The sequence below is a fragment of the Companilactobacillus nuruki genome, assembly GCF_002872255.1.
Taxonomy (GTDB): Bacteria; Bacillota; Bacilli; order Lactobacillales; family Lactobacillaceae; genus Companilactobacillus; species Companilactobacillus nuruki.
This window is the reverse complement of the sequence record NZ_NIPR01000008.1, coordinates 1-57,671: the sequence shown is the minus strand read 5'-3', so window position 1 is coordinate 57,671 and position 57,671 is coordinate 1. Positions and strand designations below refer to the sequence as shown.

Here is a 57,671-nt window from a genome sequence, read left to right as displayed (position 1 = left end):
ACTTATCAAATAAATAGTTTGTATCAACACCTGGAAATTTTCTGTCGGTATTAACATTAATAATATCAGCAGTTTTACCAACTAAAGCAACATCAATGTTTGATCTATGAAGAATTTGTGGTAATTGTACTTTGGGATTAATACCATACCCCAAATGAATAACATGATAATCTTTATTATAAACTCCTGATTCAGGCGCAGACACACCTACATACTTTCCATGTTCAACTTTACGAGCATTTAAAATATCTTTAAGTGTCACCTCTCTGCCACCAAAAGCAATAACACGAGAAACTTTTACCACACTTCTTACGGATTCACCTAGTTTAGTTATTTCCTCAAAAGACATTTTATCAAGAGTGGCTGTCACATTATACACTTGGCCAGGATCAGCCTCTAAATTATCCCCAACAGTTGCACAATCATTTACTATTAATACCTGATAACCATCATCGCCATATCTTTTTACATCAAAACCATCTTCTTTTATTTGTGATTCTACAATATCAATAACTTCATTAAATGGCTGTAATAATGGCATTTTAGGCTTTGTTCCCATGATTTCCTGGTGGGCCAAATAAGAATCAGCACCATGGTGCATCAGGTTTGAAGTTCCCCAATTGGCAGTATTAGAGAACTTATTTTCTCCTCTTTCTTCACCAATTGTATTCATTAATCCTAATTTAATTAAATTTGGTATTTTTATTTGTGGAACCGCTTTAATTATATTTAAAGCAGTATTAGATCCAATATCATTAGGACGAACCTTGGAAACATCGTCCATAGCTCCGACACCAAAACTATCTAATACAATAACTCCAAACTTTCCCATATTATTTAACCCCCTTTGGTAATTCTCTTCCTTGACTGTCATAGAGACCAACTAATTTTGGACTTCCCTTATGTAATCCTCTTACTAAGGCAACTGTACTTCTTGTCACAAAGATTTGTGTTCTTGTTGACATAATCACAGGTAATCCTGACTTAAATTTTTTATTTAATTCCAAGTAATAATCGATACTTGAATTATCTAATGCTAAAACCTCGGCTGAATGAACTTTATCTCCATCTTTTACAATCGCATTTTTAAGGTGTCCTCTTCTGTAGTATCCGCCACCATATATGTAACTATGATCGTTATAACTATGAGAGATTTCGCTTACATAACAATATGCAGGTTTTTCTGGAAGATCTTTTAATGCATGCATTGGGGTTGTTCCCGTTAATGAATGTCCTGGTTCTCCTTCAGTACCACCGAGTTCTTTAATCAACTTAATAGATTTTGTGGCTGTTGCCGAAGGTAAACTTATAACCGAACAATCAGCATTATGTTTTTTAAATATCTTTTTTGCCTCTTCAACTGTCTGTATATTTGAAGTTGATCCATAACTACATGTTTTCTCATCAAAAAGTACGGCTGGAAAAGTTGTAATCCCTACAATTTCTATATTCGATAAACTTTTTAATTTCTCAAACTGATCATCTAATTCCTTTAAGGTAAACCCACCCACTTGACCTGGATAAATATCATCCCTAGTATCTTGAACTTTCAAAATCACCTTTTGTTTTTTATCAACCGCCCTAGCAGTATCATTTAAATCTCTAGTATTTTCCAAAGAATAGGTTGTAAAGTACTTTGTTCCATAGTTAACTATTTTCTTTAAAAATTCTTTTGGTATCTGGACTAAATGACCAACATTTCCTAATTTGAGATTATTCTCCATAAATACTTCTGCTTCTCTATAATCAACAACAACTGCATTTTCTATTCCTGCCATCTCAATTTCTTTAGCTATAATTGGATTTCTTCCCAATTGTTTGGTCATATAAAGTAACTCGATACCATATTTTTTTGCTTCAGAAACAATCTTCTTTGTATTCTCATGAATCATATCCAAATCAATCACATATGTATCTGGTAAAATTTGTCCAGTTTCATGTAATTCAAATGCAAAATCAATTAATTCTGGGTTTTGTTTTTCAAGTTGTTTAAGAAACATTATTTCACCACCTTATTGATACTTTCCTTTAAAATTCGGATTATCGTATCCGCTCCACATCTATATGGATTGATTCGAATTGTGGTTTTAAGTAGTTCAGGATCATATTCTCTAAATGTTCCGGAAACTCGATAAAACATAGGAACAATTTCATATTTAGATTCGGCCCCAACTGGATTTGGTGCCGCTCCTAAAGAATTTGTATATTTTAATATTTCCTGCGCAATTGGATGATCAAATTCTACTAATAAAACTTTTGATTGGGCATTAGCCACATAAGCATAAGATATTTCAGGGATTTCATTATTATTTAATCGCTCTACTAATTCGCTAACCACGTTAGCTTGATTGGCTAAAGCAACCGGCGCATAAGTTAATCCCCTTAATACATCGAGTGCCTCATGTCCTTGTACTTGTGAACCTCCGGAATAATTTTCTTTTCTTAACTTATCCAATTCTTTTTTATTTCCAACAATACAGCCTATTCCTTCTGGACCTAATAATTTAAAAGTAGAGAAACAACTTAAATTTGCACCTAACTCAACCCCAATTTTTTTTACCTTCATTACGGCATAATTATCATCTGTAATTATCGGAGTATTGGGATAATTAGATTTAAAATATTTAATAATATTTTTCATAGAATATGAATCTTCAGGTTGTTGACGTGTATATTGAATCAAAATTGCTGAAACATTTTTAATTAAGGGTTCTTTTTCAATATTGTTGTAATCTATTTCCTTAGCCTTAATTCCCATACTGTCGATTGAAACTTTAGTTGTAGGGTAAATCGGTGCCTTGTGAACCAAAAGGGTACTTCCTGGATTCAAAACTGAATGCAATGCCATTCTAATAGCCGCTGTTCCTGAACCACGTACTAACATTGCTGATTCAGTTCCAAAGTAATCTGCCAATACGTCTTCTACCTTTTTCGTATACTTTGGTTGATTCAATCCGGGAACTACACCCAAGTCACCACGACTTAATAATTCATTTCCCGAAAAATGTCTTGTCATAATATCAACTAAACAAAATTGTTTTTTTAAGGCTTCTTCAACTGAAATGCTTTCTAGAGGATACGTTTTAAATTTAGGCATTAAAATCACCATAGATTCTGTGGGGATTATCATTCATCATTTTATTGATGAATTTTTCTGAAACGCCACCATCTTCAAGTTCAGGGATAAAACTATCCAATAGATAGGAATATCCATTTCCACCGTTTTCCTTCAGATGTGATTTTCTGGTAATATCCATTGACATGACAACTTGGTCTTCATATCCTCCTTCTTCGATATCTTTAAGCATCTTTACCCTGATCGAATCAGCCAAATAATTATTCTTACCAATAGTATCAAATTCAACATTAATACCTGTTTTAAGCATATCAATGACATATTCAGAACTTGCAGATAAATCTACATGACCAATAACAATTTTACTTAGATTGGCATTATTTCTTTGGAAATAACGTACTTGCTCATGACCCAATGTACCAATAGATGTATGAGTACTAATTGGACAACCTGTTTCTTTTGAAGCAATTACTGCTGCATCAAATACCTTGCCCTCACCTTCTGTCCATTTACCTTGAGTAGTAGCAATTTCGCCAATAACTCCAGCTTTTATATCTGTTCCCTTGATTCCGACTTGAATATCTTTAATCATTTCTTCTGCTAATTGATTTATCGATAATCTATAAACTTCAATTGGTAAAAAAGCATCTTGATAAAATCCCGTTGATTGAACTATATTGATTCCAGACTCCTTAGCAACTCTTTGAGCATAAGGAATATTTCTCCCCATACCTCTATTAGTCATATCTATAACATTTCTTACACCTTTAGAATATAAATCCTTAAATTCTTCAATCACTAAATTTTGCGAATCAAGATGACAATCTTCATTATGCTTAACTTCTGATAAATCAATTGGAATATGCTCATGTGAATAAACCATACCAGGTACTAACATATTAATTTCCTCTTTCCATGTAATTAATTAAAATAGCATTATTATTCTTAACAAATTTAATAAAACACCAAACGCAATTGTTGCAATTGGTCCTACAGCCATATCTACTAAAGGTTTCTTAGCCTTCCTGTTTAAAAGCCAGAATCCAATAACCCAAAAGAAACCAATATTGGCAGCCATCTTATTACATGCAATCGCTGCACCAATTAATAAGGCAATTGCAATAGTATCTTGCAATGATGTTCTAATATGTTCTCCCATATCTCTTAAACCTGGGAATTTATCCAATCCTTTAGCAGTAGCTGCTAATAATTGAACCTCAATCCACATCCAAACAAATCCAGCAATAAAAGCAACAATTGGTTGACCTTTTAGCAACAAACCAAGTGCGAAGATGATGGTTGTACCAGCCATTCCATAAACACCAGTTACAATAGCAGTTGAAAATACCAACGGAATAAACCCAATTGCACGAGCAAATGTTGCAATTGCTGCCTCCATGATTTGATTCTTAACCAATAATTGTTGTGGAAGAACATCAACGGCAATAATCAACATACTTGATGCGGCTGTTATTAATCCACCCATTATTGACAACCAGATCCAGTTTCCTTTAATACGACCAACACGCTTTGAGAAGACATTCACTAAACTAGCATTAGAGTTGCCTTCGCCTTTAATTTGTGCTGCAAAGTAAATCATACAGATCATCGCAACCAACAAAGCCATGCCAATAGCATTCAAAGTAATTGTGTATTTTCCAGCTTTAAAAGTACCAAATTTAGTTGCCAACAGGTATGCTAGAAATGTTAAACCAAATGTGATAAATCCCTTTTTGGGACTATGTTGACTTGCAACTGCAAGAGCCGGAAAAGCACAGAAAGCTAATAGAATGGGACCACTCATTAATGAAAGCGCAGGTAAAAAGTTGAATGGTAGCATTTTAAATAATGCAACAATTGATGACAGTCCGAATAATAATCCTGCTCCATAAACCGCTCCGACAACACCGGCTAATGCAGTACCCCATTTATTATCTGGTGTCCAAGTTCCAATAACATCGGCAGCCAATAAGATACTATGAGCCACCAAAATTGTTGAACCGATTGAAACTGGAATACCAAACCCAATAATTAACCCAAAACTGACGGCAAAACTGGTTGCTGCTAGTTCTTTTCTGGTAATTTTTCCTTCAATATACTCTGGCATAATTGGTCTTAATCCATCGTTAAACACTGCAATACCGCGATTTGCAAGAATCGAACCAACTCCACCAACAGCAGCAATTAATATATAATTAATTAGCGTTGTAATATTCATTTTTGCATCATCCTTTTTTATTATTCAATATACTGAATAATGTATATTGAAATATAGATAAACGTTAGTTTTTTATTTCACTAAATATTTCACTAGAATCGGTAATACTGTATCTTTAGTATTAATTGTGAACCCAAATGCTATCTTGCCTTTGTTGGTAATCTCCTCTGCAATTACATCCTCAGTTAATACTTTCGATGGTGATGCTACTGTCAATGTTTTATCAGAACCCAATAATGCTGTTGCCATCGCTAATGCTCCACCTGCTCCAGTCTCACATGCTCCAATATAATAATCTGCTTCATTATTCTGAATAGCCATTGCTGCATCTAAATCGTTCTTAATTGTTATTTCAACATCTTTATCACCAATAAGTCTTACTAACGAAGCTTTTATATCGTCTTTTCCCATTTGTCCGCCAATAACAATTTTAATCATTTTGATTTCTCCTTAATATATTTAATATATGAAGTAAAATATATTGTGTTTCACTCTCTGTAAACTCGACTGGTGCTTTTGATTTTAAATCATTCCAAGTAGATTCAGCAACTTTATACTCTGGTTTGTTTATAATTTGTTGCCACAACTCATCTGGCATTCTATCGACATTTTCAGAATTTATCATTCTATTTATAGCAACCGATAAGTGAATCAACAACATTTCGTTATCATTGCTATAAAAATTTGATTCAAAATAAGTATCAACATCTGTGACAAAATCAAATGAATCCTGATCTAGCTTGCCTACCCTGTTCAAAACTTTTAATTTTTCTTCAGTAGTTTCTTTCAAACATATCATCTCCTAATATTCAGGTAATATCTCCCCAGATATTACCCGATCTTGAACAAACTTAATCTTGTCTGCATCAGAATAACGATTGACTATTTCGCGAATAAAATCATTATCCTTTTTGCAAAGTAATGCTGCTCTGGAGGACTTTTCAACCAATTTACTATTAATTGAATCGTAAGATACTGGATAATTTTTTTCTATAACCTCATCCTTATTCCAAATAGCAGCATCTATACTACCATTTTCAATTCTTTGAACTATCTGATTATATGGAGTTTCGACCATAGTTACTTTATGATTCTTAACTACTTCTTGAGTTAATATTTTATAATCAATTGAATGAGAATCTACACCTATACTCATACCATCATATATGAAGTTATTTTCACCCTTCTTGTGTACAATCACATGCTTAGAAACATAAGTTTCATCTGGAAACATATTTATCAAAGCAACATCATAATTTTTCACCAAATAATCGGCAGTTAACCCAGAGGTTACAATAAAATCATAACGATTACTTAACAACCCATTTAAACGATTAACTGAACCATTGACATAAGCTAAATTTAAATCTAACTTTTTATCCTCAAAGGATTTATAAAAGCCTGTACTTAATCCTTCATAATATTTTGTATATGGTAAAGGCATTGCACAAACAATATTTCTGTCATCAAGATAATTCAATAACTTATCCTGATTCTGATCTATTAAATATGTTCCCATATGGCCTTTTGATACAGTTCTAATCGCTCCATCATTCTTAAGAGTTTCTAGTGCACTTTGCATTGTCCCTCTAGATGTATTTGTATCAATACACAATTCATCAACAGTTGGAATACGATCGCCAATACTCAATGTAAAAAACTTCTTTGCTAAATATATAAGAGCAATGCCTTTCTTTTGGTATAAGTTCTCCTTCATAATCACTTCCTCCCTCAATATACGTTTTTTAATATATTCCTTTCAATGACATAAGTGTAAGCCCTTGCATAATTTATGTCAATATTAACTTAATAAAAACTAAAAGGAAGATCCAATTGATCTCCCTTAATCCAAGCTTATTTAATAACTTTAGCATTAATTTAGCTATTCTTGTTTAAAAAATCAATATTTCTCTAAACTGCCTTCTTACAAAAACTATAAACAGCCAAACCAATAAATAATACAACATAAACCACATAACCAATAGAAATTTGCGGTAACGACAATTGGGTCAATTTATGAAAATCACTGTTTTGAAGTTGTTCTCCAAAGTTCATCATATTCAAAGGATTCCATTTTAACCAATCAAACTTTGCGACCAACATAAGCAGCATTTGATTGAAGACATTAACAACAAAGTATCCAACAATACCTATTGTCAAAGCTAAATTAGAATTATTAATCAATGTACTTAAAAGAATAACTAAACTCATTAAGAAAACTAAGGTAAGAAATTGATTAAAATCTTTTAACAACCAATCTTCTAACATTTTTTTGGTCAAGGTTAAATGACTAAAGAAAATAAATTTAAAAATCAAACTAACTATTGAGCTTGATAGAAAGATTACAATTGTGAAAGTCATCATAGATATTATTTTACTAATTATTACTTGAACATATGAAAATCTCCGATAAAGCAATGAACGCAAGGTTCCATATTGATGCTCTTTAGTTATGAGTGTGCTACAAATGCCAATAAAGAAAAGCGTAATGGGAATAAAGGCCAGATAACTTGTTCTAAAGGCATCTTTAGCGGCTAAAAACTTAGGATACTTAACCGAACATAGTGCCACTAGTAATTGAAAAACAAATAATCCAATAAAAAATATTTTATTGCTACGTTGTTTTATTAATTTATACATTTCTTGTCTAATCAATGTTTTCATGCTTGAATTACCTCTTTATCTAAAACTTTCAGGAGCGACTCTTCAAGATCACCATCCTGTTGTTTAATATCATTGATCTTAATATTTTTGGATAATAAGATTTTCAAAAGATTATTGATTGAGAAATCATCCAAGATAGGTATTTTCAAAACTTCTTTATTTTCAACTTGATAATTATTTTTTAATAAAATATCAGTAGCCAGTTTATTATTATTTGTATCAATAAAATAATACTTCTTATTAGACGATAGTAATCTTTCCATTGTTGTGGAGGTCACGATTTTCCCGTGATCAATTACAACTACATCATCAGCAATTCTTTGTAATTCACTAAGGATATGACTAGAAACTAAGAAAGTCACACCATTTTCTTTTTCACGCACAATTAGATCACGCAATTCCTTTGTAGCTTTGGGATCAAGTCCGTTCATCGGTTCATCCAGAATCACGAATTGGGGATCATTTAGTAACGCTAATCCAACCCCAAGTTTTTGTTTCATCCCCAAAGAATAATCTTTCGTCCTTTGATCTGCAAAACGATTCATCTGTAGCTCATCAATAATATTGTGTACCTTTCTTTCTCGCTCTTTGCCAGTAGCAAACAGTTTTAATTGCTCTCGGCCACTCAGATATGGATACAAACCAGGGTACTCAATTAGCGCTCCAACCGACTGAAGCGGTTGATGTTTATCAATTGAAACTTCTTTATCATTGATGGTTATTTTTCCGTTAAAAGGCAGAATACCTAAAATGGCCTTCATAATTGTAGTCTTTCCTGCACCATTAGCACCAATCAAACCAATTATGTGTCCCTTCTGAGCAGTAAAACTAATATCTTTCAAAACTTCTTTTTTTCCAAAAGATTTATTTAAATTTTCAATTTTTAATAATGTTGCACTCAAAATTATCACCCCATTGTTTTACTGTATCAGTACACTAATACAGTAAAACAATAATTGGGAATTTGCAACTAATTTTATAATAAAAAATACCCATTGGATAATTACCCTCTCAATCATTGAGAAGATAACTAGCTATGGGTATTTTTTATACTGGTTTTTCTGAATCACTGTAATAAATTGGATTTGGTGTATTAAAATTTGCATTTTGCAACCACTTTTTTATCTGATCGCCTAAACTTTTAGCCATTTGCCCAGAAACCATAATCTGTTTCTTAGAAATATGATTAACATGCACTCCAGCTGTAATTGTACAATTGCCTGGTAAATAATCTTGAATAATTTTACCTATTCTTATTGCAAGCACATCATCTTTATGAAATCTTCCATCGTGGCTAGGATAACGAATCGTTTTTATTTCTGTACCTTTAGTTAAAGTTGTAACAGTGCCAATATGAGGATTATCACCACCAGTCACAGCAATAAACAAATCTTTACCAATAATTTTTACATCGGCTATCATCGTATAATTTTCTTTAGTGACTGAATACTTCATTAAATCCCCTCCCAACGACCGTTAAGATCATTTTCAATTCCTAAAGCATCCAATTCTTTCATAGTTTGATGGTCTATTAAATCTTGAATAGTTTTAGGATTATTGTAAAAAGCTGGAATAGGTGGAATTATTTGTACTCCCATTTTTGATAACTTGGTCATATTTTCTAAGTGAATGGTATTCAAAGGCGTTTCACGCGGTACCATAATCAATTTTCGTTGTTCTTTAAGAGTTACATCCGCCGCACGAGAAATTAAATTATCTCCAATACCGACTGCAATACTAGCTACAGTTTTCATACTTGCCGGTACAATTACCATCCCATTAGTCAAAAATGATCCACTTGCAATCGTGGCACCAAGATCGCTATCACTATAAAAGTAATCAGCCAACCCTTTTATATCAGCTAATGATAGGTTTGTTTCTAACTGTAAATTTTTTTTAGCCCATGCACTGAAAATTACATGTGTTTCAACATTTTCAATTGATTTCAATTTTTTCATCAAATCAATTGCATAAATTGTACCTGAAGCACCCGTAACACCGATAACAATTTTTCTCTTTCGTGGCATCCTAACTCTCCTTTATTTCAAATATTTTTCCCAATCTTTAACTTCTTTAAACTGAGCTCGAACAAAGGTATCCTTCATATCGAATGGAACCGTTCCGTCCAAGATAGTCTTAGAACTCATACCACGAACTCTAATTGATTTAGGATCATACTCAGGTCTTTCAGACGGATCTAACGGATGGTTACGCATGCCAGATAGAACCATAATATCCTTATCACCTTGAAAACGAGTATTCAAAGTCCACATAACATCATTCATATCAAAGATATCAACATCATCATCAACCAAAATAACTGTCTTCAACTCTTTAAAAGCAGAAAGCGCCAAGATAGCAGCCTGTCTTTGTATTCCTTCATCTGCCTCATCATCTTTATGAATCTGCATAATTGTCATCAACTTGCCGCCCCCTGCTGGAGGATTATAAACGTTAACAACTTTTCCAGGAATAGCCTTATCAACCAGTTCCAAAATACTTGCCTCAGTTGGTATACCAGCCATAGAAACGTGTTCTTCACTAGGACCTATCATTGTTTGAAAAATCGGGTCTTTACGATGTGTAATTGCCTTAACCTTGACAACATTAACAGCTGGATTAGCATCCCCATCATATCCAGGAAATTCTGGCATAGCTTTACCTGTATTAGTATTAATATCTTCCTGCATCGTTTGATTAGGCATAATTTCTGCCTCAATAACATATTCAGCTCTAGCGATTGCTTTTTCATTAACAGTCTTGGCATTCACCAGTTGAACTGCTTGGTCCCGCATAGCCCCAGCAATATTCAATTCGTCATAACCTAGTGGCGTTGTAGGTGGTTCAAAAGTCGCACCAATTGTAATTGCCGGATCAAGTCCAATATTAATTGTTATTGGCATTGGTTTATTTAATTTTTCAAATTCTTTTTGAAAATGACCAATATGACGACCACCTGGCATAATATACATGCCCAGCGTATCCTTATCTTCCAAAACCATTCGATGAATTGTAACATCACTCATGGTTTTTTCTGGATTAGAACCTAGAACTAACCCAACTGTGATATAAGGTCCAGCGTCATATTCAGTATTAGTAGCTGCTGGCAAAATCTTTCTAATATCAAACCCCTTGTCAGTAGATTTATGAATAACCTCTTGCACAGGTGCCTTACTAGAATCTACTTCAACCGGAGCAACAGGATGTTCAACTGAATCTTTTAAAAATCTACCGAGCGTTTGGTAATCATGATGTAAGATCATTCCGACACGTTGCCTACTTGCCATTGAGCCAATGTATATTCGAGAGCCAGGAAATCCCTTAATATTGTTGAACATCAAAGATGGTCCCTCTTTAGTTGGACGCTGTACTGTTCCTCCAGCACCAATGTATCGATAAACTCCAGATAGCTCAGCATTAGGATCAACTTCAATATCAGTTTCATGATATTGACCTGGTTGCTCCCTTAATTCATCAATGACTTTTCTTAAATCATACAATTGTTTTGACATGCTATGGCCTCTCTTTCTTAACAATGATTATTATAGGGTCTGATCAAATGTCAAAACAATTCAAGATAAAACAAAAAGCATTCCAAATTGGAATGCTTTTTTACTCTAATTATTTAACTTGTTCCATCATTAATACGGCAAAAATCAATGAAATGATCCATAGGGCGATCATACAACTATAAAAAGTTTTATTTTTATGAGTATTTTTTTCAATTTTATGAGATGAATTAGCTAGAGCTTCAATGAATAATGCTACTGGTATATAAACACTCAACCCTGTTACTCCAATAACAAAATAAGTATTCCAAACTCCACCATTAGCTCTCAATACTAAACTATAAATCGAAATTGCCAATAAAATTAGAGTTGGTATTATTTCAATTGATCTACGTATTTTCATTACTTACTCCCACTATTATTTTTTTCCTTTTTCCTAGGAAGTTTCAAATCAAACAACAAAGGATTAGAATCTGGAGCAATCCTCAAAACTAACTCCTGTTGTGCTCTAGTGACCCCAACGTACAACAAACGACGTTCTTCTTCAATAAAGGACGAATAGTTTTCCACTTCACTATAAAAACTATGAAACATTGCAAATTCTTTTTTCTTATCTAATGTCTTATCTAAATTAATTGGATTAAAGGCATTATTATTCGTAATATCTTTATAGTTATCAATATGAGCTGACTTCAAAGCCTTTTCCAAAAAGGTAAAATTCTTGTTATAAACTAATTTCCACTTCTTAACAAACACATCAAATGCAATTTCTGGTGGGAACCAATCGTTCAATACCTTACCAGCATTTTCAACTTCTTTATTAGTTAAACCATACAAATAAACATATTTAAATTCCAAACCTTTTGCCTGATGTAATGACAAAAATTGAATCCGGTGTTCTTGTTTATCCTGCTCCGTTCGATTAGACAAAATATCTCTTTTATTTTCTTCATCAAGAATAAAATCATCGATATTTTGATATCCTTCTAATTCGTCTTCCAAATACTTTTTAATATCATTAACTTCAGTTCTAGACATAAAATTTTTCTCTGTCATATAATCAAAATATTTATCAGTTAACTTAGTTGCTGCCTTATACAAATCTTTAATCAAACTTTGGGACAGCTTGTTCTTACTCTCAACGTTATCGGCCTGACCCATTCTCGTTTTGAATCTCCTGATACTATTGAAATAAACTTTAATCCGTTCATCTGTTCTTTTGAAAGGTGTATTGGTCTCGGCGTTATAAGCTTCAGCCCCCAATAAGTAATCGCTCAATTTATTGAAATTATTCTCAGTTCGAGTCTCGACCTTTTCAGTATGATTCTTATAAGCTCGAAATCCAATTCGATTAGCTTGATTGGAAAATTCTTTATATTTATCTTGCCATAAGGATTTCATCAAATCGGTAATAATTCTATAAACAATATTATTTTGTAAAATCGCTCCAGCATTATTTATGTTGGCATAAATTTTTTGATTGGCTAACCAATCTGCTAATAACATTCTAGAAGAATTATATCGAACCAGAATAGCAATATCGTCATTATTAATATCCGGATCATTAATTTGCTTGACTAGGCGCTTCAACATTTTTGAATCACCACTAAACCCTGATTTCTTACTGCTATATAGGACAAATTTTCCCATATCTTTACGACCTGACAATAATTCTTTATCTAATCGAACATGGTTCTTTTTTATCAAAGGAATAACTCGTTTAAGAATTTTTTCTCCAGTACGATAATTTGTTGAAAGGTTATGCTTTTGAGCATTCGGCAGTAAACGTTTGTAATTCAAAATGTACTTAGGATTGCTGCCCCTGAATGAATAGATACTCTGATCGTCATCTCCAATAACAATCAAATGCTCCATTGTTTCTGGATCTAATAACTTTGAAATTATTTGCCATTGCAAGTTATCAATATCCTGAAACTCATCAATGACTGCTATCTTATAACGAGACATAATTTGTTGATAATATTGTAAGTATTGGGGATCTTCCATACTTTCAAGTAACAACAGCTTCATATCATTGAAGTCAATGTAACTATTCTCTCGTTTTAATTCTTGATATTTTTGAACCACATCAACGTAATCACTATAAAAATCATCTGTATGATTCTGACGTGAGAATTCTGACATTATTTTAATAGCTTCACTCAAATTACCTTCACTACTGTTTGGTAGAACGCCATCATTTGTTAAACCTTGATTAATCATATAATCATTTAAATCAAACATTTCTTCTAGCATCTCGGCTTTAGTGATTATATTGCTTGGATGTTTGATTTGATCTGATAAGTCACGCATAAAATAACGATATGAGGTTAAAACTTGAGCCGTTCTATACTCCGGATTTTGACGTAATAACTGATAAAATAAGGCATGAAAAGTCGTGAAGTTCGGTCTCCCAGTTGACAGATCCAGCCCCGTGTTGCTCAACTCATTTACGAAATTATCATATCGATCACCCATATCTATTCTCGATTTGTGTGAAAAAGTAATTCCCAAAATCTCATTTGGTTCAGCATTACCTTTAGCAATGGCTATTAGCGCCATCAAAATAAAAATAGTTGTTTTACCTGACCCTGCACAGGCGTTAACTAATAAAGGTTTAGTAAAATCATTATTTAAAATTTCTATTTGTTCATTGGAGAACGTCATATTAAGGCCTGATTCCATCAGGTCGATCATTTCTTTTGTTGATAAATCTTGAATATTCTTATCCCCCAATACTATTCAAATGTACTTTAACATAATTCCAAAATAATTCATTGGCTTTGGAATGTTGTCCTTTAACTCTTATAAAACAAAGTTTGTTAGAAATATTCGATGTTAATGGCACAAACGATACTTTGTCACTATCAAAACCTTGTGCCGTTTTACCTGTCATTAAAGAAACACCCATATTATTCTGAACCATTTGCATAATTAAGTCTACACGAGTTCCCTCATAAGTAACATTAGGTTCAAATCCAGCATTCTTACAAAGTTCTAATACTGGTGTATAAAGATTAGTCGAATTACCTAAAATCAAAAAACGTTCATTTTTTAACTCAATCAAATCAATTTTCTTCTTTTGTGCAATTGGATGTTCTTTAGGCAACACTGCCACAAAATCATCATTCTCTACAATAATTCTTTCCAAATCCGAATCATTGAATTCAAACGTTCGAGCAAAAATAATCTCACATTTACCTGCCTTCAATGAAGTTACCAAATTGTAGCTTTCCTCTTCCTTTAATTGCAATTGTATTTTAGGATATGATTGCAAAAAGCTAGTTATCAAACCAAAACTTTGATAATTAGGCATTGTCGGTATCGTATGCAATTCAATTGTTGAATTATCAATGTCTTGAATTTCTGAAATCTTTATTTTCATAGTACTATATTCTTTGACTATTTTTTTAGCATACGGCAGAATTGCTTTTCCCTGCTTAGTTAAAGTGATTTGACGATGTTCTCGCTTAAAAAGAATCACATCCAATTCTTTCTCCAAAGATTTGATTTGCTTAGAAATATTACCTTGAGTTGTAAATAAATTTTCAGCAGTATCAGTGTAATTGAGTGTTTGGGTTAAATTCAGGAAAACTTCTAATTTATGTAAATCCATTTTTCAATCCCCTTTGTATTCAATTATAAATGATAATTATAAGGACTTCGAGTATACTAAAACTGTTTTGAAGAATTACGATCAAACTCTGGGGGAAAATAAATGACTGAAATAAAATTAATTGCTACCGATATTGACGGAACTCTTTTTGATTCTGACCGTCAATATGATGTAAAACGACTAAATAATTATTTAAAGAGGATGCATGAAAAGGGTATTAAATTTGCCGTGGCTAGTGGTAACAATCTAGATCATTTATACAAAATTTTTACTGAATCACCTGAAATCGATACATTTGTAGCTGAAAATGGTGCTCAAATAGTATCAAATCACCAAACAATTTTTGAAAAGACTATCCCACATGAATTCGTTAATCAAATGATCGATATTTTAACCAGTGAATTAGATTTAAAAGCTATCTCACTCTCAGGTAAAAATGCTACTTATTCGGAAACGGCCAAATATCAGCCTTTATATCATATGGATAATTTAAAAATTATTGACGACTTAAAAAAAGTTGATGACGATATTTTTAAATTTAACATTCAATTACAACATGATGATTTAGATATCGCTTCTCAATTAATCAATGATAAACATGGTGACCTTGTTCACGGCGCTGTTAGTGGTTTCGGAAGTATTGATATTATGAGCGCTCATATCAACAAAAGCATCGGTCTTAGGCACCTATGTCAAGCAATGAATATTTCTTTAGATAATGTTATATCCTTTGGTGACAATACTAATGATTTGGAAATGTTGAAAGAATCAGGTATTGGTATTGCAATGAATAATGCTAAACCACAAGTTAAGAAAATAGCTGACAAAATCACAAAAGATGACAATGATCATGATGGGGTTTTAAATACGATCAAGGAAATACTTGAATTTTAACTTTTCTATATAAAATGAGCATGATAAACCATTTTCAATGGTCATCATGCTCATTTATTCTTCTATTGAGATATTTTAAAAACTGGTATCACATCTAACGGTGCATCTATTCTGTAACTACAGCCTCCATCATACATATCCCCCGTATTAATATTTATCCACTTCTTATGACCTTCGATCTCAGGTAAATATACTTCACGTTCTCTAGCACCATATTCAAATATTGGAGCTACCAGTAAATCATCACCAAACATATGTTGATTCTCCACATTCCAAGCCCTTTGGTCATTAGGAAAATCAAAAAACAATGGCCTCATAATTGGATATCCTTTACTATGGGCTTCATGCATAATATCGGCAATGTAATCTTTCATCATGGTACGTTCTTTAGTATATTTTTTCATAATTTCAAAATCACGTTGGCCATATGACCAAATTTCATTATCAGCCCCTGTTTCTACTTTTCCTCCACCAAACTTACTCATTGGAATAGTATGTGGTTCACGATCACCATGCATTCTAAGAACAGGGCAATACGTTGCAAACTCAAACCATCGAACAATTAATTCTCTAAATTCATTATCTTCAGGGTTCCCTCCATGAAAACCGCCAATATCACTGGTCCACCAAGGTATACCAGCTATTCCCATGTTTAAACCACATTGATACTGATATTTAAACGAACGAAAACTAGAATCAATGTCCCCAGTCCATACTAAAACACCATATTTCTGGCTACCAGCCCAAGCTGATCGTACTAGATTAACTATTTTAGTTTTTCCTTCTCTCTTTAAACCTTCGTAAAATCCCTTAGCATAAAGTTTAGGATAAAGATTTCCTATCTGCGTATTGCGGCCTTGCTTTAACCGATAATTATCATAATCATACGGACTATATTCCGGTTCAGCTTCATCGAGCCAAAAAAGCTGTATACCTTTATCATAATAATTACTCTTTATTTTATTCCAAACAAATTCACGCGCCTGAGGATTGGACGTATCATAAAACGTCGTATTCCCTTGAAAAAGCATAGTTAATCCATTACCACGATCCGATTTTACCAAATAGCCTTTATCAGACATTTCTTGATAATTTTCACTTTGTTTATCAATGTTAGGCCAAATTGAGACCATAACTTTGGTACCCATTTTTTGAAGTTCATCGACCATTTTCTCAGGATCAGGCCAATATGTTTTATCAAATTTAAAATCACCTTGATTAGGCCAATGAAAATAATCTATCACAATAACTGATAAAGGAATTCCATTATCATAATATTTTCTTGCAACTTTTAATACTTCATCTTGAGTTCGATATCGTAACTTGCTTTGCCACAATCCCAAACCATACTCGGGCATTTCTGGAGTTCTACCAGTAACCTCAGTATAATCTTTCAAAATATTCTTGGGATTATCATCAGCACAAATCCAATAGTCAATTACCTTGGTATCACAAGCATACCAATCGGTTATATTTTGGGCAAAAGTTACTCGTCCTATAGAAGGATTATTCCATAAGAAACCATATCCCTGATTGGACAACATAAAAGGAACTGAAGCTTGTGAGTTACGATGTGCTAATTCTAATTGGCAGCCTTTGAGGTTCAACTGTTTTTGTTGATACTGTCCCATTCCAAAAATTTTTTCGTCATCGTTAGCCTCAAATCTCGTATGGATTTGATAGTCTCCTCCCAGTATTGGATGAAATTCTCGACCAGCTATTTTTAAAGCACTCACAAAATTATTCAACATATTTTCATCAACGAATGTTGAACTATTTACTCTTTTAATATCCTTTTTCCTAAAACGCCAAAACTCTTCTAATAATATCTTACCGGTTTGGTTGTAGAATATTATCTTGCCATCATTATCAACTATCGCAGTAGTTTTGCCATTGGTTATTTTGGCCTTGCTATTATCGTATTCAATCAAAAAGTTATCTTGCTTATCAACAATTTCGGTAAGAGCCCAATTATGTTCCACATTACCAAAAGAGTCACAGACTCTAAGCCCGTGACCCCATGGAATTATTCTTAATGTCTTACCGTTTAATGACCATTCTAATACATCATGATTGTTTTCATTAAACATAGTTAATTCTCCTAAATTAATTTAGTAGTTTCTCCTTGGAAGAAAGACACGGGTAGCATGATTCTCGGTACATCATCAGAACCATCTTCCTTAACTTGATTATCTAGTTCTTTAACCGCCATCATGGCTATATCTTTGATCGGCTGTCTAATTGACGATATATCGATATGTTGATCTTTAGATAATTTCCAACCATCAAAACCAATAATTTGAATATCATCAGGAATTTTAATATCTTTCTTCAAAAATTTCTCATATAATTTTAGCGCTACCTCATCAGTGTATGCGAAAATTCCTAGATTACCGTAATCTGATTTGTCATCAACAATTCTTTGTACAATACTTGAAAGTTTTTCATCAAATTCTTCTTCATGATGACTTGACGGTACTCTATCAAGAAGATAATTTAGTCCATGACGATTACAATAATCAACAAACCCCGACTTACGAGCTGTCATAGCCTTGGAAGAAATATGATCGGCACCTATAAATAAGTACTTTGTCACACCACGTTTTTCAAATTCTTCAGCCGCAATTTCACCACCAGAATAATTGTCGGAAGATACTAAAGGAAATAGACCCGTATCTTCCTTTTCAATGGAGACCAAAGGAATCTTCGAGTGAACATGACTGGTCAAATTAGAGTATGACACTGAGATTATTCCAGCCACTCGCTGTTCCTCTGCCATATCAACGAAACCCTTTTCCTGATCATACTGATTCTCAGATAAACAAAGAATTGCTTTATAACCAAATTCATCCAATCCCTTTTGAACCCAATAAGTAAGTTCCGAAAAATATGGTGTCCAGACAGTTGGCAAAACAAATACTACATACTTAGATCCATTTGTCCTTAGGTCTCTAGCAGCATTGTTTCTTACATAATGTAAATCCTTAATAGCCTCTTTAATACGTTCTTCAACATCAGGACGTACTTTTTTCTCATTTAAATAATTTGAAACTGTCCCCAAAGAAACATTTGCTTCCCTGGCCACGTCCTTCATATTAGTCATTCATAAACACAATCCCTTCGTATGGGCGCAAGTATAATATATTCGATAATTCTCTAATGGAATCTCTATAATTAGATAATACTTTAGAACTGCCCATAGAAACAAGGGATTCTGGTACTTCAAATTTAACCTTTTTATCAGAAAATGATCCAACTACTAACATCGTCTTATTATTTAATTTCCTAGTATAAGCGAAAACATCAGAATCGCTTAAAGAAACAATTTTAAAATCACCATCAGTGGCAACATCCGAGTTAGTTCTCAATTGGAGTAACTTCTGATAAAAATGATAAATGGAATCTTTGTCATCTAATGATTCCCTAACGTTAATTGAATCGTAATTATCATTTAATTTAATCCAAGGATTACCTTCAGAAAAACCGCCGTTTTTACTATCATTCCATTGCATTGGGGTCCTAGAATTATCACGAGATTTTCTTTTGATCATTTCCAGTGCTTTTTCATCACTTAATCCTTTGTTTTTCAAAAACTCATATGTATTGTGGGCTTCCAAATCCTTGAATTCATCAATGTTTTTAAAGTCAACATTGGTCATACCAATTTCATCACCTTGAAAAACAAATGGAGTACCCTTTTGTAAAACCGTGATCATAGCTAACATTTTGGCTGATTCTTTACGATATTTTTCATCATTCCCAAATCGAGAAACCAATCTTGGTTGATCATGATTACCTAAATAATTAGAATTCCATGATAAATCCTTTTGCCATCTAATTATTGAATCTCTCAAATCACTTAACTTAAAAGTAACATCTGAGTATCGTCCATACTCACCATAATCAACATGCATATGTTCAAATTGGAACACCATATCTAATTCCTGACGTTCCTGAGCAATATACTTTTCAGCCTGCGCAGCCGTTGTATGTGGAGTTTCACCAATAGTAATCACATCATATTTACTCATAACTTCTCGATTCATTTCATGTAAATATTCATGTAATTTGGGACCATTAGATGATCCATAATAATAAGAACCATATTCTTTATTATCTTCTAATGGTGCATCTTCAAATTTCTCTGGTTTTGAAATGAAACTAATTGAATCCATTCTAAAACCATCGACACCCTTATTTAACCAAAAACGCATTGTCTTATAAATATCTTGTCGCATGGCTTCACAACGCCAATTTAAATCTGGTTGTTCTTTAGCAAATAAATGTAAATAATATTGATCACGTTCAGGAACATATTCCCAAGCTGATCCTCCAAATGTTGAACCTAAATTAGTCGGTGCTGAACCATCTGCTTTGGGATCTTCCCAAATATAATAATTGCTATATTTATTATCTCGGCTTTTCTTCGATTCTTGGAACCATTTGGATTGATCAGAGTTATGATTAACAACCAAGTCCATCACTAATTTAAGTCCTTTTTCATGACATAATTTTAGTAATTTATCAAAATCTTCCATGGTTCCATAAACGGGATTGATTGCTTCGTAATCTGCAATATCATAACCATTATCGACCATTGGTGATTTGAAAATTGGTGTTAACCAAATGATATTAACGCCTAGATTTTTGATGTAATCTAACTTCTCAATAACACCATTAATATCGCCAATTCCGTCATTATTGGTATCCTTAAAACTTTGAGGATAGACTTCATAAACTATTCCTTTTTTCTTCCAGTTATTCATCGTCATCATCCCCCGACATTTGACTTGCAACATCATTAACATAAGTAAGTTGATCTCTAGCTTCGTCTACTATTGCTCTAACTCGTTCAGCACTTAAATAATCATTTGCAGGTTCCATTACTATTGCCAAAGCCAAAGATAGATTCATCCCCGTAATAATTTGTGTATGTTGACGATAAACATATGGGAAGAATTTTTGGTTAACTGATCCACCCATCAAATCGGTTAGAACGATTACCTCATCTTCATCAGGAATCTTATCGAAAATTTTCTTTATTTGTTCATCAATCGGTTTATTATCCACATAAGCTGTTAAAACCACCAAATCTAACTCGTCTCCTGCAAAGAAACGTAGTGCTTTAGCCATTCCGGCTGAAAATGTGCTGTGAGAAGCAATAACATAATGACGTTTCATAAAAATCAACTCTCCTTAATTTAAAATTTATTTAGCAATTCCTAAGATTCCAGTGAACGAACCAACTAAACAAATAACAATGATCAATAAAATAATTTTTGTAGGTGTCCAAGATTTCTTTCCAAGTAACCAATAAACCAATCCAGCTAAACAAACTGGTAATAGGCCTGGCATAATCTTATCGAAAACACCTGTTTGTAGAGATAATGCTACTTTCCCCGTTTGGAATTTAAGTGGCGTATAAACTTTAACAACTGTTGAAATTAACGATCCAACAACCATTAATCCCATTGTAGAAATAGCATCTGTAAAGACATTTATTTTTGCACCTAGTGTAGTTACTAGCTTAGTACCTGATGTATATCCTAAATTAAAGAGCCACATCTTAACCCAATACAGCCCGATGTAAATTGCCATCCAGATAATTGCTCCAATAGCATTACCCTGCAAGGCCATATATCCGGCAATTGACCCCATAATAGTTGGGAACAAAATCCAAAATAATGAATCACCAACACCTGATAATGGACCCATTAGAGATGTTTTCAATGATTGAACAGCATCTTTTGATTTAATACCATCTTTTTCTTCCATTGCTAAGGTTGCACCCAAGATGACATTTCCCATTTGAGGAGTTACATTAAAATATTTATAATGATTATCCATTGCTTCAATATATTCATCATCATTTGGATAAATCTTTCTCAAGGCCTTACGCATAGAAAATGCAACTGATGGAGCCTGTTGTGATTCGAAGTTATAACCTAATCCAGCTGAGAAGATCCAACGACGAAACATACTTTTACGTTCTTTTACTGTTAATTTGCGACTTGTATCCGCCTCTTGTTGTAAATCCTTACTCATCGAAATCGTCTCCTTCATCAGCTTGATTAGAATCTGTTACAACTGCTGCTTCTTGCGTTAGTTTTTGTGAATTATGTTGATAGATTGCATAGGCTGCTGCTCCACCGATTAAAGCAATTCCTAAAACCGGAATTTTAACATAAGCTGCTGCAACGAAACCTAAGATTAAATATGTTAGATATTTCTTAACTGGCATATAACGTAATAACATACCAATACCAACAACTGGCAACATTCCTCCGGCAATGGTCAAACCATTTGTAAACCAAGTTGGAATGATATGAAGAACTGCTTTAACAATAGGAGTACCAAACAATACGACTAATGTAATAGGAATTACATATTTAAGCATCCAACAGAAAACTGTTAAATAGAAAACCCAATCAATTTTTTCAAATTTTTTCTCATGCAACAATCTTTGTGACCAGTGTGCAAAGAAGTTATTAATTATTTTCATAATGACGTCAAATTGTAGTGTTAACATACCAACTGGTAATCCAACAGCAATTGCAGTACCAGTACTTGCACCAGTTCTAATTGCTAAAAATACACCAACTATAGTGGCAACACCATATTCGGGAATTGAAGAACCTCCAATAGCCGCAACACCTAATGACATCAATTGCAATGTACCACCGATGACAAGTCCAACATTTACATCACCCATGATTAAACCAACTAGCATTCCAATAATTACTGGCCAATTACCCGTAATTTGATTACCAGTTCCGTTATCCCAAGCCATATAGGCTGCTAATAAAATAACTAAGATATTTTGTAAAAATACTGGCATATTAGTTTTCCCCCTTCTTCTTTAAAACGTCCTCAAGAGAAACCTTTTCATCATCGTCTGGTGTATATTCAAAAAATACTGGAATACCTTTGGCTGAAATTGATTTGAGATCCTCAACTTCTTTTTTATCCAAAGCAACACGTTTGGTATATGGAACACGATCATTCTCTTCAAACAATGCTCCAACGTTTACTTCTGGAATATCTACGCCACCGTTAATCAAATCCAAAATTGTGGCTGGTTCCTTAGCAATAATGAATACTGTATGTGAATCATATTTACCATCTTTAAAATTATTAATAGCCTTTTCTCGACTGATAATAGACATTCCTGTTCCAGCTGGTTTGCTCATTCTCATACTTGCCTTAACCATTTCGTTTTGGCTATCTTCATCATCGACCACCATAAAACGCTTTGGATGTAATTCTCGATTCCATTGATTTACTGTAATTCCATGAATCAAACGTTGATCTACCCTAGCTAATAATACTGACATTTTAATTCCTCCCAAGTCTTTTAAAACGTTTTAAATTTAATGGTATGTACCAAATAAAATTGCTTTATAACAGCTCTTATAAAACTTGAAACGTTTCAACTTTTGAACAAAATAATTATATAACGCTTACATAAAAATGTAAACGTTTTTTTCCAAATTAATCTTTATATCTTATTATTTTGGTATAAAAAAAACGTCTAACCATAAATTATGATTAGACGCGATATTTTTTAATAAAGTAGGACAAAAAATTAGTCCTCATCAGGTTTTTCCATCAATAATAATAGTAACAAGTAGACAATTATCCCTGGAAACATAGGTGTTAATGACAAAGCCACAAAAAGGATTCTGCCAATTGCTGGATTCCAATCATATTTTTCACAAAGACCAGCAACTACACCGCCAAGTATTTGATTATCTTTTGATCTTTTAATAGGAATATGCATTTTATTTAACCTCTAATAATTAATATTCGGGACTTTCCATCAACATCCAAAGCACTAAGTAACCTATAATACCCGGAAATGGTGTCAAACTGATAATTACCCAAAGAACTCTAGCAATAGTTGGATTCCATTGAAAATGCTCTGCTAATCCACCAATTACTCCGGCAAAAACCTTATCACTTTTAGAACGTTTAATTGGAATATGCATAAGTCAATTCCCCCTATTTCTCTTTTATTGTTAATTATATCTTAATGGAATTATTAATATTAGTACATCTAAAGCTCTTACAGTCAACTTACATTTTTGTAACCTTAACCTACTCTATCCAAAATTAATTTTAGGCTAGTTAAATTATGATTAAACGCATTCTTAGCGATTGGAGTTAAAAGTTTAATTGGAAATCTACTTCTTTCAGAATTAATTAAAAACGTTTCTCTTACATCGGTAAGATCACCGTAATCTTTTATATCAAATTCAATCTTATATTCTAAATAACCACCTGTACTTTGATAAATAACTCTATCTTGTTTTGATTTAACTATAATTTTTTCATAACGATTAGGACCTTCATTTCGTCTTATCTCATAAGTATTTTTTTCAAGCTTATCAACCGTCATAATTGATGGATTCCAAATTTTAAGCTTTAATCCATCTAATAAAACTTGTTTGATTCTTTCGGAGTTGCTCTGAATAGTAATTTGATTATTAAATAATTCTTTCATATCGGTCACCTCATTTATTTGATGAACTCATCATAAAAAAACAAAGTCTAATTTAATAATCAGTTTACTGATATTCTAAAAATCTTTAAAAACTTTTTCACCATAAAGTTCAGTGAACAAATCTTTTCTTCTTGATGCCTCTAAACGTTTATCATCTTGATGAGCCTCTTGTGACAAACGTGCCATCAGAAAATAACAATTAGCCAACATATAATGTGAATCATGCTTAGCGATAAAAGTAATTCCATCAACTAAATATGCTGTTGAATTTTGATAATCATTTAACTTAAAGTAAATCAGTGCTGCCAAATAATAAAGAATATTTTGATTTTCATCATAGGAAAATTCATTCCAATTTCTAAAAGCTAAATCAATATTATCAACAGCCGTAATTTTTTTATTTTGTAAGGCATAAATATAACCAATTGCTAAATACGCCAATCTCGAAATGGTATCCAGTTGAAGATGATTGATTTCTGTCAAAGATAGCTTGAACGATTGTAATGCTTCATCGATCGTATTAGTTTGTAATTGCGCAACACCCAAATAATAATAATAGCTTTGATATTGAGATGCTGTTTCAAGATCATCTATTACTCTGTTTTGCTGTAAAAAATTTAATAATTTCTGATATTGATGATTATTACACAGCTTATCCACCGTTTGATTATAATTGTCCTTTGTCGAAATATTATAATTAATGGCTAAACTAATCTGATTAAGATTAACTTCCAATCTATTTGCTAGCTTAATCAATAAATTTGCATTAGGAATGTAAACATCATTCTCAATCGCCGATAACATTGATTGTGCACAAATTCCTTCAGCCAATTCTCTTTGAGTCAGCTTTTTTTCTTTGCGTAATTCTTTTAAAACAGCTCCTAAATTTTTCATATTTATTCCTGACTTCTGTTTTAATTATTACGTCTATTTTAATAAAAAAATTTCATTATGTCTTAAATAAAGTATCTATTTAAGATTGGTTAGAATATAAGTGGCAGTCATCATTTTCCATAAAAAAATAAAAATCACCCGTATAGGTGACTTTTATTTTACTCAATTTTCAATCTTTGAATTTCTAATTCAAAACTTTATAATTCCAAGCAGGACTTTCATAACCACCAAATTCTTTTTTAATCTCTTTAGCAACATCCTTTGATTGATATGCCTTAACAATCTTCTTGTAAGTAGCATTGTTTTTGTCTTTGGCGTTAGCGGAAATTATATTCACATAAGGTTTTGATTTAGCAGTAATTTTTTCCCTATAAACTGCCTTCTTAGGATTCAATTTAGCATCACTAGCAACTCCACTATTAACAACTGAAGCAGTAACATCATCAAGTGATTTAGCTGTTTGGGCAGCATCTAGTGCTGAAATTTTCAAATTCAATTTATTTTCTGTAATATCTTTAACGTTTGGAATTTTTGCTGAATTTAGTTTAATTAAACCTGCACTTTCAAGTAATTGCAGGGCACGTCCCTCATTAGTGGCATCATTTGGAACAGCAATTTTATCTCCATCTTTAAATTGTTCTAAACTAGTAATTTTCTTAGAGTAAAGTGCCATTGGTGCAATTACAGTCGAACCGATAGAAACAATATTACTATGATGTTTTTTATTCCAATCATTTTGGAATGTGATAGTTTGAAAAGCATTCAAATCAATTTCACCTTGTTGTAAAGCAGTATTGGGTTGATTATAATCTGAAAATTCAACTATCTTCAAATTAATGCCTTCCTTTTTAACTTTCTTTGCAACTAGGTTCAAAACTCGGTCATCTGACCCAGTAATACCAATTTTAACGGTCTTTTCTTTGGTACTGCTTGCTTGACTGTTTCCACAGGCTGCCAAGAAAAATACACTCAATGTGGTAGTAACTAATAATAATATTTTCTTAATCGTATTCTTTTTCATAGTTTCTCCTCCTCAATATAAAAAGACGCTTCCTCTCAGACTTTGTCCAAGATAGAAGCGCCTTTTTGCGCGGTACCATTCTATTTCAAAAGTAAATTTACATCCACTTTCCTTATCGACATGTAACACATGCCTGTACTTTAATGGGTACCAACCATTATCCCCTTATTTATCAAACTCAAGGATACCAATCACGAATCATTTTCATTTACTATTTTGTCCTCATCCCAGCACCTGAGGCTTTCTGTACAAAAATCATAAACTACTTTTCCGATCATATTGTTATCTAATGTTCTAATTTACGAACTGCATAATCACCTATACCTTGAATAATGAAGACTAAAATCAAAATAAAAATCATCGATACGATAGTTACATCATTTTCAAAACGCTGATAACCAACAGAGATAGCCATGTTACCAAGACCACCACCACCAACGGCTCCAGCCATGGCAGTTAGACCAATCAAACTGATAATTGTCAAAGTTCCTGAACGAATTAATTCTGGAAGTCCTTCACGTAGATAAACTCTAAAGATAATCTTCATTGGTGAAAGTCCAATTGCTTCAGCAGCCTCAATCACACCAGGATCAACTTCAACTAGTGCTAATTGAACTTGTCTAGCAAAGAATGGTGCCGTTCCGACAACTAATGGTACCAAAGCACCAGTAGGTCCGATAGTTTGCCCTACGATCAATTTAGTGAACGGTCCAATTACCGCCAATAAAATAATAAATGGAATTGACCTGAATAAGTTAACTAGCTTATCTAGCCAATAATAGAAATTTTTATGTGGTGTGATACCATCTTCGGCTGTAATAACCAAAAGAATACCTAAAATAATACCAATGATACCGGCAAATAATGCACTGACAAAAGTCATATATAAAGTCTGCCAAATTGCGGTAACAAAACCATTGTCACCTTCCCAGTTAGCAACTACATTGGGAAGAAATTTATTTACTAATCCTGCCATGAATTATTTGCCTTCTTTCTTCAAACTAATTTCTTTAACATTAACCTTTAAACCGTTTAAATATTGAATTGCTTCTTCAACCTTATCATCATCCCCAGTTAAGGCAAAAAGCATAATTCCAACAGTGGTATTTTGTAATCTTTCAATATTACTAAATAGAATATTGGCTTCAACTTTAAATCGTTTGTATAATTCAACTACGATCGGCTCATTTGTAGAATCACCAATATAATTAAGTTCAATCAGGCGACCAGAAAGTTTATTCACAATTCCACTATCACGAATTTCATCAAGGACAGAACCAATGTGAGTTGATGTATTAACAAAATCCTTTGTAAGTTGTTCCTTAGGATTACCGAAAATTGAAAGTAGATCACCTTCCTCAATTAAACGACCATTCTCCATAACTGAAACTCGATTACAAATTTGCTTAATTGCATCCATTTCATGAGTAATAATAACAATTGTGATTCCCAATTCTTTATTCAAACGACCTAATAAATCCAAAATCTCAGTAGTTGTTTTAGGATCCAAAGCACTAGTAGCTTCATCAGAAATCAAAATTTCAGGATCATTGGCAAGCGCACGAGCAATCGCCACACGCTGTTTCTGACCACCAGATAATTGCGATGGATAATTCTTAGCACGATCAGCCAAACCAACAATATCTAATAGTCTATCAATTTTTTGTTTACGCTCTGATTTACTTAATCCTGAATCTCTCAATGGAAAGTCCACATTGCCATAAACGGTCAAGGAATTCATCAAATTAAAGTGTTGAAAAATCATTCCAATATTACGGCGAGCCGATCGTAAATCTTTTTGACTTAATTGAAGCATATTTTGATTATTAACAACTACCGAACCAGCAGTTGGTTTTTGTAACAAATTAATTACTCGAACCAAGGTACTCTTTCCGGCACCAGAGTAACCAATTACTCCAAAAACATCGCCTTTTTTAACATCTATTGAAACATCTTTTACAGCTTCAATTGTTTTACCTTCATTATGGAAAGTAACATCTATATTCTTTAGCTGAATTATCCCATTTTGTTCTGCCATTTAATAACTACTCCCTTAGCTTACCCAAGAACTGATCGAAGAAGTCGATAAAATCTAGGTAATCTTGAATTCTAATATTCTCATTTGGTGCATGGTTTCCTGCTTTTGAATAACTAACACCAGTTGAAACAATCGAAGCCTGAGTGTATTCATTTAACAAATACATTGGGCCAGTACCAGGACTGGAAGGCAATGCTTCGATTTTTTCATCTCCGCCAAAGAAATCTTTAGCCGTGCCAATCAACTTATTAACAATTGGACTATTAAGATCCCAACGATATCCTTTTTCCCCAAGTAAATACTTAACTTTAATATCTTTGAATCCTTGATCATTAAGGTATTTAGTCAATTTATCAAATAGATCATGTGGATCTTGGTTTGGTACTAACCTGAATTCCAATTTTGCCGTAGCTGACTTTGGAGTAACGGTTTTAACTCCTTGGCCTTCCCAACCGCTACTGATTCCTTCTATATTAATAGTAGGATTAAATGTTAAGTTGTAATTAACCGATTTGTTTTTTAATAATGGAACTTGCAAATCCCATTTTTTCTGCAAATCAGGTGTGGTAGCTTTGTTAACTAAATCAATTTCTCGTTGAGTTGGTGCTACTACATCATCATAAAAACCAGGTATTTTAATATCGCCTTCAGGCGTTCTTAAAGCATCAAGTGCTTGAGCTAATCTCCATGTAGCACTGTCAACAACAGCTGCAAAAGAAGAATGTAAATCAATATTGGCTGATGTAGCCTCTAGTTCAAAACACAACACACCTTTATTACCACCAGTGAAATTAAATTGTTCTTGTTCATTTTTATAACCTGATTCCCAAATTATCAAATCGGCTGATAAAAGATTTTGGTACTTTTTTAAATAATCTTCTAAATGTCGACTGGCAACCTCTTCTTGCCCTTCAATCAAAAATTTAATATTACAAGGAATATCACCATGTTCTTGACGATAGATCTTTAAGGCTGTGATACGACTAATTAAGTCAGCTTTACAATCTGAAACGCCACGTCCGATAAACTTATCATCGGTTATCTTTAGTTTGAATGGGTCTGAATTCCAAAGTGCTAGTGGTTCTTCTGGTTGTACATCATAATGATTATAAATCAGAATCGTGCTATCACTTGGCTCTTTTGGTTTAATCTCTCCAAAAACAACTGGATATTCGAACTCATCCCAAACTACTGCTTCTGCACCAAAATCTTGTAATAATTTCTTGAGGAATTCAGCCGTCTCAGGAATAGATTGATTTTTAGCTGATACAGACGGTAATGCGATATATTTTTTTAAATCTTCTATTGAATCCTGAATTAATGGGTCTGATAATTTTGACATGTGGTAGTGCCTCCTCAATAAAACTTATTCTATATTATAGCTTGGCATTCCATGCAGGAATTTCGTTTCCGCCATAAACTTTCTTGATTTCTTTAGCAACTTCTTTTGATTGGAAAGCTTTAACAACTTTCTTGTAAGTTTTGTTGTTCTTGTCTTTCTTTTGAGCAACGATAATATTGATCCAAGGAATTGAATTCTTGTTGATTTTTTCTGTTACAACAGCCTTCTTAGGATTCAACTTAGCATCTGAAGCAACGTTACCATTAACAACTGCAGCATCGACACTATCAAGTGAACGAGCTGTTTGTGCAGCATCTAGCGTAGTAAACTTCAAGTTCAATTTGTTTTCTGTAATATCTTTTGTTGAAGGTAAAGTCTTCTTATCATTAAGTTTGATAATACCGTTATATTCTAACAACTGTAATGCACGAGCTTCGTTTGAAGAATCATTAGGAATAGCAATTTTATCGCCGTCTTTTAATTGACTCAACTTTGTGATTTTATGTGAGTATAAAGCCATTGGTTGAATAACTGTTTTACCAATTGATACTAAGTCTGTCTTATGTGCTTTATTCCATGCATTCAAGAAATCAGTATGTTGATAAGCATTAATATCAACCTCACCTTGGTTCAAGGCTGTGTTGGGTTGATTGTAATCGTTGAATTCCTTGATTTGTAAATCAATACCCTCACTCTTGACCTTCTTTTGAACAACCTTCCAAATTGGTGCATCTGAAGGATTAATACCAACTTTAACCGTTTGTGATTTGCTTTGATTTCCACAGCCAGCTAATACAAAAATGAATAATGCCGTAAAAGCTAATAAAATAACCTTGCTGAACTTCTTAAATTTACTCATATCTTTCTCCCACCTTATACAAATACTTAATCAACTAAAAAATAATTTATAAAAACAAAAAAATCGCTCCCAACTTGAACCAATTAGGTTCAATGTTAGAAGCGACTTCTCGCGGTACCATTCTAATTCGGAATAAATTTGCACTTATCCCCTTAACAACGTACAAAAACTCTATACGCGTGTACGTTAAAGGGTACCAACCATTGCATCTTTATCCATCCGGATTCAGCGCACCAATCACGGGTCATTTTCATTCAAGTCGTTGCCCTCATCTCAGCAAATAGAGGTTTTCTGTACAAACGAGGTTGAATTACTTCCCCCGATCAATTTGTTTAATAAATATCTTTTGTTAATCGTTGGTTAGATAATACAATCTAATTTTTGAAATGTCAATCGTTAAAAATAAGTTTTTTTAGGAAATTTCTAATTTTCAATTCTTATGCCAAAAGTTGATTACAGTCAATTATTGAAAGAAATACCTTTATTTCAATGTATGAGCAGGACCGTTACTATGCTTTTTATAACATAAAAACAAATTATTTTTAAATTAAAAAAATATAAAGAATATTTTCAAAATTAAATTTTTACTAATAAAAAAGCCTTCTAAATTAATAGAAGGCTAAACTTTAAATTATGATAAAACCTCAACTGATGCTGTAGTTACACCATATGATGGAATCGATGAACTTGGCATAGCAACATCTAATTGTTGTGAATTTGAATTAGCGAATGTTCCTGTATCATTAACTGTTCTATACAATACAGTGCCATCAGATAGAGTAATTTTCAACTGTGTTCCCTTAGGAAAGACTGAAAGATTAGCAGCAACGCCAGAATAACCCATATTTGAACCTAAAACAGATGGATCATAGAAGGAAATCTTAAATGTTCCTTGTGATGTTCCTGTTGTTGTACTTGCTGCCTGTGTTGTGGCACTTGAATCAGTAGTTGCAGTTGTAGCATCAGTTGCTTGTGTTGATGTTGTATCTGTTGCAGTTGTTGTGTCAGTTGTCGCAGTTGCATTAGTTGTATCGTTTGTATTTGTTGTCGTAGTTCCAGGTAATGTAATTGTTTCGCCTGGGTAAATTAAGTCAAATCCGCCAACTTCACGTCCATTAGCTTGTTCTAGAGTCGAAATTGAAATTCCATTTGCTGCAGCAATACTCTTATAAGTATCGCCTTTCTCAACAGTTACAGTGCCATCATTATTTGCTACGGCAGCTTGTGCTGTTTGTGTTGAAGCAAGAACTCCTGTCAAAGCCATTGCACTTACTAAAGCGATAGATAAAACTTTTTTCATAAATTAATTACATCCTTATTTTTAAATTGTTTAGCTCTCATTTGCTATGGTGCTATATTAACAGCTCAATATTACATGACAACGACCACAAAGTTACATTTTTCAGGTTTTATGTAATCTAGGTAACTTTATTGAAATATTTATAATAAAAGTAGCTTAGACTTTTATTGCCATGAGTATATATTCATGATATAGTTATATATATGAAGAATAAGAAGAGAACGTCCACAAAACTACTAATAATGTTAGTTGCTTTGGAACTTATCGCATTCAGTCTTAATATGTTCTTCGAGCCGCACAGTATTGCAGCCGGTGGTGCCACTGGAATTGCTATATTGTTGCAAGCAGGATGGAAAATCCCAACCTTCATCTCGGTTCTGTTCATAAATATTGTGATGTTAGTACTGGCTTACTTACATTTAGATCGACAAACAACCGTCAAATTGGCTTTAGGAAGTTTCATGTTGCCCTTATTGTTATATATCACACCGGTTTATAATTTAATTCCTAACAGTAGAGTTATTTCTATTATTGTAGGAAGTATCATTTTTGGAATTGGTTTAGCAATACTTTATACATTAAACATGTCTAGTGGCGGAACCACTGTTCCACCAATGATTATTCACAAAAATTTCGGTGTAGATAAATACATTAGTCTTTTCATCATTGATGCCATTGTCTGCTTAGGAAACATCGCATTAACTGATGTTGTTTCATTCCTACTAGCAGTTATGTCAGTTGGAATTTCAAGCCTCTCTATTAAGGGATTTGGTTTGATTCATCAGAAACATCTTGCAACACAATAAAAAGCGCACATATCAAAGCATTCAGTGTTTTGACATATGCACTTTTTTTATTTTAGAATAATTAAACTATAAAAGTATTTAACTTAAAATTTTCCATCACGTTCATACATTTGTTTTGATGGACATTTAAAAACAATAATATTTAGCCGTTTTAAAATACGGCTATTTTTTTCGATCAAATTCAAATATCATATAAAAGGATTTTTTCCATATTTATTAAACAATTATTTTCTAGAACAAAATAAATAGATCTCAATATCTAAATCACAAAAATATTGAGATCTATATTCATAATTTTAGAATTTATTTTATTAATTAAAATCTTTTTGTAATATCAATTATTTGGAATCCCATCAACCGCACTCCATGTTATATTTCCAGAATAGCGCCCTGATTTAATATTAGTTCCGTTTGCGTTCATCAACCACTTTCCTGGTCCTACAAATTCAGTAAGAGAATTACTTCCTATTTTGTTAAATCCTGCACTATTCAACATGGCGCCACTCGAATTTATTGGAATCCACCTGCCAGTATCCTTTTGCTTAATGAACAGTAGTCCCTGACTATCAACTGCTTGAAGTATATTATCACCATTCTTTATAGCCGTATCACCCAAGGGATCATATGAAACAGATATTTGATAATATGGACTATTCGTATAGTTCATTATATTAAGATTCCCAACAGTTTTAATATTATTAATATTTGTAATACTAAAAGGAGTATGCGTCCCAAAATCAATGTCACTAGGCACCTCTTCGAAACCCAACCAATCTTGTGGCTCTATCGTTGATACATTTGCATTTATAGGTGTGTCATCATCGGTTTCTAAAATACTTGGTAAATACTGTATTTCAGAAGGAGTTTCTTGAGTTATTTTAACCTTAAAAGTTATAGTTACACTTTGCCCAGAATCAATTTGTTTAAGATCAGTTATGCTATCAAGGTTTTTATAGTTAACATTTGATCCATCAGAAGAATAGTTAACATCTACACCATCACTTACTAAACTTAGTCCTTTTGGTAATGATCCCTTAAAAGAACCTCCCTTAAAACTTCTTCCATTAGCTTCAGCTTTGAAAATTAACTTATAATCTATAGTTTCTCCATACCTTGCAGTAACCGCATTAGAATAGCTATCATCTGTATCATTGTCTTTCTTCAATTGATTAGTAAACTTAGGCTTCAAAATATTAGGTTCAACAGCAATCGTTTGACTATCTGTCTTCGTAATATTTGCCCCATAATTACCATCGGCAAATCCATTGATATCTTTACCACTTGCCCAAGCCTTATTTACTAAAGGACTTAGTCCGGAACTAGGGTCTCCAGCAAGAGGATCGATGGTCGCATTGTAACTTAAAGTCAGACTATCCCCTTCCGATAAATTAGTAGTTGTATCGAGCGTTAGGATAGTACTGCCATCGGAATTTTTATCGTAAGTTGCATTAGTAGGAGATTGAGTTGTCCCATCATTTAATTTTAACTTCAGTGAATCTTTATCAATATTCAAACCTTTAGGGATAACATCTTTAAAGATAATAGGACCCCACTTACTGTATTTGACCTTACCTTTATTTTGAGCAGTCAAAGTAAAGTTCAATACATCATTGATCCTATTCTTTCCGTCTCCTCTAGAAGCTTCAGTGGCGTTTTCAACTCCCTTTTTAAAATCGGGAACACTTGGGAAACTGTCCTTCTCTACATCAAATGGAGTAGACGAATATGTTGTCGAAGCAGTTGGTTTGGTATCGCCGGGTTTAACAAATACATTCTGATCTATACCGCCAACACTCACATCAGTTTCTGAAATTGTGCTACCTCTAGCAGAGCCATCGATAGTCGTATCATACGTCAATATTTCGCTTCCTGTTCCAATCCAAGAACCACTATTCGAATTAACAGTCAATGTTCTACTAGAACTATCGTAACTGTACTTAGAACTAGGAACTGCATAGGAAGCATTATTTCCAAGTTTTAACTTTAAAGAACTGAGATCAATATTTAAACCATCGGGAATTTTTACTTTAAACACCAGTTCTCCCCATCTGGCATCCGAATTTCCATTCTGTGCTGCCCATGTAAATGACATCGTATCGTCAACATGATTTTTCCCATCTTTTGTGGTGGTATTTTGCATAGAGCCATTTAATACAGGTATAACTTTGTAGCTATTAATAGCCATCTTTGAGTCAGCTGATGTAGTGGCTTTCCCATCATCAGTAGTAGTTGTATAGCTATTGCCCTTAAGACCATAAGTGGCATAGGACTCACCATTCATCTTAATATAGTAAGGATTACTACTACTTGTATCTAAATACTTATTTAAGAAATCATTATTTGATAACTGATCGGAACTTACGGTACCTGTAAAAGTGAAAGTATATTGTTGGTTGACTAGCGCATCTTGAGATTTTGCGGTAGCAGTATAATTGCCACTGTCGTCATGACTCAAATTAAAATTACTAGTAACATCTTTTCCCGAAGAATCTGTAACACTAAGGTTCATTTTACTAGAATCTAAATCAACTGGAGCTTTGAAATGTAGTGCGTAATTATCCAAATATGTATTATCAGGTTGTGCGGGAAATGTTTGAACCACGTCCCAGCTGATATTATTTTTCTTATCAGAGTTATCATTAGTATTTCCTATGACATCTGGTGAAGATATTTCTGTTGGGGAAACTGCAGTTGCACCAACACTGTAGTACATGACGGTTAGATAATCATAAAATAGTAGGTTAAGAGTTCCATCACTTGCAGTAAATAGTTCTGAAAAACTATTATAAGGCTCTTCTGTGTCACCTGTAGGCGTATTAGATGCTATGAATAAGCTCTTATTGTCATTAAAAGGGGCAATCCCATATACTATCCTACGTTGCGAAGAGCCATAACCTTTTGCAACTCTTGCGCCCTGATAAGATTGTGGATCAATATACATACCTTTATAAGCTGAAAGTCTATTGCTTGTGAACACGCCACTAATATTTTTTATTGGAGTAGTGGTTCCACTTTTTACAAATTGAACCTGATTGAGAACATATTCTTTTGATTTAACACTCCCCATTCTTACCTGTAAGAAATTAGAGAGCGCAGTTGTATATTGGTTATCAGTAGTACTAGATGAAATATGGGGAATATAAATGGTATAAGACCCAGTTGGATTACCATTATACTTATTTGGCACAAGGATATTGTATATAATATCCACACTTGTTCCTTGATAATATCCAATATTAGTTACTCTTAATTTTGTTTCACCCTTTGCAGAAATATTAGAATTATGATTAGTTGATTTTTGTAGAGTTTCATTTCCATTGGCATCTATTAGATAATACGTTGTCTGAGAAGTTAGTTTCGGAGAAAATGAATATTTAGCTGGTACAATATCATCACTCCCATAAACCCCCGGAACCTCAGAAGACCCATCGTCATCTAACAATGCTGTCCAATTTTTATCAGAGGAAATTGCACTATTTCTATTGGGCCTATCACTTGGTGGAGAAAAGCTATCGTTAGAAGGTAATAGCTGATCTGCCCCAACAATTTGATATTTAAAACTGAATAAAAATAGAAAAGTAAAAAAGAAAGAAAATACACATTTTTTCACATTAGTTTTCATTTTTCCCCTTTCCTGTTTTACAACTTTTTTGTATACTAAATAAATTTTTAATATTATTAGGATCTAGATTACCTAGTATTTTAAAATTCAAACAGAATTATCTAAATAAGTTTCTATTAGTTGCGGTGGAAACGATTTAATCACATTTCAAATAATATTATTATTTTCGTTTGCAGTATTATTTAGTTGTACTTTCATCATCTGAATTAGCGGTAGCAAACTACCCTTTTTTATTTATAAGAGTTTCTATAATTGTTATCAGATCTTCGTTAGTTGAAATTTTAAATTTTTATGATGGCAGAAACAGTCGACACTCTAATCTCCTAGAAGTATCAAGAGCCGTATATATTATTTACGAAATGACAATTTTGTGTCCCAATAATATTCTTAACTGGTTCCTCAATATTAGAATCTATATATTCAATATCGTTATTAATCTATGTACTTAATTCCAAGAATACCATGGCAATATAATATATAAGCTTGTCGTCATTACACCCACCATAGTTGACCATCATTTGAACGAACTACTTTGGCACCCCCCCGTTGTTAATTGCGATTTTGAACCATCCGAATTGTAAACATAATACTTAGTATTTAAAGTTAAAATAGGTGAAAATGCATATTTGGAATCTATTGGTGTATCTACAGACGAAATGCCAAGGTTATCCAAGGAAGGATTATTGGTATCATCTAAAAGTTTTTGCCAATAAGTAAGATAATTAGAATTAGTTGTCCAACTAGATGGTTTTGTATCAGGAGTTGGTAACAAAGAAGCAGCTGAACTGTTCTGATAATTGGAGCAGAAAAATACTAAAAAAATTAAAATAAAAGCTAAACAGGAAAAAAACCTTAATTTTTTCATAGGAGCAACCCCCTTTACCCTCTTTATAGAGTATTATAAGACATCTATGTGCATATTTTTAACATTATTTAAAAAACGACTGTTTTTTGCAATTTCGCTCGTTGCTCACATAAGGTAGCTTAAGCTAGGGAGTATAAAAATATGGCTAAAAGTTACAATGAATTTATCAGACAAAGAAGATTAAGTAAGGGACTAACAATCGAACAACTTGCTGAGAATTCTCACGTTTCAAGATATACAATTTCAAGATTAGAATTAGGAGAATCAGGAAGTATCTCTTTATCAAAGTTAGAAAAGATTGTTCATGCCCTAGATATGGAGGTAGGAGATATTTTTAAACAAAGCTCTATTGATGATAAGACGGATAATTTTTTCAAATTCATGAATTCAATGCAAAAAAAAGATCGCCAATCATACATAGATTTATTTATGGAAATAATTGGTTTTGTAGATAATAAATAAAACTAATTATAAAAAAAACAGTGACTAACACCTTTATTTAAGTGTGTTAATCACTGTTTTTTTTATTCTCGGTAGTAATTATTTGATTTATATCGGTAATTCATTATAACAATAAATAATTACGGTGTTCTTATTAAACTTGTTTTTATTCTTACAAAGATTTTAAAAGCAATTATTAAATTTGAAACATAATTCTTTGTATTCAAAACTCAATACATATATGATTCCAATTCATAAAACATTAAACTATTCAAAGTACTAAATAATTTGATATGGTTAGATAAATATCACGACTAAAAGGTGATGATAATTATTAATTGGCAAAACGAGTGGGCATATAATAAGTATTGGGTAATGTCGAAATCTCAAAAGATGTATGATAACGTTCGTTTAATGGCTAAAAATAATGAATGGTCTGAAACTAAGAACATCGAATTTGAAAATATCATAGAATCTTTAGAGAACGTTCATCCCACAAAGGAAACATTAACAAATACTTATCAACATATTTGGGGATACTTTAAAAAAATATGTACTGATTCTGAAAGAAAAACCTATGTTAAATTGATTGTATCTTTAGAACCTGAAAATGATCAATTAGGATTCTTCCTAAAGGACCTAACTTATAAGTATCAAATAAAGTATCTTATGCAATCAAGAATAATAAGAGAATTGAGAAAGAAATAAAATGAGATTGTGGCATGAAGATTTAATTTCAAAATTACCTAGGCAACAATTACTAGGCCAACATAGAGAAATTGCGGCTCTTAGAGGAAACGGTTGGGGTAAAAAACATTCTACCGTGGATTACGCCTTTAAATACCCTCCTTATAAGCTATATCAATTTCATCTGTTAGTTATGAATGAAATGATTTGTCGTGGATATAAGCCTAATGAAAATTGGTTTAATCCAAATTATAGAGGCGCACATTGTGAACCATATAATAATCTAGAAGAAATACCTAATACATATCCCATATATCCTGAACATAATGACATATATTTAAAGGAATGTATCAATAACTTGAGAACTAAGGGAATTTCTATCCAATAATCTTTTTAAAAGACAGTTCATTGTGATCAGTGCCTTTTATCTTTTTATAAAAGAAAACTACATAACTATAATGGTACAGTTCTACTAGTAATATTATTATTCAAGGTTATTAAAATAAAAAGTCAGTTATATCAAGACCCTAGGTCTCTTTATAACTGACTTTTATTTTAATAATGGAGGTGAGGGGAATTGAACCCCTGTCCAAGCGTAATGCTATGCAGACATCTACACTCATAGTTGTATCATTTAAAGTTTCGCTACTATGAACGCCATACAACTAGGCTAACCAAAGCAACTATTCCGATCAATCTCTTTTTAACTATTCAGAATGCATAGTTAAACGTAGCCCAATATTTTTGAGACCCATTTCTAACCCTTGGGCGAAACTAGAATGGATCACGCTTAGACTGTTTTTAGGCAGCTAATGCGTAAGAATTATTATTTTTTGCAGTTATAATAAACTGAGTGTTTTAAAGGGACACGAGACCCTAAGTGCAGTCTGCACGCTACTACACATGTCGAATCCAGAACACCCCCATGGATATTCATATAATACATACTATCTAACTTTTAATTAATTAGCAAATAATATGTTGCAATTAATTAAATATAACTACATCAGACATACTATTAGTATTTTCAATGAAAATAAAAGTGCATTAATAATGCTACTTTCCTCAACTCTTGATAAAATAGTCTTTGTAAACGGAGGTATGAAAATGATGAATGAGAATGAAAGAAAACCTTTCTATAGACGGAATTGGTTTTGGATCACAATTCTTTCCATTTTTATTGTAGTTTCAGCTACGACATATGTGGCAAACTACTCATTCTATCAAGGTAAAGCCGACCAAGCATCTATTAGTCAAAGTAAAAATGTAGCTAAGAAGAAGGCTAAAAAGAGTCCTTCATTTATTGAAAAGTATAATTCAATTAAAACTGGAAAAAACAGTCTCAATAAAACTGATGTTATAAACCTTCTCGGTCAACCTAACTCGACTCAACAAATTGATGCCGATAGTAAATTGTACAATCTAACCTGGAATGGTACTGAAAACGATAACGATATCTCAATTCAGATCACTTTTTCAAAAGATCGAGTAATTTCTAAATCTATCCAAGGTTTAAATATTGATAGAGCCCAGTTATTAACTACTGAAGATTTCAATAAAGTTCAAACTGGCGATAACTATAATCATGTATTAAATACTTTAGGCGATCCAGATGATTACTCTGAGGATAACGGTATTAAAACTTTAACTTATGAATCCAATCTATCTGAAATAGACTCTACTCAAGATGCCTTTATTAAAATTGAATTTTCTAATAACGAGGTTATTTACAAGTATCAACAGAATTTGAAATAAAATTCAATTTAATTAATGATATTATTAATTTATAAACAAAAAAAGGTAGAAATATATTTATGGAAAAATTTTGTCAAAGTTGCGGAATGCCCTTAACGAAATCCAATCAGGGAACTGAAGCTAATAATGGTAAATCAAGCAAGTATTGTAACTTGTGTTATAAGAATGGTAATTTTACTCAACCAGACATTAGTTTTGAGCAAATGAAACAAATTGGATTAGAAGGGATTGACCATGGAAACAATGGTGCAATCAAAAAATTTATTTTAAAACTTGGATATCCAATGCAATTGAAAAATTTATCACGTTGGAAAAAATAAAGTAAAAGAAGATGGAATTCATGAGCGAAAATAATCCATACTGCCATCAAGAAATGGTTTGTCACGAAGGTTGCCGTTGTTCCAGTTCAGATGGCACATGTCATTGTCCAATGCTAGATGATAAAAAATGCGCTTGTAACGGACATTGCGGCAGTAAGAGAACTGATACAATTTAAAAAGCTCCGATTTCGAGCATTAAAGCAAGATCCAGTAATCAAAATACGATTACTGGATCTTGCTTTAATTTTATCCTAAAAACCTTTTTACCAAACAACAATCCCATTGGTGTTACTAAATGTAGCCGTATCCAAATTACTAAAATCAGTGGCCAATTCTATAGTTCGAGCTACTCCAGCCTGAACTGTTTTACCACCATGCTCTCTTACTAATTCAGGTTTTGCACCAGCAAACTCTGTCGCCACTAATCCTGGATCAATTGCATTTACAGTAATGGGTAAATTATCACTCTGTAATTCCTTGGCCAATTGCACAGTAAACATATTTACTGCTGCTTTAGAGGATTGATAACCTACAGCTGAGGCATGATAAACTGAGGAATTATTATCTAAAGCCGAACCTATCGATCCCATCATACTTGAAATATTAATGATTTTGGCCTGCGGTGCTTTTTTTAGTAAAGGTAACATTTCTTGCGTTACCCTTATTAATCCAAAATAATTAATTTCAAAGTCTTCTCTGATTGTACTTAACTCTAGCTCTGATGGAGCTATATGTTTGTCAAAAGTAGCTCCAGCATTATTAATGAGTGTTGTTAAATAACCATACTTACCATTAATATATGATGAAGCTTTACTAACAGATTCAGAATTAGTTACATCCAATTGAACAACATCAACAGATAAATTATCAGCTGTTAATGATTTAATTGCTTCTTGTCCCTTTTCCAAATCTCTAGAACCGACTATTACTTGCTGTCCCTTTTGACTCAATTCTTTAACAATCTCAAAACCCATACCACGATTCCCACCGGTAACTAAAGTAACTACTTTACTCATTTTATAACCTTCTAATTATAATTTAGTTTCTTGTTGCAACCAAGTTTCTGCTTGAGCATACAATTTATCAATATCCTCAGGTCTATCCGTTCCTAATAAATCATTGCTAATATCCCCACCAGCTGCTTTTCTAACATATGCTAAAAATTGATATGATGGTCGTAAACCTTCCAAATCACTAGATTTAATATGTAAATCTTGTCCGGCAATTACTGGACGTAGATCATCATTCTCATTAATTGACGTCATTTGACTAATCTTCCATTCACCATTTCGTTTCTCAACTCGATAAATTAAACGACGATAAGATTCAATTTGTGCCAAAGTCCCATTAACCATCATTCGCATATGTGTACAGGTTGGCAACTCTACATAAGCCCTTTTTTCATTCAGGTGAACAACCGCTGGGCTAATATTTCCGACAATAGTAAATCTAGGATCTACTTCTTTTGAATCTGAACCAATAAAAGTCGATAGTGGTCCTTGTTGCCAGCTTGTTGCTACAGTTGCATCAGGGTAATAACAATCGGCAATCTCTGGATTATGTCGAGCTCTAAATAATCTCTCACGTGCAACTAATTCACTAATTTCTGCTATATCTTCGCCTTTGCTCATAACAAAACCTCCATTAATATTCTCCACTAGACATTTGACGATTATCAATCACACGACTATTCAAAAACCAATAATGATGCCAATCTCCTTTTAATGCTGTAAATTGAACTGGAGTTTTACCTATTTCTTCAACTTTTTCAATCAAATAATTACGTAAAATCCAAGGATCATTAATTGATGATTGATTTAAATCAAATATATGCTCTAATTTTGTAATACTAATATCAAGATCATCTGCAATTTGTTTTTCTGATAAACCACTTAATTCAAAATTTTCTCTTAATTCACTTCTAGTAGCATCCATCTGTTGTGGGTTTAATGACATTTTAATTTCTCTTTTCCAATACAAAATATTTAGTATGGAATATTATAGTAAGCTATAATCTAAAATAGAAGCCTATTTATGATACACATTATTGGAAAGTGTCACACATATGAAAAAAGTTCAAATTGATAATTATATTAAAATCGATAAACGTACACATAATACTCACATTAAATTACTAAAGGCTTTAACAAATGAATTTAGTAATGGCACCAATTTTGATAACCTAAACGTCCAAAAGCTTTGTAAATCGGCAAAAATAAGTCGAGCAACTTTTTATCGACATCATCAAGATATGACCGATATTCTCACTGTTGAATATTTAATTCTCATTCAAAATATTACTGAGGAAATTAATAATTTATCCTCAGTATCCTACAGTTCAATTTCCAATATAATAGTAACCAACATATTAAAAAAGCCTACTCTACCAGAATTAGTAGAATGGGCTCATTGTCGTGATCGAATCATTCCTTTAATTAATGGCATAATTCAACGAGTAATGATAAGTATAGAAAATATTTCTAATCTTCATTTTATTTCAGAATTTATCGGAAATGATCTCTATCAATTTTCACTTCAAATTGCTAAGGAAAAAACCCTCCCCAACAGACAAGACACTCTAAATCTTTTTCTAAAAATCATTCCTAATTTAATCGATTAATTCTTGACGTCCACGTTTCAAAATAAATAATGAACTAATTAAAATAGCAATAGCTGCTAAATAGAGAATATCGTATGATGTTCTCATAACTAACATACCACCCAACAGAGGTCCTATTGCTCTAGCAAAAGTTGCTGCCATACTGATAATACTTTGATATCTCCCTGCCTCGGCTTTAGGGGTTGCTTCGCTGATTAAGGCTGGAATTCCTGGATAAACTAGCATCTCACCTAACGTCAACAGGACCATTCCTATGGCAAAAGACAAATATTTGGTTGCTCCGATCAAAGATCCAAATGCTACGATAAAGAAAATTACCCCCGTTGGAATTTGAATTTTTTTAAACCAGGCCTGATTTTCAGCTAAATGATTTATCAATGGTAGAAAAACAACAATTACAATCGCATTGATTGTCCACAAAAGACTATACTTGCTAACTGGAATTCCCAAATGTGTCAAATGTGCAGAGATATTACTACTCCATTGTGAATACGAAACCCAAGTAGTACCCAAAAAGATAGCTATCAAAGCCGTCCCAGGTTGCAACTTGGTTTTTTTATGTTTGATTTTCTTAATATTTTTCCTAGTGACCTCTCGATTGTTGTACCAAAATACTACCAAAATAAAGAATAAACTTAAGAAAACAAAATTAGCAATAAATACTAAGGTCATTTGAACACCCGCTATATAACCACCTAAAGCTGTTCCGATAGCGTTTCCTAAATTTGTTCCAACATAAATGGCATTAAAAAGTTTGTATTTATCCACTTCATCAATTTGTGCTCCAAATGAATTGATAACTGTGAAGGCACTTCCGACTCCAAATCCTAAAATTGGCAAAAGAATCGGATATGCTGGCCAGCCGTGATTAATTATTAATCCTATCAAAGCAAACATACCGATTAAGGTACTTAGCATAACTGTTTTGTGACCGCCAATTTTATCAAATAACTTCCCGCCAGTATAATTTCCTAAAAAAGTTAATAAGGAATTAAAAAATAAGATCGTCCCCGCCACCGCCAACGATTTATGTAAATAATTGTGGATAAAAATAGTATTTATCGGCCAAATGAAACTGGCTCCGACCGACTCCAGAAAAGCCCCTAATATTAAAGCTTGCGCATTTACCTTTTTCATATCAAAGTCCCTCCTTCAAAAAAAGACCGCCAACCGAAAGTTGACGATCATTGTAATATAACCAAATATTAGCATTTTAAAATCCACTGTCAATTATTCAACAACTGTCAATTCATTTAAAGTTTTGCCATCAGGACTTTTTAATTGTAGCCAACTATTAGTTCCTGCAAAATAAAGAAATGTTCCAACTTCATTAACGCTGCTCAAAGTAACATCCGCAATTAAAATATTATCTTTAATCTTGCTTTGTTGTTCTTCACGCAGACGTAAACCAAATCTACCAGCAAAACCGACTACTCCAGCTTTAGTTAATGGAGTTTTTGCGACTAATATTGCACCACTTTTAATAACGAATTCTGTACGTTTGGTCCAATAAACTGTCGCTTTACTTCCTTTATAGTCAATTGTTAATGGTACATCAGCTAAAGATTTAAGATATTTGTGTCGTGGTTTGACTGCTTTCTTCTTAGTAGGAACTTGTACTCCTAACGCTGTTAATAATGGATAGATGTCACTCCAATATTCTTGGTAAATTTGAGCTGATTCTTTGGATATCGTTACTTGATACTCAGCATCTAACTGATTCAAATTTAATTTTTCATTCAAGAAACCAAAGAAATCTTCTGAAATTATATTATCTGGCAGAGACAATTCAATAATATTCTCATCATAATAATCACCAATGGTTCCCATATTCATTTTGGACAAAAAATGCTTTTTATCAATACTCAAATAAATCGAATCCTCATTAAAACTATCTGGTTTTCCAAAATAATAATTTATTAGACTCGCTTCACCAAAATCAATTGAAATTCTAGTATCCGATATATTTCCTTGAAAGTTTATCATTATAATTTTACCCTCTCACTTATAATTAGAATTTTAACATAACATGAAAGTGAACAGCTCGACTCTTTACATTATGCAAGTACATTTTCTTAGAAAAAAATGTACTGTTTTTTGGCAAAAGACCAACTTTTTATAATTATCTTTACCGAATGTGAAGTTGCATTACCATTTATAAATTTTATAATTTTAATGATATAAATATATAATTAGTTTCATTTATCACTAATTATTTTTGTTGGGGGAAATAATTATGAAATTTCTTAAATATAATCGAACCTTGCTGGTCTTTATGGCCGCAATTTTCTTTTTCTTTGTAGTTACTCCTACTCACAATGTTCAAGCGGACACTGTTAACGGAGTAGATTACAGTTTTGATGATGGTGTAAATAATTGGTCAAAACCTACTACATCCACATCTACATCTACTTTTGGATTTATACCAATAGGAAATGGTCTAGAACTTGGTTACGGTTTTGGACTAGCCCAAACAGCGAACAGTACCTATCCTACGAATGCCGGTGATTCGACAATTACTAATTCATCGGTAAACTCAGGTTCCATGAACACTTCCTATTCCAAAATGAATGTTTTTTTGAAAAATAGTAGCAATCTATATATCGGATCCACCTTTCAAGGTTATGCCACTTCCACTTCGGATTTAACTCGTGCATCTGGTGTTTCAATGACCTCACCTGATTTTTTGATCACTCCACCAAATACTTTCAAGACAGTTCAATCTGATAACTCATCGATTCTTGGTGGAGGAAATTATCAGTATGGATCTCACCCTTCGGATGTCTCTGGTTTACATAATAAAGCCTATTATACAGCTACCGTTGATGGCAAATCTTACTTTAAAATTGTTGGTGTTCTAACACGTAACAATAGTACTTATGGAAAATATAATTTAACCATAGAAATATTGTTAAGACCATCACCAACCAATTCTGCTCTTGTGCAAAGAGAAATGTACGTTAGAAACACCTCAAGTGATCCAGCATCTTTCCAAACTCTCTTTGGAGAGGATACTAAACTCGGACCAACAAATAATAGTGCTGGATATAGTAACGATCGTGTCCCTATCTATGATTTAGGTAATAAAAGTGGTTTATATATAAAAGATTCTTCTTACAGATTAAACATAACTAATGAAACTGAAGATGGTTTTAATAATTACGTAGCCATTGATAGAACTACTAATTCACCTAACTGGGCTGCAAACTATAATACATCTACTGGTGCTGGAGATGAGGTCAATTCTGGAACTGCTCCAAGTACAACTCCAATCTTGAGTAATCCAAATGATACTACTTACTCGTTGAAGTGGAATTCCGTCACTTTGCAACAAAATCAAGTCGCTCACTTCTCTTCAACAATTGGTGAGGTTCAAAGTCCCTATGCCTTACCAACCCCATCTAAGACATATACCAATGAAACTCGTAATACTGGAAAGAACAAAGTCGGTGATACTTTAAAATTCTCCTTAAAAATGGATAATTTCGGTTTTAATAGTTCATGGGCCTTTAATAAACTGGTTGATAAGTTACCAACTGGTTTGCAATACAAACCAAACTCAGTCAGCATCAATGGAGCCAGTTATGACAGTAGTAAGGCCAACTTTGATAGTTCGACTAATACTTTGACCGTAAACCCTGGGGTATCTATTGCTGATGATAAATCCAGTATCGTAACTTTTGAAGCAACGATAACAAATGATGCCAGTGGTAAGACGTTAACAAATACTGGTACTTTTTCAGGACGTGATATGAATACATCACCTATTCCATCAACGGACAGCGATTTTAACGCATCAGTTAAAATCCCCGTAGATAGTTCTAATTTTGGCTATAGTTTTATTAAACAAATAAAGAAAGATGCTGATACGACTTATTCAACCAGTATTGACGAAAGTTCCCCCAATATCGTTGACTACAAAATTGAATTTTCAGTAATAAATGATTCCACTCATACTAACTCTCTAGCAACTGGAGCATTACTTACAGATAAATTACCAGATGGATTATCTTTAGTTGATGAATCCGTTAATTATACGGCTGATAATAGCTCATATAATATATCTAATGGGAACAGCTTAGATAATATCAATGTTGGACCAGTTGCTGCTGGAAAAACAGTTACGTTAACTTTTAAAGCCAAAATTAACCAATCAACGGCTGGACAACTTATTAACTCGGCCACTATAAACGGAGCTAAGACAAGCACTGGAACGTCACTTGGAGATATCACATCAACTATAGCTACATTAAATGTTCAAGACTCCCAAGCATTCCTATCCGTACCTAATATTGATTTTGGTAAAGTTAATATGTATGGCAAAGAAATTACATTGAATAATGTTTCTACTGATGGTGGACTAAGAATTGCTCATCCTAATAGCAATCCATATTCAGTTATGGTTTCATATGACAACACTAATACGGACACTCAAATGAAAAGTGGATCAAACACATTAAGTAATAGTAATATTAATTCTGATGGCAGTGGTTTACTTTTTATCCGTCAAAGAACTAATTCCGCAAATAACCCAGGAACGTTCACGGCCATTTTGCCATCAGGAACACCTCTACAAACCAGTTCATTCACACAAACAGGTTCTAATGTTGATCTATCAGATTACGTTGGTGTCGGTGATTGGAAGATCAAATTAGGCGCTAATACTGAGGCAGGATCATATCAAGGAACTTTAACCTGGAGCATGCAGGATTCTATATAACAAAAAGATTAAATTTCCTTAATAGATAAATACTTCTATCAAACAATTTGGTATTCTTAACTAGTAGGAATCAGTTGTTTTTATTAAAAAAAGTCGCCCACCACGTGGACGACTTTTTTGTATTTAAATGGCCTTTGATAAGACCCAGTCTTTAACATCCCCGTGGCTCAAGTTAACTTTCTTAACTGATTTGACGGAGAAATTATTCTTTTTATAAAATTTAACATTCTTTTGAGTATTTGTTTCCAAAATTATATTTCTATATCCAATCTTTTTGACATAAGGACTAATGTGATTGTTCAACATCTTACTACCAATTCCTTGGCCACGGAGCTTTTTATCTACCGCTAAGTATTCAACCGCACACTTTTTCTTTCCCTTAACAATGTCAAAGAGATCTTCAAACTTAAAGATATCGAATGCATTGAAACCATTGAATCCACTCATAAGGATTTCAGGTAGTAATTTCAAACCATCCATTGATAGATAATCCCAATAACTAATCTGTCTTCCTTGATTAAATTCAATTAGAGCAACTGCTCTAGGCGTTCCCTTTCCGTCAGCTCCAACATAGACCAGACCTTTTTTCATAAACACATTTACCTCAAGTGCAAAATACTTACGCATTAATTTATCAAACTTAGCACTTGAACGAAACTCAGATTGAAACATGTTTTTCGTAGTGATGTATTCTTTAAACGATTCTACTAGTAAATTTATTATCTGGGGTTTATCACTATTTAACCCGCTTCGAAAATCCAAAAATATGACCTCCTTTAAACAGCCATACTTATATAATAGCCACTTATATACCAATTGTCCATTATTAGTCCTCTTTTACAATATATTTATATGCCAAAAGTCATTTTTGTTATATAAAATTAATAAAAATGTTAGTTCGAAGTATTAGACATTAATATAAAAACATTGTATGCTAAATTATAATGTGAGATTTTAAGTTCATACCTAGCCGATATCTAAGTCCTTCTTAGAATATCGGCTTTCTTATAATTAACTACTATCAACAGATGGTAGTTTTTTTGAACTAAAAAATAATATATGGGGAGGGGAATTATGGGAAAGAACAAAAAATCAATCTACATTCTTGTTTTCAGTAACTTTTTAATCTGTTTGGGTATTGGTTTGGTTATACCAGTTACACCATTCATCAAAAATGAATATCATTTTACAACATCACAAATGGGTGTTATGACCTCATTATTTGCTTTTGCACAATTTGTCGCCTCACCTATCGTAGGAAAAATGTCAGATAAAATCGGTCGTAAACCAGTTATTGTTTTTGGATTATTTACCTATATGATTTCTGAGTTTATTTTCGCAGTTGCAACCACTTTACCTATTTTTAATCTTTCACGTATTATCGGTGGTTTATCTGCTGCAATGGTTATTCCAACTTCAATGGCCTTGGGTTCGGATCTTACTACTTTAAAAGATCGTGCTAAAGTTATCGGTTGGCTCTCAGCTGCCTTTAGTGGTGGATTGATTCTGGGACCTGGTCTTGGTGGAATCTTAGCTGGTATTAGCTACAAGACTCCTTTCTGGGTAGCTGGTGTTCTAAGTATAACTAGTGCCATTTTCACTCAAATATTCTTGAAAGAAAACAAAGATGTTCTTGAGCGAGAAGAACAAGAAGCCGAGCAAAAGGCTCAACAAGTTGGCTCGATCAGATCCATATTGACTTTGCCAATGGTAATGCTATTTGGAATGATCTTGGTTTCATCATTTGGTCTTCAAGGTTTTGAAAGTATTTATAGTATCTATGTCAATCAGGTATTTAATTTTGGTTTGAGTACAATTGCTTTAGTCTTGACCTTAAATGGAATTATATCTTTGATTCTGCAAGTGGTTGCTTTCAATTGGATTATTAACAAGATCGGTGAAATGCGTTTGATAAGTATCGCCTTTTTACTAAGCGCTATTTGTGTTTTCTGGATTACGCAAGCACATTCCCATATTGAGGTTATTGTTGCTACGCTAATAATTTTCTCGTCATTTGACTTGTTAAGACCAGCCATTACAACCTTACTTACTAAATCAAGCAAATCTAATCAAGGACTAATAAATGGAATGAATATGTCGTTAACCAGTGTCGGCAATGTCATTGGACCTTTGATGTCTGGAGCATTGATGGATTGGAATACACACTATCCATATTTAGTTGTTACCGTTATTTTAGCAGCATCATATCTCTTAACTTTCATCGTTAGAAAATATCCTATTATTCAACAAGGATAAGAAATACAAACTTTGTTGTGTTTTTCATATTTGCCATTTATCTTTTTATTTGCTAGAATAATTTGAAATTAATAAACACCGCCGGGTGTCAAATACAAAAAGTACTCTTACCAATTCCATTAGGCCAAAGAAGGAATTGCTAGGAGTACTTATTTTTTTGGAGGAAAACACTATGAATTGGATCTATTTAATTACAGCAGGACTTTTTGAAACTGTTTGGGCCACAACTATGAAATTGAGCCATGGTTTCACTAAATTGAACTATACAATTCTTACAATTATTGGCTTAGCCTTGAGTATGGGATTACTGGCTTTAGCAATCAAAAAAATGCCTATGAGTTTAGCCTATCCTATTTGGACTGGTATTGGTGCCGTCGGCTCGATCATTGCAGGGGTGGTTATCTTTGGAGATAAAATTTCACCTTTAACATGGGGCTTCGTTGCTCTGTTACTAATCAGTATTATTGGGATCAAATTTACTTCTGGTAGTTAAGCATCTCGCCTATATAATAAGATTGTGTAATAAGTTCCCACAATAATTAATAGGATCGGTACAAACCAAATTGTTTTAAGGAAAAACCGTTTCTGTAAGAGTGCTGATACAATAGCTCCACTAGAGAAACCCAAAACTAATTCAAAATAAGTTTTAGCAATAGTAATATTTTTCGTTCGATGATGATAAAAATATTCAACAAAGGCAATAACAGACTTTTTTAAATTACCAGTAGAGAAAACATTGTTATAACCTAAACCTTCAATTTGGTCAAAGGCAACGTTTTGCATTGCCATTACAAAAGCTAAGGGTGGAACAACATATAAATTAGAAATATTTTTTGGCAAGAAACCAACAATTATACAAACAATAAATTCTGTTATCAAACTAACAAGACGCCAATAATGACTTCGATTATTTTTATGTTTAAGTAGTTCAACCGCAACTATACCTAGACAGAAGAATACCATCGTCGCAAATTTGGTAATTACTCCCGGCAAATTATGACGTGCAATATCTACACTAAGAAAAATAATATTCCCTGTTTGACCAGCAGCTAGCACATTACCCCGTTGAACAAAAGTATAGGCATCAATAAATCCGCCAATAAAGGTTAATCCAATAGCTATCTCTCGTAATTGAAATAGTTTAAAACTTTGAAATCTCTTCATATTCTTTCCTCTTTAATCTCTTAAGACTATCTTATCAAATTAAAACCGGAAAGATTATAATTTATTGTCTATATATGATGACAGTAATCACTTTTTATATTATGCTTTAGGCAAAGTTGAAAGGACGCGATAATATGTTGTCACCTGAAGAAATTCGCAAAAATCTTGAAGAATCAAACCAACAGGCATTTGAAATCATTCATGATAATCCTTGGTTGATACCAGCAGTATTTGGTACAATGACAATTCCAGTTGCCATTGCTGTGCATGGATTTTGGAAAAATAGACTTGTTAAAAAGCAATTAAAAATTGAGCGTGAAAGAACTAAACAACTAGCTATCAAAAATGCTGAACCCAAGGGACCTTTTGGACTTCACTAATTAATCGTGTTACTGTCTTGCAGTAACACTTTTTTTATGGGTAAAATATGAATATATTGAATTTAAGGAGTAATCATGAAGAAAACTAAAATTGTATCATTTTTGATGACCTTGATCTTTTTTTTACCATTGTCAGCCACTACTGTTAATGCCGCAGCGGCTCCAAAAGCCAAAAATTTAACCTCAATTTCAAATAGCGTCAACCACGCAGAACCTGACACACCTATTGTCTTTTCACACCGTGGTAGTCCCTATAATAATCCTGATCACTCATTCAGTGGCTACAATCAAGCTATAAAAGATGGCAGTCAATATATTGAACAGGACGTTTGGCTAAGTAAAGATAACAAACTTTATGTTTCTCATGATGATAATCTCAAAAAATCAACTGGTCATAATGTCACTATTTCAACATCTAACTCCAGTCAAATTGATAAGGTTAAATTACACAATGGTGAAAAGATTCATCAATTAAAAGATGTTTTCAACCGTTATGGCAAAAAAGTCCATTATATAATAGAAACAAAAAAGAATGCTGGCGACAATACAGATACTGAAAAAGCGCTCATTAAAGAATTAAAAAAATACGGTATGACTAACAATATTATTTTTCAAGATCAAAGTTTGCCTGGCATTAAAGAAGTTCACAATTCTTTTAAAAACATCCCCACACTCTGGCTCTTAGATTCTGTTACTGAACGACAATACAGTGAACAAATAGAGAACGCTCCTCGTTATATTAAATTTATTTCCATCAAACTCGATCAATGGACACCCAAATTAATCAAACTAGCTCATAAAAATGGCTTTAAGACTAATGCTTGGATTCTTAATACTTACAATGACAATTATGACGCATTGAACACTTTAAAAGTCGACAGTGTTTTTACAAATAACACTAAAGAAACCATTAAATTAATCAATAGGTGGAAATAATATGATACCTGCTAATGATATTTTCTTAAAAAACATTTGTTATACTCCATTAGTTTTTGAACGCTTTAACAAAAAACTAGGCACTAAGCTAGATAATGATGAAATAAAACAATTGGTAAATAAAATAATCTCTGATCCTAGAACCACTATTATCAAACAAGGTAAGAACTATTATCTAAAAAATAAAGACATTGAATTAGTTATAAATTCTTATAATTATCGATTGATAACAGCTAATAAAAATTAATATTTAAACACTATTAATTTATTACATCTCCAATAATATTCTGTATAGACACACTCAATTTTTGAACATTGAAGTAAATAAGGACGACAACTCAATTTTGAGCTGTCGTCCTTATTTAGATTACATTAAAAGATCAATTGATCCTACCAAATCTTCTTTAATCATAATTTACTTTTCAATATTCTTTCCAACGTAACAATCTTCAAGAACTTGTTTTAATTCTGAGATTAATGGTTCCTTAGGGTTAGTAAATGAGAATTGATCACCAAAAGCTTGTTCTGATAAACTATCTAACTTCTCATCAAAATCTTTTTTATCAATGTAGTTATCCTTCAAACTCAATTTAATCCCTATTTCATGAGCTAAATCAACAATCTTTTTAACTAAGGCATCTTTTTTAGCCTCATTATTTTCACCAGTTAAACCAATATAACTAGCTATTAAAGCATAATCTGAATCAGCTCTAAAGCTCTCATATTTAGGCCACATTGTAATCTTAGTTGGCTGTTCAAAGTTATAATTAATAACTTGTGGTAAGGCAATGATTGATGCCAAGCCATGTCTAATTCCATAAGCATTAGTTAAAACATCGGTAATTGAATGTCCAACACCAGCAAAAGCATTACCAAATGACATACCTGCTAAAGTAGAAGCATTGTGCATTTCTGCTTGAGCATCTTTATCACCATTAACAGCCTTAACTAAATTATCAAAGACTAATTTGATTGCTTGTAACGCATATGGTCTAGTATAATCTGAAGCCATATTAGCTACAAATGACTCGACAGCGTTATTCAAAACGTCCATTCCTGATTCAGCCATGATTTCCTTTGGCATAGTTTCTACAAATTGTGAATCAATAATAGCAATATCAGGTGTTAGAGCATAGTCGGCAATTGGATACTTAGTACCCGTCTTAGTATCGATAATTGAGCTGAATGGAGTTACCTCAGCACCTGTACCAAAGGTTGTTGGAATAGCAACAAACTGAGCTTTTTCAGGCTTAGGGAACTTATAAGCACGTTTTCTGATATCAACGAATCCCTGTTTAGCTCCAAACAAATCAACATCTGGATGCTCGTAGAATAACCACATATCTTTGGCAGCGTCCATGGTCGTTCCACCACCTAAAGCAATAATGGTGTCTGGTTTGAATAAGTTCATTTGAGTTACACCACGTTGAACAACATCGGTTGTCACAATATTATCAACATCTGAAAACATTGAATATTCAACATGGAATTTGCTCCGTTTCAACTCATCCGTGATTGTATCAACATATCCCAATTGAACCATAACAGGATCACAGACGATCAAAGCACGTTTCATGCCTTCAAGATCCTCAAGATATCTAACTGAGGTCTTTTCATAATAGACTCTTGGTTGTTTGATCCATTGCATATTATTTCTCCGTTTTGCGATTGTCTTAATATTAAGCAAATCAAATGAAGATACGTTGTGAGAAATTGAATTTTTCCCCCATGAACCAGTACCAAGAGTAAGTGAGGGAATCATCTCGTTATAAAGATTACCAATACCACCAATGGCAGCAGGAGTATTAACTAGTACACGACTAGCTTTCATCTTAATGCCAAACTCAGTAGCCAAATCTTCATTCATCGTATGGATTCCAACAGTATGTCCTAAACCACCAAAGTGAAGTAACTCATCAGCCTTTTCAAAACCTTCTTTATGACCACTTACTTTATAAACTGACAAAACTGGTGAAAGTTTTTCAGCTGAAAGTGGTTCTTCAGGACCAACTTTAGAGATTTCTACACCAAGTACCTTGGTATCGGTTGGGACTTTAATACCCGCCAATTTGGCAATACTAAGGGCTGACTGTCCAGCAATAGGTCCCTTAACACCACCTCGTGGTCTGAACATTGCATCGGCTAATTTTTTATGGTCAGATTTTTTAATAAAGTAAACCTTATTTTTTTCAAGCAAAGACTTAACATCATCATAAATATCCGCATCAACAATTGCACTATTCTCAGCGGCACAAATCATTCCGTTATCAAAAGTTTTGGATAGTACAATGTCATTAACTGCACGTTTGATATTAGCAGTTTTTTCAATGTAAGCAGGACCATTACCAGGACCAACACCTAAAGCTGGTTTTCCAGTTGAATAAGCGGCCTTAACCATACCAGGACCACCAGTAGCCAAAACACTAGCTACTCCTTCGTGATTAATTAAATATGTTGTAGCTTCAATACTTGGTTTTTCGATCCATTGAATAACACCTTCTGGAGCCCCAGCTGCAATTGCGGCCTTTAACATAACTTTAGCGGCGGCAACTGAACACTCTTGAGCTTGAGGATGGAATCCAAATATAATTGGATTTCTTGTTTTTAAGGCAATCAGTGATTTAAACATTGCTGTTGAAGTTGGGTTAGTAACTGGTGTAACACCAGCTAGTACACCAAGAGGTTCAGCAACCTTAATCAAACGGTGTTCTTTATCGTCTTCGATAATTCCAACGGTCTTATCACGTTTAATAGAGTGCCAAATTTCTTCAGTGGCATACATATTTTTAATAACTTTATCTTCAACAAGTCCACGACCAGTTTCCTTGTATGCCAATTTGGCTAATTCAAAACTCGCATTTAAACCAGCGATTGCCATTTGATGAACAATGTGATCAACTTGTTCTTGAGTGAAGCTATCCATAATATCCAAAGCCTTGTGAGCTTTGGCAACCATACTATCAATACCAGGTTTTACGTCTTCTTTTTCATCTGGTTTTAAATTTTCTTTTGTACCTTTGGAACCCTTCAACATTTAATTACCCCCAAGATTTAAAAAACACATTTGTTAACTAATTCACGTTTTATCTTATCACTGTGTTTATTTTGTTCAAGCACTTTTAGCTCATTTTCCGATGTAAACGTATTCACGTTGATATATCAACACGTAGTAACTATTTTTATAGTCTTATATTTATTTCACAGCATTTAAATATTCAACTATATTGTGAACTTTTATTCACAAAGTAGACTCTTTAGGCCTTTTTGAGTTCACAAAAAAGGAGTTGAAATTAATTTCAACTCCTGCTTGTGAATTATTTTATCTAAACATTGTCTTAGTAGCACGTGCCATTACTTTAGGATCTTTTTCATAATGATGCATTGGTGTCATTTCTGACAATGGAATATTTAACAAAGTATATACTGCTCGTTGGGCAGCACGGAACGAATATTGTTCAGTAAAGACCATATCAAATGGTTGTTCACAGAATTGACTTATAAAGGCCAAGTTACGGCTATGTTCAGGAACTACATCTGGACGGTCGCCAACTGCTCGTTGGTTAAACAAAGCACTTGCATATGGCATATGAACAGGAATAACGTTCACAATACTCTCCATAATCTCTTCTTTATGATTTGCAATATTATCCTTACTTGGATCAACTGCCGCTAACTGACCAAGGAATTCCTCAAGCATTTCCTTACCTGTCATTTCAATAATAGGCTTTTGAACATAATCTCCATTTCTTCTTGGATACATGAAGTAACCCCAGAAGACTGATTCATTAGGCTTTTGAGCTTTGAAATGTGGTTGATGATGAACAACAATCGACATCAATGATGTACTGTTAATCCAAGTATTCAAGGCATTACCTGGTTCTTGTTGAGTAATACGAGCAATTTCATTAACCAGATAATGATTGTCAGTTGTTACTGTAAAACTCATCCACTCACTTTGAGTACGATCATTGAAGAATTTATCTGGATTACCGAGTGAATAGAATTTCTCAGCAGCCTTCTTCCAAAGCATTGCACTCGGAGCATACTCCATATTTTCCTTAACTGGAGTATCGTAATCGCCTATTGAAGAACTATCGGTAATTGAACCATTAGTATCAAAGACCAAATCATTTTCAGCAACCTCGATGTGACCTTCTTTGTTATCATTATCGACTTCTTCGTATTTAATACCAGTTACGACGATATCATCTTGAAGAGGTGTATCTTTGAATTCCAAATCAGTTACCTTGCGATTATTAATAAATGTTACACCACGGTCTTCCAGATACTTACGCATTGGTAAAATAATACTTTCGTATTGGTTATAAGGGGTTCTTGTAACTCCTTCAAGTGTGTTGATTCGGCTGAATTCTAGAATCATACGATTCATATAACGACGCAACTCCATGGCTGAGCTAGCACGCTTGAATGCAAAAGTAGTTTGCCACATATACCAGAAATTGGTTGTGAAGAAATGTGGAGTACTCTCGAACCATTCGGCAATACTAATATTGTTTAATGTCTCTTCATCTTTTTCAGGCATCAGCATTAATTTACTTAACAAATATCTTTCTTTGTTAGTAAATTGCATATGCTTATAATTATCTTTATTTGGCTTAATACGTGGTCCATCATCATCAATCAAACGACCAACATCATGTGTTGGATGAGCATGGTCAAAGTTCAAAATATCATCTGTTACGGTCTGACCTGGATGATCCAATGAAGGAACCGAACGCAATAAATCCCAAAGATTTTCGTAGGTTTCCTCATTTAGCATACGACCACCCTTGGCTAAAAATCCCTTACTGTTAGATAAGGCCTGATTACCATATTCTTTTTCATAATCTTTCGTAGGAGCACCATCGTTCGCACCATGTGTTTCTAGACCCATCATAGTGATTTGCTCACCATTGAATCCACCATCACGAATTAAATAAATACCAGCTGCTAAATTTCCAATACCGGTACCAATCATGTAGGCTTTTCTCGTCATAATACTGACCTCCATTCAAATCTTACTATTTCATCCTATACACTTTAAATATAGCAGTTAACGTTTAAAAGTAAAGGCTTTCATTAACTTTATGCTTAACTATTTTAATCTATTTTTTGGTAAAAAAAAAGAAATCGAAACAAATTAAAGGCTGTACGATAAATAGAGT

Annotated in this window: 58 protein-coding genes, 1 other RNA gene and 1 other annotated feature (1 of these 60 running past the window's edge); of the genes, 14 read left to right on the top strand and 45 right to left on the bottom strand. The window is 33.1% G+C overall.

The window, feature by feature from the left end:
• The 16 genes from CBP76_RS04280 to CBP76_RS04205 all read right to left on the bottom strand — a co-directional run.
• Positions 1–832, bottom strand: partial view of a phosphopentomutase gene (locus tag CBP76_RS04280; protein ID WP_102195706.1) — the 5' portion only. It extends 398 nt beyond the left edge of the window; only the first 832 of its 1,230 coding nucleotides appear in the window; its start codon is at positions 830–832; its stop codon lies beyond the left edge, outside the window.
• Position 833: 1 nt separating this feature from the next.
• Positions 834–2,000 (bottom strand): YhfX family PLP-dependent enzyme, encoded by a 1,167-nt coding sequence (locus CBP76_RS04275; RefSeq protein WP_102195705.1) that lies wholly within the window; start codon positions 1,998–2,000, stop codon positions 834–836.
• Positions 2,000–3,097, bottom strand: coding sequence for an aminotransferase class V-fold PLP-dependent enzyme (locus CBP76_RS04270; protein ID WP_102195704.1), 1,098 nt, complete (start codon positions 3,095–3,097; stop codon positions 2,000–2,002). The genes CBP76_RS04275 and CBP76_RS04270 overlap by 1 nt, the downstream gene beginning before the upstream one ends.
• Positions 3,090–3,974, bottom strand: a complete 885-nt coding sequence (locus CBP76_RS04265) for a phosphotriesterase family protein (protein WP_102195703.1) — start codon at positions 3,972–3,974, stop codon at positions 3,090–3,092. Before CBP76_RS04265 ends, CBP76_RS04270 begins: the two co-directional genes overlap by 8 nt.
• Before the next feature lie 27 nt (positions 3,975–4,001).
• Complete coding sequence (locus CBP76_RS04260) at positions 4,002–5,294, bottom strand: YhfT family protein (RefSeq protein WP_102195702.1); 1,293 nt, start codon at positions 5,292–5,294, stop codon at positions 4,002–4,004.
• 72 nt (positions 5,295–5,366) lie between these two features.
• Positions 5,367–5,732: a DUF2620 domain-containing protein gene (locus CBP76_RS04255; RefSeq protein ID WP_102195701.1), complete on the bottom strand. Its 366-nt coding sequence runs from the start codon at positions 5,730–5,732 to the stop codon at positions 5,367–5,369.
• Complete coding sequence (locus CBP76_RS04250) at positions 5,725–6,084, bottom strand: PRD domain-containing protein (protein ID WP_166667173.1); 360 nt, start codon at positions 6,082–6,084, stop codon at positions 5,725–5,727. The genes CBP76_RS04255 and CBP76_RS04250 overlap by 8 nt, the downstream gene beginning before the upstream one ends.
• Positions 6,085–6,096: 12 nt before the next feature.
• Complete coding sequence (gene yhfZ / locus CBP76_RS04245) at positions 6,097–7,011, bottom strand: GntR family transcriptional regulator YhfZ (protein ID WP_102195699.1); 915 nt, start codon at positions 7,009–7,011, stop codon at positions 6,097–6,099.
• Positions 7,012–7,205: 194 nt separating this feature from the next.
• On the bottom strand, positions 7,206–7,958 hold the full coding sequence (locus CBP76_RS04240) for an ABC transporter permease (protein WP_102195698.1): 753 nt from the start codon (positions 7,956–7,958) through the stop codon (positions 7,206–7,208).
• On the bottom strand, positions 7,955–8,860 hold the full coding sequence (locus CBP76_RS04235; RefSeq protein ID WP_102195697.1) for an ABC transporter ATP-binding protein: 906 nt from the start codon (positions 8,858–8,860) through the stop codon (positions 7,955–7,957). The genes CBP76_RS04240 and CBP76_RS04235 overlap by 4 nt, the downstream gene beginning before the upstream one ends.
• A gap of 145 nt (positions 8,861–9,005) precedes the next feature.
• Complete coding sequence (gene lpdD / locus CBP76_RS04230; protein WP_102195696.1) at positions 9,006–9,413, bottom strand: prenylated flavin chaperone LpdD; 408 nt, start codon at positions 9,411–9,413, stop codon at positions 9,006–9,008.
• Entirely contained in the window at positions 9,413–9,985 is a 573-nt protein-coding gene (locus CBP76_RS04225) for a UbiX family flavin prenyltransferase (RefSeq protein ID WP_102195695.1), read from the bottom strand. Before CBP76_RS04225 ends, lpdD begins: the two co-directional genes overlap by 1 nt.
• Before the next feature lie 12 nt (positions 9,986–9,997).
• On the bottom strand, positions 9,998–11,470 hold the full coding sequence (locus tag CBP76_RS04220) for a UbiD family decarboxylase (RefSeq protein WP_102195694.1): 1,473 nt from the start codon (positions 11,468–11,470) through the stop codon (positions 9,998–10,000).
• A 109-nt stretch (positions 11,471–11,579) separates the two neighbouring features.
• Complete coding sequence (locus CBP76_RS04215) at positions 11,580–11,870, bottom strand: LasU family protein (protein WP_102195693.1); 291 nt, start codon at positions 11,868–11,870, stop codon at positions 11,580–11,582.
• A complete protein-coding gene (locus CBP76_RS04210; RefSeq protein WP_133120381.1) occupies positions 11,870–14,203 on the bottom strand; it encodes a UvrD-helicase domain-containing protein in 2,334 nt (777 codons plus the stop codon). Before CBP76_RS04210 ends, CBP76_RS04215 begins: the two co-directional genes overlap by 1 nt.
• Positions 14,193–15,083 (bottom strand): LysR family transcriptional regulator, encoded by an 891-nt coding sequence (locus tag CBP76_RS04205; RefSeq protein ID WP_102195691.1) that lies wholly within the window; start codon positions 15,081–15,083, stop codon positions 14,193–14,195. Before CBP76_RS04205 ends, CBP76_RS04210 begins: the two co-directional genes overlap by 11 nt.
• Positions 15,084–15,185: 102 nt before the next feature.
• Here CBP76_RS04205 and CBP76_RS04200 point away from each other — a divergent pair, with 102 nt between their 5' ends.
• Entirely contained in the window at positions 15,186–15,977 is a 792-nt protein-coding gene (locus tag CBP76_RS04200; RefSeq protein ID WP_102195690.1) for an HAD family hydrolase, read from the top strand.
• A gap of 62 nt (positions 15,978–16,039) precedes the next feature.
• Here CBP76_RS04200 and CBP76_RS04195 read toward each other — a convergent pair whose 3' ends face one another.
• The 17 genes from CBP76_RS04195 to CBP76_RS04115 all read right to left on the bottom strand — a co-directional run bounded on the left by CBP76_RS04195 (position 16,040) and on the right by CBP76_RS04115 (position 31,934).
• Positions 16,040–18,067: a glycoside hydrolase family 31 protein gene (locus tag CBP76_RS04195; RefSeq protein WP_102195689.1), complete on the bottom strand. Its 2,028-nt coding sequence runs from the start codon at positions 18,065–18,067 to the stop codon at positions 16,040–16,042.
• An 11-nt stretch (positions 18,068–18,078) separates the two neighbouring features.
• Positions 18,079–19,080, bottom strand: coding sequence for a substrate-binding domain-containing protein (locus tag CBP76_RS04190; protein ID WP_102195688.1), 1,002 nt, complete (start codon positions 19,078–19,080; stop codon positions 18,079–18,081).
• Complete coding sequence (locus CBP76_RS04185) at positions 19,073–20,743, bottom strand: glycoside hydrolase family 13 protein (protein WP_102195687.1); 1,671 nt, start codon at positions 20,741–20,743, stop codon at positions 19,073–19,075. The genes CBP76_RS04190 and CBP76_RS04185 overlap by 8 nt, the downstream gene beginning before the upstream one ends.
• Positions 20,736–21,158: a PTS sugar transporter subunit IIA gene (locus tag CBP76_RS04180; RefSeq protein ID WP_102195686.1), complete on the bottom strand. Its 423-nt coding sequence runs from the start codon at positions 21,156–21,158 to the stop codon at positions 20,736–20,738. The genes CBP76_RS04185 and CBP76_RS04180 overlap by 8 nt, the downstream gene beginning before the upstream one ends.
• A gap of 27 nt (positions 21,159–21,185) precedes the next feature.
• Entirely contained in the window at positions 21,186–22,022 is an 837-nt protein-coding gene (locus CBP76_RS04175) for a PTS system mannose/fructose/sorbose family transporter subunit IID (RefSeq protein WP_102195685.1), read from the bottom strand.
• Entirely contained in the window at positions 22,015–22,815 is an 801-nt protein-coding gene (locus tag CBP76_RS04170; protein ID WP_102195684.1) for a PTS mannose/fructose/sorbose/N-acetylgalactosamine transporter subunit IIC, read from the bottom strand. Before CBP76_RS04170 ends, CBP76_RS04175 begins: the two co-directional genes overlap by 8 nt.
• A gap of 1 nt (position 22,816) precedes the next feature.
• Entirely contained in the window at positions 22,817–23,311 is a 495-nt protein-coding gene (locus CBP76_RS04165) for a PTS sugar transporter subunit IIB (protein WP_102195683.1), read from the bottom strand.
• A gap of 251 nt (positions 23,312–23,562) precedes the next feature.
• Positions 23,563–23,757: a PspC domain-containing protein gene (locus CBP76_RS04160; RefSeq protein WP_102195682.1), complete on the bottom strand. Its 195-nt coding sequence runs from the start codon at positions 23,755–23,757 to the stop codon at positions 23,563–23,565.
• A 19-nt stretch (positions 23,758–23,776) separates the two neighbouring features.
• Positions 23,777–23,965, bottom strand: coding sequence for a PspC domain-containing protein (locus CBP76_RS04155; RefSeq protein WP_102195681.1), 189 nt, complete (start codon positions 23,963–23,965; stop codon positions 23,777–23,779).
• A gap of 104 nt (positions 23,966–24,069) precedes the next feature.
• Positions 24,070–24,480, bottom strand: a complete 411-nt coding sequence (locus tag CBP76_RS04150) for a hypothetical protein (protein ID WP_102195680.1) — start codon at positions 24,478–24,480, stop codon at positions 24,070–24,072.
• A gap of 75 nt (positions 24,481–24,555) precedes the next feature.
• Positions 24,556–25,374 carry a helix-turn-helix domain-containing protein gene (locus CBP76_RS04145; RefSeq protein WP_102195679.1) on the bottom strand — a complete coding sequence of 273 codons (819 nt, stop codon included), beginning with the start codon at positions 25,372–25,374 and terminating at the stop codon, positions 24,556–24,558.
• Positions 25,375–25,558: 184 nt separating this feature from the next.
• Positions 25,559–26,380: a MetQ/NlpA family ABC transporter substrate-binding protein gene (locus CBP76_RS04140; protein WP_425430296.1), complete on the bottom strand. Its 822-nt coding sequence runs from the start codon at positions 26,378–26,380 to the stop codon at positions 25,559–25,561.
• A gap of 65 nt (positions 26,381–26,445) precedes the next feature.
• Positions 26,446–26,682 (bottom strand) — a binding site (T-box leader).
• A complete protein-coding gene (locus CBP76_RS04135) occupies positions 26,682–27,371 on the bottom strand; it encodes a methionine ABC transporter permease (protein ID WP_102195677.1) in 690 nt (229 codons plus the stop codon). Its footprint overlaps the feature before it by 1 nt.
• Before the next feature lie 3 nt (positions 27,372–27,374).
• Positions 27,375–28,433: a methionine ABC transporter ATP-binding protein gene (locus CBP76_RS04130; protein WP_102195676.1), complete on the bottom strand. Its 1,059-nt coding sequence runs from the start codon at positions 28,431–28,433 to the stop codon at positions 27,375–27,377.
• A gap of 7 nt (positions 28,434–28,440) precedes the next feature.
• Positions 28,441–29,775 (bottom strand): M20/M25/M40 family metallo-hydrolase, encoded by a 1,335-nt coding sequence (locus CBP76_RS04125; RefSeq protein ID WP_102195675.1) that lies wholly within the window; start codon positions 29,773–29,775, stop codon positions 28,441–28,443.
• A 34-nt stretch (positions 29,776–29,809) separates the two neighbouring features.
• Positions 29,810–30,634 (bottom strand): MetQ/NlpA family ABC transporter substrate-binding protein, encoded by an 825-nt coding sequence (locus tag CBP76_RS04120; RefSeq protein WP_102195674.1) that lies wholly within the window; start codon positions 30,632–30,634, stop codon positions 29,810–29,812.
• A 631-nt stretch (positions 30,635–31,265) separates the two neighbouring features.
• Positions 31,266–31,934 carry a DPBB and LysM peptidoglycan-binding domain-containing protein gene (locus CBP76_RS04115; protein WP_102195673.1) on the bottom strand — a complete coding sequence of 223 codons (669 nt, stop codon included), beginning with the start codon at positions 31,932–31,934 and terminating at the stop codon, positions 31,266–31,268.
• 203 nt (positions 31,935–32,137) lie between these two features.
• Here CBP76_RS04115 and CBP76_RS04110 point away from each other — a divergent pair, with 203 nt between their 5' ends.
• Positions 32,138–32,740, top strand: a complete 603-nt coding sequence (locus CBP76_RS04110; RefSeq protein ID WP_102195672.1) for a YitT family protein — start codon at positions 32,138–32,140, stop codon at positions 32,738–32,740.
• A gap of 334 nt (positions 32,741–33,074) precedes the next feature.
• Here CBP76_RS04110 and CBP76_RS04105 read toward each other — a convergent pair whose 3' ends face one another.
• On the bottom strand, positions 33,075–36,362 hold the full coding sequence (locus CBP76_RS04105; protein WP_102195671.1) for a hypothetical protein: 3,288 nt from the start codon (positions 36,360–36,362) through the stop codon (positions 33,075–33,077).
• A 514-nt stretch (positions 36,363–36,876) separates the two neighbouring features.
• Positions 36,877–37,227 carry a hypothetical protein gene (locus CBP76_RS04100; RefSeq protein WP_102195670.1) on the bottom strand — a complete coding sequence of 117 codons (351 nt, stop codon included), beginning with the start codon at positions 37,225–37,227 and terminating at the stop codon, positions 36,877–36,879.
• 141 nt (positions 37,228–37,368) lie between these two features.
• Between CBP76_RS04100 and CBP76_RS04095 the strand changes: the two genes are divergently transcribed.
• The 3 genes from CBP76_RS04095 (at position 37,369) to CBP76_RS04085 (ending at position 38,743) form a co-directional block, all read left to right on the top strand.
• Entirely contained in the window at positions 37,369–37,689 is a 321-nt protein-coding gene (locus CBP76_RS04095; protein WP_102195669.1) for a helix-turn-helix domain-containing protein, read from the top strand.
• A gap of 354 nt (positions 37,690–38,043) precedes the next feature.
• A complete protein-coding gene (locus CBP76_RS04090) occupies positions 38,044–38,376 on the top strand; it encodes a DUF1722 domain-containing protein (protein ID WP_342746072.1) in 333 nt (110 codons plus the stop codon).
• 1 nt (position 38,377) lies between these two features.
• On the top strand, positions 38,378–38,743 hold the full coding sequence (locus CBP76_RS04085) for a TIGR02328 family protein (RefSeq protein ID WP_102195668.1): 366 nt from the start codon (positions 38,378–38,380) through the stop codon (positions 38,741–38,743).
• Between the two features lie 171 nt (positions 38,744–38,914).
• Here CBP76_RS04085 and ssrA read toward each other — a convergent pair.
• Positions 38,915–39,280, bottom strand: a transfer-messenger RNA (tmRNA) gene (ssrA, locus tag CBP76_RS04080).
• 182 nt (positions 39,281–39,462) lie between these two features.
• Between ssrA and CBP76_RS04075 the strand changes: the two genes are divergently transcribed.
• Together CBP76_RS04075 and CBP76_RS04070 are read left to right on the top strand one after the other, a co-directional pair.
• Positions 39,463–40,110, top strand: coding sequence for a DUF3862 domain-containing protein (locus CBP76_RS04075; RefSeq protein WP_166667172.1), 648 nt, complete (start codon positions 39,463–39,465; stop codon positions 40,108–40,110).
• 59 nt (positions 40,111–40,169) lie between these two features.
• Positions 40,170–40,430, top strand: a complete 261-nt coding sequence (locus tag CBP76_RS04070; RefSeq protein WP_102195666.1) for a zinc ribbon domain-containing protein — start codon at positions 40,170–40,172, stop codon at positions 40,428–40,430.
• A 263-nt stretch (positions 40,431–40,693) separates the two neighbouring features.
• Here CBP76_RS04070 and CBP76_RS04065 read toward each other — a convergent pair whose 3' ends face one another.
• The 3 genes from CBP76_RS04065 to CBP76_RS04055 are packed head-to-tail and all read right to left on the bottom strand — an operon-like array spanning position 40,694 to position 42,386.
• Complete coding sequence (locus CBP76_RS04065) at positions 40,694–41,446, bottom strand: SDR family NAD(P)-dependent oxidoreductase (protein WP_102195665.1); 753 nt, start codon at positions 41,444–41,446, stop codon at positions 40,694–40,696.
• Positions 41,447–41,461: 15 nt separating this feature from the next.
• Positions 41,462–42,061 carry a hypothetical protein gene (locus tag CBP76_RS04060; protein WP_102195664.1) on the bottom strand — a complete coding sequence of 200 codons (600 nt, stop codon included), beginning with the start codon at positions 42,059–42,061 and terminating at the stop codon, positions 41,462–41,464.
• A gap of 13 nt (positions 42,062–42,074) precedes the next feature.
• Positions 42,075–42,386: a DUF2316 family protein gene (locus CBP76_RS04055; RefSeq protein WP_102195663.1), complete on the bottom strand. Its 312-nt coding sequence runs from the start codon at positions 42,384–42,386 to the stop codon at positions 42,075–42,077.
• Between the two features lie 109 nt (positions 42,387–42,495).
• Here CBP76_RS04055 and CBP76_RS04050 point away from each other — a divergent pair, with 109 nt between their 5' ends.
• Positions 42,496–43,050: a TetR/AcrR family transcriptional regulator gene (locus CBP76_RS04050; RefSeq protein WP_102195662.1), complete on the top strand. Its 555-nt coding sequence runs from the start codon at positions 42,496–42,498 to the stop codon at positions 43,048–43,050.
• Here the strand turns inward: CBP76_RS04050 and CBP76_RS04045 are convergent.
• Together CBP76_RS04045 and CBP76_RS04040 are read right to left on the bottom strand one after the other, a co-directional pair.
• Complete coding sequence (locus tag CBP76_RS04045; protein ID WP_102195661.1) at positions 43,039–44,187, bottom strand: MFS transporter; 1,149 nt, start codon at positions 44,185–44,187, stop codon at positions 43,039–43,041. The two genes, CBP76_RS04050 and CBP76_RS04045, sit on opposite strands and share 12 nt — an antisense overlap.
• A gap of 93 nt (positions 44,188–44,280) precedes the next feature.
• Positions 44,281–45,036 carry a hypothetical protein gene (locus tag CBP76_RS04040; protein WP_102195660.1) on the bottom strand — a complete coding sequence of 252 codons (756 nt, stop codon included), beginning with the start codon at positions 45,034–45,036 and terminating at the stop codon, positions 44,281–44,283.
• Positions 45,037–45,286: 250 nt separating this feature from the next.
• Here CBP76_RS04040 and CBP76_RS04035 point away from each other — a divergent pair, with 250 nt between their 5' ends.
• Positions 45,287–47,770, top strand: coding sequence for an isopeptide-forming domain-containing fimbrial protein (locus tag CBP76_RS04035; protein ID WP_102195659.1), 2,484 nt, complete (start codon positions 45,287–45,289; stop codon positions 47,768–47,770).
• Between the two features lie 123 nt (positions 47,771–47,893).
• Here the strand turns inward: CBP76_RS04035 and CBP76_RS04030 are convergent, their stop codons facing one another.
• Entirely contained in the window at positions 47,894–48,532 is a 639-nt protein-coding gene (locus CBP76_RS04030) for a GNAT family N-acetyltransferase (RefSeq protein ID WP_102195658.1), read from the bottom strand.
• Positions 48,533–48,841: 309 nt separating this feature from the next.
• On the opposite strand from CBP76_RS04030, the gene CBP76_RS04025 reads away from it, so the two are divergent.
• Together CBP76_RS04025 and CBP76_RS04020 are read left to right on the top strand one after the other, a co-directional pair.
• Complete coding sequence (locus tag CBP76_RS04025; RefSeq protein ID WP_166667174.1) at positions 48,842–50,026, top strand: MFS transporter; 1,185 nt, start codon at positions 48,842–48,844, stop codon at positions 50,024–50,026.
• Positions 50,027–50,198: 172 nt separating this feature from the next.
• On the top strand, positions 50,199–50,519 hold the full coding sequence (locus tag CBP76_RS04020) for a DMT family transporter (RefSeq protein ID WP_102195656.1): 321 nt from the start codon (positions 50,199–50,201) through the stop codon (positions 50,517–50,519).
• Here the strand turns inward: CBP76_RS04020 and CBP76_RS04015 are convergent.
• Positions 50,516–51,190 (bottom strand): YoaK family protein, encoded by a 675-nt coding sequence (locus tag CBP76_RS04015; RefSeq protein ID WP_102195655.1) that lies wholly within the window; start codon positions 51,188–51,190, stop codon positions 50,516–50,518. The two genes, CBP76_RS04020 and CBP76_RS04015, sit on opposite strands and share 4 nt — an antisense overlap.
• 134 nt (positions 51,191–51,324) lie before the next feature.
• Here CBP76_RS04015 and CBP76_RS04010 point away from each other — a divergent pair, with 134 nt between their 5' ends.
• The 3 genes from CBP76_RS04010 to CBP76_RS04000 all read left to right on the top strand — a co-directional run bounded on the left by CBP76_RS04010 (position 51,325) and on the right by CBP76_RS04000 (position 52,753).
• Positions 51,325–51,570 (top strand): transposase, encoded by a 246-nt coding sequence (locus CBP76_RS04010; RefSeq protein WP_102195654.1) that lies wholly within the window; start codon positions 51,325–51,327, stop codon positions 51,568–51,570.
• A 75-nt stretch (positions 51,571–51,645) separates the two neighbouring features.
• The gene (locus tag CBP76_RS04005; protein ID WP_245865586.1) at positions 51,646–52,506 is read left to right on the top strand and encodes a glycerophosphodiester phosphodiesterase; all 861 of its coding nucleotides are present in this window, start codon (positions 51,646–51,648) and stop codon (positions 52,504–52,506) included.
• Position 52,507: 1 nt separating this feature from the next.
• Positions 52,508–52,753 carry a DUF3781 domain-containing protein gene (locus CBP76_RS04000; protein ID WP_102195652.1) on the top strand — a complete coding sequence of 82 codons (246 nt, stop codon included), beginning with the start codon at positions 52,508–52,510 and terminating at the stop codon, positions 52,751–52,753.
• A 168-nt stretch (positions 52,754–52,921) separates the two neighbouring features.
• On the opposite strand, the gene adhE is transcribed toward CBP76_RS04000, so the two are convergent.
• Both adhE and CBP76_RS03990 read right to left on the bottom strand, forming a co-directional pair.
• On the bottom strand, positions 52,922–55,540 hold the full coding sequence (gene adhE, locus CBP76_RS03995) for a bifunctional acetaldehyde-CoA/alcohol dehydrogenase (RefSeq protein WP_102195651.1): 2,619 nt from the start codon (positions 55,538–55,540) through the stop codon (positions 52,922–52,924).
• A gap of 285 nt (positions 55,541–55,825) precedes the next feature.
• Positions 55,826–57,502 carry an oleate hydratase gene (locus CBP76_RS03990; protein ID WP_102195650.1) on the bottom strand — a complete coding sequence of 559 codons (1,677 nt, stop codon included), beginning with the start codon at positions 57,500–57,502 and terminating at the stop codon, positions 55,826–55,828.
• Positions 57,503–57,671: the final 169 nt, after the last annotated feature.

What these genes read in the sequence shown, in the direction of transcription:
- CBP76_RS04070 (WP_102195666.1), top strand. Translation starts at nt 40,170, where the DNA reads ATGGAAAAATTTTGTCAAAGTTGCGGAATGCCCTTAACGAAATCCAAT.
- CBP76_RS04255 (WP_102195701.1), bottom strand. Translation starts at nt 5,732, where the DNA reads ATGATTAAAATTGTTATTGGCGGACAAATGGGAAAAGACGATATAAAA.
- CBP76_RS04185 (WP_102195687.1), bottom strand. Translation starts at nt 20,743, where the DNA reads ATGAATAACTGGAAGAAAAAAGGAATAGTTTATGAAGTCTATCCTCAA.
- CBP76_RS04085 (WP_102195668.1), top strand. Translation starts at nt 38,378, where the DNA reads ATGAGATTGTGGCATGAAGATTTAATTTCAAAATTACCTAGGCAACAA.
- CBP76_RS04265 (WP_102195703.1), bottom strand. Translation starts at nt 3,974, where the DNA reads ATGTTAGTACCTGGTATGGTTTATTCACATGAGCATATTCCAATTGAT.
- CBP76_RS04095 (WP_102195669.1), top strand. Translation starts at nt 37,369, where the DNA reads ATGGCTAAAAGTTACAATGAATTTATCAGACAAAGAAGATTAAGTAAG.
- CBP76_RS04005 (WP_245865586.1), top strand. Translation starts at nt 51,646, where the DNA reads ATGAAGAAAACTAAAATTGTATCATTTTTGATGACCTTGATCTTTTTT.
- CBP76_RS04015 (WP_102195655.1), bottom strand. Translation starts at nt 51,190, where the DNA reads ATGAAGAGATTTCAAAGTTTTAAACTATTTCAATTACGAGAGATAGCT.
- CBP76_RS03990 (WP_102195650.1), bottom strand. Translation starts at nt 57,502, where the DNA reads ATGACGAGAAAAGCCTACATGATTGGTACCGGTATTGGAAATTTAGCA.
- CBP76_RS04060 (WP_102195664.1), bottom strand. Translation starts at nt 42,061, where the DNA reads ATGAGCAAAGGCGAAGATATAGCAGAAATTAGTGAATTAGTTGCACGT.
- CBP76_RS04220 (WP_102195694.1), bottom strand. Translation starts at nt 11,470, where the DNA reads ATGTCAAAACAATTGTATGATTTAAGAAAAGTCATTGATGAATTAAGG.
- yhfZ (WP_102195699.1), bottom strand. Translation starts at nt 7,011, where the DNA reads ATGAAGGAGAACTTATACCAAAAGAAAGGCATTGCTCTTATATATTTA.
- CBP76_RS04155 (WP_102195681.1), bottom strand. Translation starts at nt 23,965, where the DNA reads ATGCATATTCCAATTAAACGTTCTAAAAGTGATAAGGTTTTTGCCGGA.
- CBP76_RS04115 (WP_102195673.1), bottom strand. Translation starts at nt 31,934, where the DNA reads ATGAAAAAAGTTTTATCTATCGCTTTAGTAAGTGCAATGGCTTTGACA.
- adhE (WP_102195651.1), bottom strand. Translation starts at nt 55,540, where the DNA reads ATGTTGAAGGGTTCCAAAGGTACAAAAGAAAATTTAAAACCAGATGAA.
- CBP76_RS04045 (WP_102195661.1), bottom strand. Translation starts at nt 44,187, where the DNA reads ATGAAAAAGGTAAATGCGCAAGCTTTAATATTAGGGGCTTTTCTGGAG.
- CBP76_RS04160 (WP_102195682.1), bottom strand. Translation starts at nt 23,757, where the DNA reads ATGCATATTCCTATTAAAAGATCAAAAGATAATCAAATACTTGGCGGT.
- CBP76_RS04040 (WP_102195660.1), bottom strand. Translation starts at nt 45,036, where the DNA reads ATGATAAACTTTCAAGGAAATATATCGGATACTAGAATTTCAATTGAT.
- CBP76_RS04275 (WP_102195705.1), bottom strand. Translation starts at nt 2,000, where the DNA reads ATGTTTCTTAAACAACTTGAAAAACAAAACCCAGAATTAATTGATTTT.
- CBP76_RS04135 (WP_102195677.1), bottom strand. Translation starts at nt 27,371, where the DNA reads ATGGCAGGATTAGTAAATAAATTTCTTCCCAATGTAGTTGCTAACTGG.
- CBP76_RS04075 (WP_166667172.1), top strand. Translation starts at nt 39,463, where the DNA reads ATGATGAATGAGAATGAAAGAAAACCTTTCTATAGACGGAATTGGTTT.
- CBP76_RS04105 (WP_102195671.1), bottom strand. Translation starts at nt 36,362, where the DNA reads ATGAAAACTAATGTGAAAAAATGTGTATTTTCTTTCTTTTTTACTTTT.
- CBP76_RS04010 (WP_102195654.1), top strand. Translation starts at nt 51,325, where the DNA reads ATGTTGTCACCTGAAGAAATTCGCAAAAATCTTGAAGAATCAAACCAA.
- CBP76_RS04000 (WP_102195652.1), top strand. Translation starts at nt 52,508, where the DNA reads ATGATACCTGCTAATGATATTTTCTTAAAAAACATTTGTTATACTCCA.
- CBP76_RS04150 (WP_102195680.1), bottom strand. Translation starts at nt 24,480, where the DNA reads ATGAAAGAATTATTTAATAATCAAATTACTATTCAGAGCAACTCCGAA.
- CBP76_RS04175 (WP_102195685.1), bottom strand. Translation starts at nt 22,022, where the DNA reads ATGAGTAAGGATTTACAACAAGAGGCGGATACAAGTCGCAAATTAACA.
- CBP76_RS04180 (WP_102195686.1), bottom strand. Translation starts at nt 21,158, where the DNA reads ATGAAACGTCATTATGTTATTGCTTCTCACAGCACATTTTCAGCCGGA.
- CBP76_RS04195 (WP_102195689.1), bottom strand. Translation starts at nt 18,067, where the DNA reads ATGTTTAATGAAAACAATCATGATGTATTAGAATGGTCATTAAACGGT.
- CBP76_RS04205 (WP_102195691.1), bottom strand. Translation starts at nt 15,083, where the DNA reads ATGGATTTACATAAATTAGAAGTTTTCCTGAATTTAACCCAAACACTC.
- CBP76_RS04270 (WP_102195704.1), bottom strand. Translation starts at nt 3,097, where the DNA reads ATGCCTAAATTTAAAACGTATCCTCTAGAAAGCATTTCAGTTGAAGAA.
- CBP76_RS04055 (WP_102195663.1), bottom strand. Translation starts at nt 42,386, where the DNA reads ATGTCATTAAACCCACAACAGATGGATGCTACTAGAAGTGAATTAAGA.
- CBP76_RS04240 (WP_102195698.1), bottom strand. Translation starts at nt 7,958, where the DNA reads ATGAAAACATTGATTAGACAAGAAATGTATAAATTAATAAAACAACGT.
- CBP76_RS04110 (WP_102195672.1), top strand. Translation starts at nt 32,138, where the DNA reads ATGAAGAATAAGAAGAGAACGTCCACAAAACTACTAATAATGTTAGTT.
- CBP76_RS04035 (WP_102195659.1), top strand. Translation starts at nt 45,287, where the DNA reads ATGAAATTTCTTAAATATAATCGAACCTTGCTGGTCTTTATGGCCGCA.
- CBP76_RS04125 (WP_102195675.1), bottom strand. Translation starts at nt 29,775, where the DNA reads ATGTCAAAATTATCAGACCCATTAATTCAGGATTCAATAGAAGATTTA.
- CBP76_RS04050 (WP_102195662.1), top strand. Translation starts at nt 42,496, where the DNA reads ATGAAAAAAGTTCAAATTGATAATTATATTAAAATCGATAAACGTACA.
- CBP76_RS04200 (WP_102195690.1), top strand. Translation starts at nt 15,186, where the DNA reads ATGACTGAAATAAAATTAATTGCTACCGATATTGACGGAACTCTTTTT.
- CBP76_RS04120 (WP_102195674.1), bottom strand. Translation starts at nt 30,634, where the DNA reads ATGAGTAAATTTAAGAAGTTCAGCAAGGTTATTTTATTAGCTTTTACG.
- lpdD (WP_102195696.1), bottom strand. Translation starts at nt 9,413, where the DNA reads ATGAAGTATTCAGTCACTAAAGAAAATTATACGATGATAGCCGATGTA.
- CBP76_RS04100 (WP_102195670.1), bottom strand. Translation starts at nt 37,227, where the DNA reads ATGAAAAAATTAAGGTTTTTTTCCTGTTTAGCTTTTATTTTAATTTTT.
- CBP76_RS04165 (WP_102195683.1), bottom strand. Translation starts at nt 23,311, where the DNA reads ATGTCAGTATTATTAGCTAGGGTAGATCAACGTTTGATTCATGGAATT.
- CBP76_RS04145 (WP_102195679.1), bottom strand. Translation starts at nt 25,374, where the DNA reads ATGAAAAATTTAGGAGCTGTTTTAAAAGAATTACGCAAAGAAAAAAAG.
- CBP76_RS04130 (WP_102195676.1), bottom strand. Translation starts at nt 28,433, where the DNA reads ATGGCAGAACAAAATGGGATAATTCAGCTAAAGAATATAGATGTTACT.
- CBP76_RS04215 (WP_102195693.1), bottom strand. Translation starts at nt 11,870, where the DNA reads ATGAAAATACGTAGATCAATTGAAATAATACCAACTCTAATTTTATTG.
- CBP76_RS04225 (WP_102195695.1), bottom strand. Translation starts at nt 9,985, where the DNA reads ATGCCACGAAAGAGAAAAATTGTTATCGGTGTTACGGGTGCTTCAGGT.
- CBP76_RS04065 (WP_102195665.1), bottom strand. Translation starts at nt 41,446, where the DNA reads ATGAGTAAAGTAGTTACTTTAGTTACCGGTGGGAATCGTGGTATGGGT.
- CBP76_RS04090 (WP_342746072.1), top strand. Translation starts at nt 38,044, where the DNA reads ATGTCGAAATCTCAAAAGATGTATGATAACGTTCGTTTAATGGCTAAA.
- CBP76_RS04190 (WP_102195688.1), bottom strand. Translation starts at nt 19,080, where the DNA reads ATGACTAATATGAAGGACGTGGCCAGGGAAGCAAATGTTTCTTTGGGG.
- CBP76_RS04260 (WP_102195702.1), bottom strand. Translation starts at nt 5,294, where the DNA reads ATGAATATTACAACGCTAATTAATTATATATTAATTGCTGCTGTTGGT.
- CBP76_RS04170 (WP_102195684.1), bottom strand. Translation starts at nt 22,815, where the DNA reads ATGCCAGTATTTTTACAAAATATCTTAGTTATTTTATTAGCAGCCTAT.
- CBP76_RS04020 (WP_102195656.1), top strand. Translation starts at nt 50,199, where the DNA reads ATGAATTGGATCTATTTAATTACAGCAGGACTTTTTGAAACTGTTTGG.